Below are 56,522 nucleotides of genomic sequence, written 5' to 3'. Positions count from 1 at the left end.
ACGCCGGCTGGGGTCTGGATTTGGCCGGTGCGGGCTTGGCGGCCGGGACCGGCTGTTTCCGCTGCCTGGATCCGGCCCGATCGACCTTGAAGAACGCGATCGAGGCCTGCAGTTCTTCGGCCTGCGAGGCGAGTTCTTCGGACGTCGCCGACATCTCTTCGGAGGCACCGGCGTTCTGCTGGGTCACCTTGTCGAGCTGCTGGATCGCCTCGTTGATCTGGGAAGCACCGATGTCCTGCTCGCGGCAGGCGGCCGAGATTTCCGAAACCAGTTCCGCGGTCTTCTGGATGTCCGGCACCAGCTTGTTGAGCATTTCGCCGGCTTCCGTCGCCACCTGCACCGTTTGGCCGGAGAGGGCGCTGATCTCGGCAGCGGCAGCCTGGCTGCGTTCGGCAAGCTTGCGCACTTCCGAGGCGACGACCGCAAACCCCTTGCCGTGTTCGCCGGCACGGGCGGCTTCCACCGCGGCGTTCAGGGCGAGCAGGTCGGTCTGGCGGGCGATTTCCTGGACGATCGAGATCTTCTCGGCGATCGTGCGCATCGCGCCGACGGCGCGGCCGACAGCCTGGCCGGATGCTTCGGCGTCGCGCGACGACTGGCGGGCGATCTTTTCCGTCTGGGCGGCATTGTCGGCGTTCTGCTTGATGTTCGCCGCCATCTGTTCCATCGAGGCGGAGGCCTCTTCGGCCGAGGAAGCCTGTTCGGTGGCGCCCTGGCTCAGCTGTTCCGAGCTTGCGGAAAGCTCCTGGCTGCCCGAGGAGACGTTGTCGGACGCGGCGAGCGCATCGGCGACGACGCCGCGCAGGCGTTCCACCATGCTTTCGAGCGCCAGGCCGAGCGTATCCTTGTCGGAGAGCGGTTTCGGCGAGACGGTCAGGTCACCGTTGGAAATCTGGTTGGCGATAGTCGCCGTATTGCGCAGGTTCGCCGTCATCGTGTTGATCGTGTCGACCAGATCCTTGATCTCGTCGTTTGTCTTGATCTCGATATTCTGGTCGAGATCTCCGATCGACACTGCCTTGGCGACGCCCATGATCTTGGTGAGGCCTCTGCCGATGCCGAGGGCGATCCAGAACGCCGTTGCCACTGCGATAATGACGGCCACCACCGCGATCGTGATCATCAGGCTGCGCGTCGTCCAGTAGCTGGCTTCCGCTTCGTCGTTTGCCTTCTGCATCCGGTCGCGGTTGATCTGTACGGCCTCGTCCAGTTGCGCGGAAAGTTCCATGATCGCCTTGCGGCTTTCTCCGGCCGAGAGGGCGATCGCCTCCTGCATGTCGCCGCGCTTGACCGCGGCGTCGACTTTTTCGTTTGCAGCGTGATTGGTCGTCGAGAGCGCGCGCGTTTCATCCCAGAACTGCTTTTGGTCTACCGACGCCGTCGAAGCCAGCTGGTCCAGCAACGTGGTGAACTGCAGCTCCAGCTTGTCGCCGTCGACGTAGAACTTTTCGATCTCCTGCGGCGAGGTGGCGAGCAGCATGTTCTTCTGCGCGCGGATGCGATTGAGCGACAGGATGTCCATCTGCTGGACGCTATCGAGGCGCTTTGCCGCGACCTCTGTCACGTAGGTCATGGAATCGTGCGCGGCGGCGAGGCTATATATCCCATAGCCGGCCGTACCAATCAGCAGGCTGACAAGAAAGCCGAAAGCCAGTCCCAGCTTGGCCTTGATCGTAAATCGCATAGCCCTATCCCCTCGAGGCGGTGAAGTGCATCAGTCGGTGCTTCCTCCGGCGGAGGAAAGCGGTTGGAACGAGAAGACCGATACATTCACCCTTCTGCGATGGTCCGGCTGTCCGGACATTCTCCCGCTTACATACGAGAGGCGATCCCGGATTCTGTCGATCCGGGACCGTTTCAATTCCGTCAGGCGCTTTCGCGGAAGTCCGCGTCGTCGGCATCCGGTCCGCCCATCGACATGTCGAGGGCAAAACCTTTGGCGCGGGCTTGCTGGCTGAGCACCGAATGATCGGCCTTGTGAGACGGCTGTCCCGCAGGGCGGCGCATCGGGGCCGGCTTGCCGATCGGCTTGTGGGCCGCAACGGTAGCCGGAGCCCGCTTGGTCGGCTTTTTGCCGCCGGCCTGATCGACCCGGAAGAAGGCGATCGAGGCCTGCAGTTCTTCGGCCTGCGAGGCGAGTTCTTCGGACGTCGCCGACATCTCTTCGGAGGCGCCGGCATTCTGTTGGGTCACCTTGTCGAGCTGCTGGATCGCCTCGTTGATCTGGGAAGCACCGATATCCTGCTCCCGGCAGGCTGCGGAGATTTCCGACACGAGCTCCGCGGTCTTTTGAATGTCCGGCACCAGCTTGTTGAGCATCTCGCCGGCTTCCGTCGCCACCTGCACCGTATCGCCGGAAAGTGCGCTGATTTCGGCCGCTGCCGCCTGCGACCGTTCGGCGAGCTTGCGGACTTCCGAGGCGACGACCGCAAACCCCTTGCCGTGTTCGCCGGCACGGGCGGCTTCCACCGCGGCGTTCAAGGCGAGCAGGTCGGTCTGGCGGGCGATCTCCTGGACGATCGAGATTTTTTCCGCAATCGTGCGCATGGCACCGACGGCGCGGCCGACGGCCTGGCCGGATGCTTCGGCGTCGCGCGACGACTGGCGGGCGATTTTCTCCGTCTGCGCGGCGTTGTCGGCATTCTGCTTGATGTTGGCCGCCATCTGTTCCATCGAGGCGGAGGCTTCTTCGGCCGAGGACGCTTGTTCGGTGGCGCCCTGGCTCAGCTGTTCCGAGCTTGCCGAAAGCTCCTGGCTGCCCGAGGAGACGTTGTCGGATGCGGCCAGCGCATCACCGACGACGCCGCGCAGACGCTCGATCATCGTGTTGACGTAGCCAAGCAGTTCGCCGATCTCGTCCTTGCTGGTGATCGAGGCAAACCTGGTCAGGTCACCGTCGGCGACGTTCTGAACTGCCGTTACAGCATTGCGCAGACCCCTGTTGATCGAAAGCGCGATCCAGAGCGCGGCCAGCACGGCGATCAGGAAAGCGACGCTGGCGACCGAGATCATGATCAGGCGGGTCTGGGCGTAATCCAGATCAGTTTGTTTGTCGGCCTCGCTGAGGCGGCTCTCCTCGAGCTTGACAACATCCGAGAGCAGCGTGTCGATGTCGTTGGTGACAACGCGGGCCTCATTGTTGGAAATGTGCAGCGCGGAGGCTGTGTCACCGCCGAGCATGGAGTTGCGGATCCGGTCGTCCTGCTTGCGGAACTCGACCGTGAAGCCGCCAAGCTTCGCCCACAGAGCCTTGCCCTGCTCGGTTGCACGGGCTTCAACCGCCTTGAGCGTCTCGTCGAACGTGCGTCGAGCCTCATCGCCCTTGGCGATATATCCCTGCATCTCTCCAGGATTTGCAGCCAGGAGCAGGTTCTTCTGCTGACGGGTCTGCTGGAGCTGCTCGTTGTTCAGGTTCTGGGCCAGTTTCAGGCGCAGGGCCGGCCCCTGCAGCACATTCTCGAGCGTGTCGTTCATGTTGCCAAGGCTGACGATGCCATAGGCGGCGGTCGCAAGCAGCATGATGATGATGAAACCGAATGCTGAAGCCAGCTTAAGCTTGATCGAAGCGTGCATTTTTTTTCGTCCATCGAAAGGGTGATCAACCGTGGGAAGCCCCGGTCGCGGAATGGTCGTGTTGGGCAGAGAAGATCGCCTGGAGATTGGGGAGAATGATGAACTCCGCCCCCCGCTTGACGAGGCAATCGATGAAATCCGGCCGCCAGCGCATGCCCACGCTCGGCGGCGGTTCGCCGGCGGCGCGGAGCAGGGTGGTGACCTCATGCACTTTGTCTGTACGGATGCCTGCAAGAACCGGTTCGCCACCGATGTTGATCGCGATGACGATGATCCGGCTGTCGATCGTCGGCTTCGTCGCTTCCATGCCGAATGCAAGCCGGATATCGGCAAGCGGAATGACCTTGCCGCGGAAGTTGATGACGCTGCCGACAAAGGCTTTTGCGCCGGGAACCATGGTCTCGGGCAGGAGATCGAGGATTTCCTGTACGCTCACGGCTTCCAGCGCAAACATCTCGCCGGCGATGTCGAATGTCAGGACTTCCAGCTCGTCGCGGCCGCCCCAGAGGTTTTCGGAGATCTTTCTGACTGCTTCGTTCATCCGGCCGCGCGCAGATGCGCCTCCTGTTGTTGTCCTTCGGCCACGAGATGGCCGACGTCGAGGATCAGCGCCACGTCCCCGTCGCCGAGGATGGTCGCCCCCGAGAAGGTGGCGACGTCATGGTGCAGTTTCGACATTCCCTTGATGACCGTCTGGTGGTCGCCGATGATCTGGTCGACGACCAGGCCCACCCGTTCGGAACCGGTCGAGATGACGACCACCTTCTGGAAGGGATCGGGCTTGGTGCCGGTGCGGAAGAGGTCGCGAAGCCTGAGGAACGGCACGAGGCTGTCGCGCAGCGAAATGAAGCTGCGGCCGCGTGAGCGCATGTCTTCCTCGATCGGGAGCTCGAGGCATTCCTCTACCGCCGAAAGCGGAATGACATAACGGCCGTCGCCGACCCGCACGAGCAGCCCGTCGATGATCGCGAGCGTCAGCGGGATGGCGAGCGAAATCTCGGAGCCCTTGCCAACGTGGCTGGTGACGTTGATCGTGCCGCGCAGCGCGTCGATCGTTCGCTTGACCACATCCATGCCGACGCCGCGGCCGGAGAGGTTGGTGACCGTCTGGGCCGTCGAGAAGCCGGGCTGGAAGATCAGCTGATAGAGTTCCTGGTCGGTGAGGTTGGCATTGGATGCGATGAGACCGGAGGATTCCGCCTTGGCCCGCACCCGCTCCTTGTTGATGCCGCGGCCATCGTCCTTGATGGTGATGATCACTTCGCCGGCCTGCTGGCGGGCGGTGAGCAGGATGTGGCCCGCCTCCGGTTTGCCGGCGGCACGCCGTTCCTCGGGTGTCTCGAGACCGTGGTCGCAGGAGTTGCGCACGAGATGCACGAGAGGATCGGCAAGGCGTTCGATCACGCTCTTGTCGACTTCCGTCGTTTCGCCCTCGGTCAACAGCTCGATCGTCTTGCCGGTTTCACGCGCCAGATCGTGTACCAGCCGGCGGAAGCGGCCGAACAGCTGGGTGACGGGCACCATGCGCAGCACCATCATCGTATCCCGCAGCTCGCCGGAAAGGCGTTCCACGTCTTCCGAGACGGCCCGCAGCTGCAGATCGCCGCTGCCGCCTGCAAGCTGGCTGAGGCGCGACTGCGCGATCACGAGCTCGCCGACCCGGTCCATCAGCTCGTCGAGCTTTTCGGCCGGCACACGGACGTTTTCGGAGGTCTTTTTCTGCTTTGCATCGACGAGTGCCGGAGCGGTCGGCGCAGGTAGGGTGGCCGGTGCCGCTGCAACGGCCTGGGGTGCCGGGGCAAGTTGGGCTTCGGCGATAGGAGCTTCGCTCTTGGTCAGTGTCCTGGCGGCAAGCGGAGGCTCCACCGTGACGACGTCGAGCTGCATTTCGTCCATGACGAAGATGAACACGTCGTCGATCGCCGAACGCGGTTGGGTGGTCACAAGCTCGACTTGCCAGGAGACATGAAGATCGGTCGGGGCGAGAAGTTCGAGCGATGGGATGGCGGACCGGTTTGCCACGATCTCGCACTCGCCGAGCTCGCGCAGTTCGTCGAGAAGCGGCAGCGGATTGGTGCCGTTTGCCATCGCGTTCTGCGGCAGGCTGAAGCGGATCTTGAAATGGTTGCGGCCCGGCGCAGCCTTGGCGGGGCTGGCCGCGCCTGGGCTGTTGGCGCCATCGACGGCGGCGCGCAGATTGGCGAGAAGCGCTTCGCCCGTAGCCTCATGGTCGCCATTCGGCGTGTCGACCAGGGCACGCATGTGGTCCTTGGCTTCCAGGACCGCGGTGACCAGTTCCCGGGTTGCCGGAACTTCGCCCTTGCGGACGCGGTCGAAAGCCGTTTCGCAGTGATGGGTGAAGGCGGCGAGGGCATCGAAGCCGAACATGGCTCCCGATCCCTTCAACGTGTGGAGGCCGCGGAAGACCGCGTCCACCTGATCCTTGTCGCCGAGGTTTACATTCAGGTCGAGAAGTCCTGCTTCGATCAGTTCCAGAAGCTCGGCCGCTTCTGTCCTGAACACCGCGATAGGATCGGGAAAGCTCATCGGCCGAGTACCTTCCGCACGATCTTGACCAGGCTTTCCGGGTCGAACGGTTTGGTGAGCCAGCCGGTGGCACCGGCGGCCTTGGCTTCCTGCTTGATGTCGCTGTCGGATTCCGTCGTCAGGAAGATGACCGGAACGCCCATATGGGCCGGCATCTTGCGCAGTTCCCGGATCATCGTCAGGCCGTCCATGTTCGGCATGTTGAGATCGGTGACAATCAGGTCGAACTGGCTGGCCTTGAGCTTGGCAATGCCGTCCAGTCCATCGACTGCCTCGGTGATCTGATATCCGGCATTGCTGAGGGCGACGCGCGTCGTCAGCCGGATGCTGGCGGAATCGTCGACTGTTAGGATGCTGGCGCTCATTGAATACCCCCTTGATGAAGCCAGAATTTCAGGTCTTCAGCGGACATCCCTTCGAGGAAACCGCTGCGCTTCAGAACATCGAGCGTCGAGCCGCTGGCGGGACGGGCCAACGCGATGTGCTTTCCGGCTGTATCGGCATAAATGCGTGCCGCTTCCATGAGCTGGATGAAGCTGATGTCCACCTGGCAGTCATCGTCGAGTTCGATGGTTGCGGAGGCGGTCTTGTCGAGAAACTGCAGCATTTCCTGCTGGACGATGGTGATCGCGCGAACCGTCAGGTTCTGCGGCAGGCGAAGGCAATCTTCTTTAACATCGGAAGCAGGCATTTCTTACCTCAACGTAATTCCGAAAGAGCTGAAATAGCTGGCAGAATTTGGACTTGCATCGTTAATGGCGAGTTAATCGCGTATGGCGACTTTTCGCGAAACAATACTTATAGGTTGTATTTTGGCCCACCGAGGAGGCGGAAAAATTAACCACAAGTCGCAAATGAGACCGCGGATTCTGCGAGAATTAACCCCTGGGCGCTCACAGTCCCTCTCGCACGGGACAAACCGTATCGGCGACTTGCAGGTGCGGGCCGTCCCAAAACAATACAGACGAGTTCATCGTCGTTATCGTCAGCAGGCAGAGGTCCCGCGGGACCCGAAAGGTGAGGCAAAGTGGCTGTCAGGGCACCCATTTTTGACGTCGCAGACAATTCGACGGGCGTTCTGGTCTTTGTTGACCGGATGGAAACGGCACGGTCACGTATCGAGGAACGCTTTCTCGATGGCGGGGCTGCGCTTCTGTCGATCCTCGACGTGCTGAACAAGCTGATCAGCTCTCTCGACCAGTTGACCGGTTCGCTGGATGAAGGAACGGCAAACGCCACGATGGCCGAACTGAAGAGCACGGTCGAGCGCCTGTCGCACCTGACCAGGTTCGAATCCGGACGCCAGATAGGCTTCCAGGAAATCGCCTGTGCCGAGCGCAAGCTCCGGCCCCAGATCGAAGAGATGCAGGAAACGCTGCGATATCTGCGCACTTTCGCGGTAACCGCCAAGATCACCGGTGCCGGAATTGCCGATTTCGCCGGCTTCGCAGAGGAGATTCTCGCAAGGATCCAGGAGGGCTCGCGTCAGGTCAACGACCTGGCCGGCAAGCTGAGCACCCTCGGCCACGGCCTTGGACCGGTAATGGTCAAGGGGAAGGCGATCCTGGCACGCTACGATCAAACGGTGCCGCAGATCGTTGTCGGCCTCTCCAACGGCGCGGCGGAGATCGGCAAGCACCGCAAGCTGCTGGTCGAGCGCGCTGCGAGGGTTCGCACCGTTGCAAGCGGCATCCAGTCGAAGCTCGCCTCGACGCTGTCGGCCATGCAGGTCGGTGACATCACCCGCCAGCGCATCGAACATTGCCAGTCGGCCCTGCGCATCCTTTCCGACTATCTGGAGTCGCCTGCGGCCGCCAGGCTGACCGGCGACCAGCGCGAAAGCCTGTCGCTGATCATCCGCAAGCTGGTATCGTTGCAGCTCAATCAATCCGTCTCCGACTTCGATCGCGATACTGCAAAGATTGTTGCCATTGTCGCAAGCTTCCGGTCCGATCTGTCACAGATCGAGGCCCTGCGCGCGACGATGACCGACGCTGACAGCGGCGACAACGACAATGCGATCCGGCAGCTCGAGAGCGGCGTGGCCGCAGCTCGCGGTGCCGTGCGCGAAATCGAGGAGGTTGCCCACCACGCCGGTGAACTCAGCCGGTCGACCAGCGATACCGTCGGGGAACTTGTCGAGGGCATCGGCATCGTCAAGGTCGTGCGCACCGACATTCATTATATGGCGCTCAACACCAACCTGCGTTGCGGCAAGATCGGTGAGGAAGGCAGGGCGATCAATGTCGTGACCGCCGAACTGCGCAACTTCGCCGCGGTGCTCGACGAGACGGCCGAAAAGATCCTGATCGAACTCCAGACACTCGAAATCGCTGCCAACAAGCTGACCAGCGTCCACGGCGAAGAGAGCGAGCAAAGCCTCGACCAGCGTTTGGAAAACGCGCTTGAAAACATTCGCTCGGTCGGCGACCGGATGGATGCCCAGATGTTGGCGCTTGGCGATCAGAGCAGGACGGCGGTCGGCGAGATGGATATCTCGCTCGCCCGGCTGAACTTCAACGCCGAACTCGGTGAGGTGCTGCGCTCCTGCGCCAATGAGATGGAGCTCGATGAGGACGTCTTCGAAGCGCCGGGTCTCGAAGAGGCGCTTGCCGATGTCGGCGGCCGCATTGCCCGCCTTTATACAATGGTGAGCGAACGCGAACTGCATGCCGCACTGCTCGGCACCCAGCCGCCGGTGGAAGCCGCTGCCGTCACGACCACCATGTCCGACGACGATATCGACGACGCCCTGTTCTGAGAGGCCGGCACCTGCGGGAGCCGGTTTGGGGGCTGCATCCGGCAGCTCCTCCTGTTAAGATAAAGCGAAGGCCGCGCCTTGACCTTTGGGCGCGCCTGGGTCATGTGACCGCCTTTGCTGACGCAGCGCTTGGAATACGGGACGAACCCCGCAAGTGCTCTAGAAGAGAAATAAAATGACCAAGGCATCATCCTCGGCGCCGTCCCAGCGCATGCTTCGCGTTGGCGAACAGGTCCGCGCCGCCATAACCCAGGTCCTCCAGCGCGGCGAAGTGCGCGACGACCTGATCGAGAAGACCGTGATCTCCGTGTCCGAAGTGCGCATGTCGACGGACCTGAAAGTCGCCACGGCCTATGTGACACCGCTCGGCGTGCCGGATCACGCGGCAGTCATCGAGGCGCTGAATCGCAACGCGAAATACATTCGCGGCCGTATCGGCGGTCAACTCCGGCAGATGAAATACATGCCGGAAGTCCGCTTCCGCGACGATACCAGCTTCGATAACTACAAGAAGATCGATGAGCTGCTGCGCTCGCCGGAGGTCCAGCGGGATCTCGATGGCGGCAGCGAAGACAAAGAATAGTCAAGAGAACGCATGTCCAAACCCCGCAAACCAAAGGGCCGCCCGGTTTCCGGCTGGCTGATCCTCGACAAGCCGGTCGATTTCGGCTCGACCGAAGCCGTCTCCAAGATCAAATGGCTGTTCAACGCCCAGAAGGCCGGACACGCCGGCACGCTTGATCCGCTCGCTTCCGGCATGCTGCCGATCGCGCTCGGCGATGCGACCAAGACCGTGCCTTACGTCATGGATGGCCGCAAGATCTATGAATTCGCCGTCAGCTGGGGCGAAGAGCGTTCGACCGACGACCTCGAAGGCGAAGTCACCGCCGCTTCGGATATGCGTCCCGACGAGCAGTCGATCCGCGATCTGCTGCCGAAATACACCGGCACGATCAGCCAAATCCCCCCACAGTTCTCGGCGATCAAGATTGCCGGCGAACGGGCCTATGACCTAGCTCGCGACGGCGAGACGGTCGATATCCCTTCGCGCGAAGTGGAGATCTTCCGGTTGACGCTGCTCGGCGTCACCGCGGACAAGGCGCATTTCGAGGTGGAATGCGGCAAGGGCACTTATGTGCGCGCGCTCGCCCGCGATTTCGGACGCGATCTCGGCTGCTATGGCCATATTTCCGAACTGCGCCGCACCTTCGTCGCACCGTTCGCCGAGGAAAAGATGGTGCCGCTCGCCGATCTCGTGGCGCTCGAGGAGATCGAGGACCGCGACGAACGCCTGGCGGCGCTCGATGAGTTCCTGATCGATACCGCCGAGGCGCTGTCCAGCCTGCCGCACCTGCCCGTCACCGAGGATCAGGCGCATCGGCTGAAAATGGGCAATCCGGTCATCTTGCGCGGCCGCGATGCGCCGCTTGCTGAGGCCGAGGCCTATGCGACGGTACGTGGCAAGCTGATCGCCATCGGCGAGATCGGCCAGGGCGAATTCCGGCCGAAGCGGGTGTTCGGCTGATCGGCGGACGCCTCTTCCAATTGCAACGTGAATGGTCTATAGGCAGCGCCAGCATCAGGAGCCTATAGGCATCCTACTGCATTCATGGCCGAAGCTGAACGACATCTCGGCTTCTGGCGTCTCGTTCTCCTCTTTACGAAAGGATCGTAAGATGTCGATCACTGCCGAGCGCAAGACTGCGCTGATCAAGGAATATGCAACCGTCGAAGGCGACACCGGTTCTCCGGAAATTCAGGTCGCAATCCTGACGGAACGCATCAACAACCTGACGGGTCACTTCAAGGATCACAAGAAGGACAACCACTCGCGTCGTGGCCTTCTGACCATGGTTTCCACCCGTCGCTCGCTTCTTGATTATCTCAAGAAGAAGGACGAGGCCCGTTACAGCAAGATCATTGCTGCTCTGGGTATTCGCCGCTAAAAATTTCCGGCGGGCGCTCCTGGGGCGCCTGCCGGTTCTTTATTCGGGCCAAGGTCCGATGAAATGTTTGCGCTACGCCCTAGTTCGCGTGGTGACTGCCCGCAGACCCGGATGGGCCGGATCTGCCAAACAAACCGTTGACCTGTCATGGGGCAGGATTGCCGGATGCTTTCGGCCAAAGCCCTCGGGGCTTTAGCCGCGGCTCCTTTTCCAGGATGCCGGTGATGCAAAGCCTCCCGTTGTCTTGCCCATGATGTGTCACATTGATTGCGGTCGACTGTGCGCTGCGCCCGATATCGGCGATGCGTGTGCTCCCGCATTGAAGGACAAGACATATGTTCAATACTCATTCCGTCGAAATCGAATGGGCAGGCCGCCCGCTGAGGCTGGAAACGGGCAAGATCGCCCGCCAGGCTGACGGCGCTGTTCTCGCGACCTACGGCGAGACCGTCGTTCTCGCGACCGTCGTTTCCGCCAAGGCTCCGAAGGCTGGCCAGGATTTCTTCCCGCTCACCGTCAACTACCAGGAAAAGACCTATGCCGCCGGCAAGATTCCGGGCGGCTATTTCAAGCGCGAAGGTCGCCCGTCGGAAAAGGAAACGCTGGTTTCCCGCCTGATCGACCGTCCGATCCGCCCGCTCTTCCCGGAAGGCTACAAGAACGACACCCAGGTCGTCGTTACCGTCGTGCAGCACGACCTTGAGAACGATCCGGACGTCTTGTCGATGGTTGCGGCTTCCGCAGCTCTGACGCTCTCCGGCGTTCCCTTCATGGGCCCGGTCGGCGGCGCTCGCGTTGGTTACATCAACGGCGAATACGTTCTGAACCCGCATCTCGACGAGATGGACGAGTCGGTCCTCGACCTCGTCGTCGCCGGTACGGGCGATGCCGTCCTGATGGTTGAATCCGAAGCCAAGGAACTCAACGAAGACATCATGCTGGGCGCCGTCATGTTCGGCCATCGCGGCTTCCAGCCGGTCATCGACGCGATCATCAAGCTCGCTGAGGTTGCCGCCAAGGAACCCCGCGAATTCGAACCGGAAGACCATTCCGCGCTCGAAGCCGAAATGCTCCAGCATTTCGAAGCCGAGCTTCGCGAAGGCTACAAGATCACCCAGAAGGCCGACCGTTACGCGGCCGTCGACGCCGTCAAGGCGAAGGTGAAGGCCCACTTCTTCCCCGAGGGCGTCGAGCCGAAATACAGCGCCGAAGTCATCGGCGCCGTCTTCAAGCACCTGCAGGCCAAGATCGTCCGCTGGAACATTCTCGACACCAAGAGCCGCATCGACGGCCGTGATCTCGAGACCGTCCGCCCGATCGTCTCGGAAGTCGGCATCCTGCCGCGCACCCACGGTTCTGCCCTCTTCACCCGCGGCGAGACCCAGGCGATCGTTGTCGCCACGCTCGGCACCGGCGAAGACGAGCAGTACGTCGACAGCCTGACGGGCATGTACAAGGAGCGCTTCCTGCTCCATTACAACTTCCCTCCCTACTCGGTTGGCGAAACCGGCCGCATGGGCTCCCCGGGCCGCCGCGAAATCGGCCATGGCAAGCTCGCATGGCGCGCCATTCGTCCGATGCTGCCGACTGTCGAGCAGTTCCCCTACACGCTGCGCGTCGTCTCCGAAATCACCGAGTCCAACGGCTCGTCTTCGATGGCGACCGTCTGCGGCACCTCGCTCGCACTGATGGACGCCGGCGTACCGCTCGCCAAGCCGGTTGCCGGCATCGCCATGGGCCTCATCCTCGAAGGTGAGCGTTTCGCGGTTCTCTCCGACATCCTCGGCGACGAAGACCACCTCGGCGATATGGACTTCAAGGTCGCGGGTACTGCCGACGGCATCACCTCGCTGCAGATGGACATCAAGATCGCCGGTATCACCGAAGAGATCATGAAGGTCGCACTCGGCCAGGCACAGGGCGGCCGCAAGCACATCCTCGGCGAGATGGCCAACGCTCTCTCGGAAAGCCGTGGCCAGCTGGGCGAATTCGCACCGCGCATCGAAGTGATGAACATCCCGGTCGACAAGATCCGTGAAGTCATCGGTTCGGGCGGCAAGGTCATCCGCGAAATCGTCGAAAAGACCGGCGCCAAGATCAACATCGAAGACGACGGCACCGTCAAGATCGCTTCGTCTTCCGGCAAGGAAATCGAAGCGGCCCGCAAGTGGATCCACTCGATCGTTGCCGAGCCGGAAGTTGGCGCTATCTATGAAGGCACGGTCGTCAAGACCGCCGACTTCGGTGCTTTCGTGAACTTCTTCGGCGCCCGTGACGGCCTCGTGCACATCTCGCAGCTCGCTTCCGAGCGTGTTGCCAAGACCCAGGACGTCGTCAAGGAAGGCGACAAGGTCTGGGTCAAGCTGATGGGCTTCGACGAGCGCGGCAAGGTTCGCCTGTCGATGAAGGTCGTCGACCAGGCCACCGGCCAGGAAGTCAAGAAGGCCGAAGGCGAAGCCGCCGAATAAGGCCTTCTTCCTTCCGAGACATCGAGGCGCGGAAGCTCTTCCGCGCCTTTTGTTTATCTGCTGTCACGAGACGAACCGACGAGACTAGCCATGAGCCGAGACGCCCTGAAAACCCTGTTCCACCCCTTCGACACCGAGGCTGTTCCGATGCCCGGCGAAGGCGAGCGTGTGCTCTTTCTGGGCGCTGAGGCAGGCAACGCCCTACCCGAGGGGTTTGCTGCCGAGATCACCGCGGTACAGTCGTTCCGGCCTTTGTTCCGGGCCCTGAGCGAAGGCGCGTTTCCCGAGGCCGAGGGCGATAGCTACGACGTGGGGCTGGTGCTCTGCGGCAAGCATCGCGGCGAGAACGAGAACCGCGTCGCCGAGGCTCTGGAGCGCGTCAGAACAGGCGGCGTCATCATCGTGGCCGGCGGCAAGGAAGACGGCATCCAGCCGCTCCGCAACACGCTCCTGAAGCTCGGCATCGAACTCGACTACACCCCGAAATATCACGGCGTCGCGATATGGTTCGCCAGGCCCGCCAATGCGGATGCGGCAATCAAGGCGTTGAAGAAGTCGACCGTGGTGATCGACGCTCGGTTCGAGGCAGCACCCGGCATGTTCTCCCACGAGCGTGTGGACGCCGGTTCGGAACTGCTCGCAGGCCGCCTGCCGACCGATTTCGACGGCAATGCTGCCGACTTCGGCGCCGGCTGGGGTTATCTCTCGGTGATGCTGGCCGAAAAGTCGAAGCGCGTGAACCGCATCGATCTTTTCGAAGCCGATTACCAGGCGCTGGAATTTGCCAAGCGCAACATCGCGCGCAATTGCCCGGATCTCAATGCACGCTTCTACTGGCAGGATCTCGGCGCTGAGCCGCCCAAGGAAAAATACGACCTCGTCATCATGAACCCACCGTTCCACGAGACGCAGGCGACGGATCCGGAGCTCGGCAAGACGATGATCCGCACCGCCGCTGCGGCACTCAAGAACGGCGGCCGCCTGATGCTGGTCGCCAATCGCGGCCTGACCTATGAGCCGGTCCTGGCCGAAGGTTTCCGCGAAAGCGGCGAGACTTGCCGCAACGCCCGCTTCAAGGTTTTATGGGCGAAGAAGTAAGGCAGTCCTAAGCCGCCTCGATATCCTTGCGAGCGGCGCTGGCCAGGAAGGCTGAGCGCGTCAGCCCGCGCTCTTTCGCAGCCGCGTCGATCGCGTCGAGCATGCCTTTTTCGAAAGTGACGTTGGCACGCACGACGCGCGTATCATCCTCGATGAAGGGAATACGCGCCAGGAACGCTCCCTTGGAGAGTTCTGCGCGAATCTCGCTGCGAGACATCAGCTCTTCATAGGAGGAGGGGCCCGGCAGTGCGCCATCTTCCGCCCAGAGCCGAAGCGCTTCGATCGCATTTGCGGTCAGGTCGTCCTCGACATCTGCTGCGGAAAAAACCGACGGCAGATCGGGAAAGCTGATGCCGAAAGCGCTGTCGCCGTCTTTATGCATGAGCGCAATGAAGTATTTCATCGGTCTACCTCAACCCATCTTGCCTGCTTGGCAATCACAAGCGCGGTCCCAACAGGCAGGTCTTTCTTCGGGTGCGGAACGATGATGGTTTGCGCACCCCTGCGGAGCTTGTGGTGTGAGCCTTTTACGGAGACGAGTTCGTAACCGTCCACCTTTGCTATGCGAAGAACATAGCGCGGCCGAGATAAGAGATCATGATGCGCATTATTATGCGCATCATATTTACTCCGAATCGGCGTTCCGCAGCCGGTCGAGGCTCGGCAGCGAGGTGATGTTGTAGCCGGCGTCCACATAGTGGATTTCCCCGGTGACGCCGCGGGAGAGGTCCGAGAGCAGGTAGAGGGCCGAGCCGCCGATATCCTCGATGGTCGCGGTGCGGCGCAACGGCGCGTTCTTCTGGTTCCAGGAGTAGATCGCGCGCGCGTCGGAAATGCCCGCACCCGCAAGCGTGCGCACGGGGCCTGCCGAGATCGCGTTGACGCGGATGTCGCGCGGGCCGTAATCGGCAGCGAGATAGCGCACCGAGCTTTCCAGCGCGGCCTTGGCAACGCCCATGACGTTGTAGTTCGGGATGACCCGCATCGAGCCGCCGTAGGTGAGCGTCAAGATCGTTCCGCCATCGATCATCAGGTCGGCCGCCCGTTTGGAAATCTCGGTGAAGGAGAAGCAGGAGATCACCATCGTGCGGCTGAAATTCTCGCGCGTGGTGTCGGCGTAGAGGCCCTTCAGCTCGTTCTTGTCGGAAAAGCCGATGGCGTGCACCAGGAAGTCGAGCTTGCCCCAGCGTTCCTTGATCGCCGCGAAGGTGGCGTCCACCGAGGCGATATCCTCGACATCGCAAGGCACCACGAAATCCGAATTGAGTTCAGCTGCAAGCGGCTTGACGCGCTTGCCGAGTGCTTCGCCCTGAAAGGTGAAGGCAAGTTCGGCGCCCTGCGCAGCGACGGCTTTCGAAATCCCCCAGGCGATGGAGTGATTATTGGCGACCCCCATGATCAGGCCGCGTTTCCCCTGCATGATTCCGGTCATGGATTTACCCGTTAAAGCGCTGGAAGACGAGCGTGGCGTTGGTGCCGCCGAACCCGAAGGAATTGGAAAGGACAGTGTCGATCTTGGCGTCGTCGATGCGCTTGCGCACGATCGGCACACCCTCGAATTCCGGATCCAGGTTTTCGATATGGGCGCTTTCGCCGATGAAGCGTTCCTGCATCATCAAAAGGCCGTAGATCGATTCCTGCACGCCCGCGCCGCCGAGCGAATGGCCGGTCAGCGACTTGGTCGACTGGATATGCGGGATCTTATCACCGAAGACCTGGCGGATCGCCCCGATTTCCTTGCTGTCCCCGACCGGGGTCGAGGTGCCGTGGGTGTTGATGTAGTCGACATCGCCTTTCACGGTCGCAAGCGCCTGGCGCATGCAGCGCATCGCGCCTTCGCCCGACGGGGCAACCATGTCGTAGCCGTCCGAGGTCGCGCCGTAACCGACGATTTCGGCATAGATCTTGGCGCCGCGAGCTTTCGCATGTTCGAGCTCTTCGAGAACCAGCACGCCCGCGCCGCCGGCGATGACGAAACCGTCGCGGTCGACGTCATAGGCGCGCGACGCCTTGTCGGGATCGTTGTTGTACTTGGTGGACATCGCGCCCATGGCGTCGAACAGGTTCGACATCGTCCAGTCGAGGTCCTCGTGGCCGCCGGCGAACATCACGTCCTGCTTGCCCCACTGGATCATCTCGGCGGCGTTGCCGATGCAATGCGCCGAGGTCGAGCAGGCAGACGAGATCGAATAGTTGACGCCGTGGATCTTGAACCAGGTGGCAAGCGTCGCGGATGCCGTGGACGACATCGCCTTCGGCACGGCGAACGGGCCGATCCGCTTCGGGCTGTTGTTCTTGATGGTGATCTCGGCGGCTTCGATCAGCGTGCGGGTGGAGGGGCCGCCCGAGCCCATGATGATGCCGGTGCGTTCGTTCTCGCCGATATCCTTGTCTTCAAGGCCGGAATCGGCGATCGCCTGTTTCATGGCGACATGGTTCCAGGCGCCGCCCTGACTGAGGAAGCGCATGGCGCGGCGGTCCACCAATTCCGTCGGATCGAGCGTCGGCCTGCCCCATACCTGGCACTTGAAGCCGTGCTCGGCGAAATCGGGAGAGAAGGAAATGCCGGACTTTGCCTGACGCAAGGATTCTGTGACTTCGGCGGCGTCGCTCCCGATCGAGGATACGATACCGAGACCCGTTACAACTACCCGTCTCATTTCATCAAAACCTTTTCTGCTTGTTCTTCTCTGGCCGCGAAGCAGGATCAGGCGGCCTTTTCCTTCGACAGGCCTACACGAAGGTCTGTTGCCTGGTAAATGGTTTCGCCGTCCGCCTTGAGCCAGCCATCTGCGGTGCCAAGCACCAGACGACCGCGCATGACGCGCTTGAAGTCGATGCCATACTCGAGCAGCTTGGTGTCCGGGCGGATCATGCCCTTGAACTTCACTTCGCCGGTCGACAACGCCATGCCGCGTCCGGGCTCGCCGAGCCAGCCGAGGAAAAAGCCGGTCAATTGCCACATGCCGTCAAGGCCAAGGCAGCCCGGCATGATGGGATTGCCTTCGAAATGGCAGGGAAAATACCAGTCGTCGGGCTTAACGTCGTATTCGGCGCGAAGATAACCCTTGTCGAACGCCCCGCCTGTTTCCGAAATATCGGTGATGCGGTGGACCATCAGCATCGGCGGCAGCGGAAGCTGCGCATTGCCGGGTCCGAACAGCTCGCCATGGGCGCAAGAGAGAAGTTCTTCGTAAGAGAAGCTGGACTGCCTGGGTGCCATAAATTTCCGTTCCCCCCGTTGAACCTTAGACCTTTTGTTTCAGCAGCTTTAGTGCAAGATCGGTCGGAATTGAAGCGTAACGATGAACTTGCGCTCCGCCTGGGGATGGCAGCCGAGCCACTGGAACATGCGTTTGTTCTGGTCCGCATATAGGAAGCTACAGGCGCAAACCAGAGGCTTGTAGCGAAATTGCGCGTTTTTGGCGCTCTCGCGGCAGGTATCCTGCGGAAACTGTTGAAAGTGCTCGCCGTAAAAGTTATATCGGAAAGTCAAGATACCTGATATGAGCGTGAAACGGCAGGAGCTGACGGGCAATATGGCAGAAGCCATGACGGACATCGAGACGAGACTGCGCCATTGCGGCCTGCGTCCGACGAGGCAGCGCGTTGCGCTTGCCGACCTGCTGTTCGCCAAGGGTGACCGCCACCTGACCGTCGAGGAACTGCACGAGGAAGCCACTTTTGCCGGCGTTCCGGTTTCGCTCGCGACCGTCTACAACACCCTGCATCAGTTCACCGAGGCCGGCCTTATCCGGGTGCTGGCGGTCGAAAGCGCCAGGACCTATTTCGACACCAACATTTCCGACCATCACCACTTCTTCGTCGAGGGCCGCAACGAGGTGCTCGACATTCCGGTCAGCAACCTGCAGATCGACAATCTGCCGGAAGCGCCGGAAGGCATGGAAATCGCCCATGTGGATGTGATCATCCGCCTGCGCGAGAAGAAAAGCTGACGCTCCTATTCTTTCCCTTTGTTTCCCCTCATAGCCTCGTCCTGCTCCCGGCCGGGCCGTGGCCTGTAGCGCGGCAATGTCCAGCCGTAGTGGATCGCGCCGCCGCGCAGGCCGAAAGCCAGCGCCGCGCCCAGGCCTGAACTCGCGTAGAGCGGCAGGCCAAGCGCATTTGCCGCGGTAAACCCGCAGGCGCCCGCCAGCGCGGCGGTGATGTAGATTTCCGGCCTCAGCAGCACCGAGGGCTCGTTGGCGAGAAGATCGCGCAGGATGCCCCCGAAGGCAGCCGTCAGCGCCCCGGTGACGATTGCTATCGTCGGTGATCCCGTGGCGGCAAGCCCTTTTGCCGCGCCGAGCACGCTATAGGCGGCAAGCCCCACCGCATCGAACCAGATCAGCAGCCGATAGCGCCATTCGACCCGATGGGCCGTGCAGAAGACGAAAGCACCGGCAACCACGCAGATCAAAATATAGGTTGGGTCGAGCACCCAGAAGACCGGCATTCGTCCGAGGATGATGTCTCTGAGCGTGCCGCCGCCGAGCCCGGTGACCGCCGCGAAAAACAGGAAGCCGACGAGGTCGAGTTGTTTTCGCGAGGCCGCCAGCGCGCCGGTCGCGGCAAAAAGCGCTATGCCGGCGTAGTCGAGGATCATCAGCAGTGACATGTCAGACCTTGTGATCCAGCGTCGCGCAAGTGCAGGCCGTTAGCATAACCGCCGATCGTTGCGTGCGTCACCCTTCCGCGCGTGCCGTGAACAGATGAATTTGCAGAGGTCGGCCTGTGAAAAAGCTCTTGATCATCATCGTGCAGGCGCTCGTCCTGGTGTTTGCGCCAACACTTGTTTTTGCTCAGCAGCCGCAGCGTTTCAGCGATCCGGAAATCTACGAAAGGGACTACTTCCGCAAGGAATGCAAGACCGTCGATTTCGGACCGGCCTTCATCAAGCGCTTCGACATCAACAATGACGGCATGATCGACCTCGTTTCCGACCAATCCGAAGTAACCTGCGACGGGGTCAAGGGACCGCGTTGCGCAAATGAAGGCTGCCGCTACAATTTCTATGTCCAGATCAAGGAAGGCGGCTATGTCATGGTCGCCACCGCCCAGCTTTATAAATATGATTTCGTTCAATACTTCGGCAACATGGTCTTTGAATTGACGATGCATCCCCGCTTCTGCGGTCGAAACGACGCCGCGCCCTGCGAAATGCGCGTCAGGGTGCGCGGCCTCGATTTCAATATCCTGTCGAAGAAATAGAACGGCCGGGAGATGGCTCATCCCGGAAAGATCCCGCCGATCCGCCCGGTGAGATAATAGGCGGTCAGGCTCATCCACTCCCGGGCCGCCGTCGTCGCCAGCTGCGCATTCAGCGCCGGCTGGGTGAAATCCAGCGACGGGCGAACGATGCCGCTGGTGCGGTAGTCGACCGGCCACGGCGTGACCGTGATACCGGCCGCCCGGAACAGGCCCATCGAGCGCGGCATGTGGAAGGCGGAGGTGATCAGCAGGCAGTTATCGAACCCCTGAGCCTTGAGAAGCCCGGCCGTATTCACCGTATTCTCATAGGTCGTGCGGGACGCGTTTTCCGTCACCAGCCGATCGGCCGGAATGCCGAAGGCGGAGAAGAACCGTTCCGAAGCCTGCGCTTCGCCTTCGTAGGCGCCGCTGATCGAACCATCTCCGCCGGAAATCAGAATGCGCGCCTGCGGATGATTGCGGGCGAGCCGCAGAGCCTCCACGAACCGGTCGGCCGCCTGGTTCAGCTCGATGCCGCCGCGCACCGTCGTCACCTCGTTTTCCAGCACGCCGCCGAGCACGATCATGCAGGAAACCGCCTGTGGCTCCTGGGAAGGCTTCGGAAAGCGATCTTCCAGCACCTGCAGCGCCACCGTACCTGTCGTGGTGAAAAGCGTCAGGAATAGCACCAGCGCGGTTAGGAATGCGGCTACCCCGCCGAGCCTGCGCCAGCCAACGAAGACCAGAAATGTGGCGAGAGCTGCGAGCAGGAAGGCAATCGAGAGAGGCTGGGCAAACACCCAGAAGAGCTTGGAAAGCAGGAACATCAAAAACTTTCGGAACGATCAGGCGCGGCGGCGGGCGGAAACGATCGGCTGCTGGAAGTGCAGGTGCAGCGGGCGCGGCAGAAGCGCCGTCGCCAATGCCACCGCAAGGGCCAGAACCGAAACGATCCAGAGCGCATGGCTGCCCGCATATTTCGTCAAAAAAGCGCCGGTGACGGCGCCGCATGCCATTCCGGTCCAGGGAACCGTCTGGATCAGCCAGCCGGTCGGATTGCGGTCGCCGATCAACCAGCGGCCGATGCCCCGGCCGAAGCGGGAAAGCGCGCCGGTCACATAGGTGAGGCCGATCGGCAGCCCTTCGATATGTTCGACCGTCGCGTTGATCATGCCCATCGACAGCACGATCAGATAGAATTGAAGCCGCGGATAACCGGCCGTGGGAACGATGGAAGCCGCGGCCAGCAGGAGTGAAACGCCCGATAGCACGACGAAGGTTCGCCGCGCCGAAACCGTATAGGCAAACACGATGCCGAGCGCGTTGCCGAGGATGAAGACCCAGAGCGCGATGAAGAGGATGATCGCATGGCTATAGTCGCCATCGGCAAAGGAGATTGCCGCGCGGGTCGTGTTGCCGGTCATGAAGGAGACGAAGTCGCCCGACAGAAGCAGGCCCACGGCATCCGTCATGCCCGCCACGAAGGAAATGGCGGCAACGAGCGCAAGACCTGTCACGGTCCGCCGCCTGCGGATGATGCGTCTTCGTCTTTCCCTGCTCATAGAGCCCCTTCCTCCGCGTAACTCTGCGCGAATCACGCCTTGAGGCGTCGATTTAGGACAATGTCGGATAAGTAGAGAAGAAATCGCAAATCGCGCCCCGAAGCGAGTCCTATCTCGGGCCCAGCCAGGCATCGATACCCTTTGCCGCGGCCCGACTCGTCGCAAGGCACGCGGTCAGCAGGTAACCGCCGGTCGGCGCCTCCCAATCGAGCATTTCCCCGGCGGCAAACAGGCCAGGAAGCGGTTTCAGCATGTAGTTTTCGTCGAGATCGCTCCAGGCGATGCCGCCGGCGGAGGAGATTGCTTCCGCAATCGGCCGGGGACGGAGAACCGGGATCTGCAGAGACTTGATCAGCCTCGCCAGTTCCTCAGGGGACACGCGGTTGATATCGCCAACAAGTTCGCGAAGTAGGGCAGCCTTCACGCCCTCCAGCGCTGCTCCCTTGCGCAGACGGTTGGAGAAACTCGCCTTGGCATCCTGCCGGGCAAGGTCGCGGCCAAGTCGCTCCAGCGTGCGGCCGGGCGCGAGATCGACGGTCAATGCCGCTTGGCCTTGCGAGAAAAACCTGTCCCGAAGCGCGGCGGAATGGGCGTAGACCAGGCTGCCCTCGATCCCGTGTTTCGAGACCACGAATTCGCCCTGGAACGCGCCGGCGTCGGACGTGGTCGAAACAGATTTCAGTGGCTCGCCGGCGAAGCGCTCGCGAAACGCCTCGCTCCAGGCGACATCGAAACCGCAATTGGCCGGCTGCAGCTCGGTGATCTCGACACCCTGGTCGCCCAGCCACGGCACCCAGGCGGCATCCGAGCCAAGCCGCGGCCAGCTGGCGCCGCCCAGTGCCACAAGAGCGGCATCGGGCCGGACGGTAACCGGCCCTTCCGGCGTTTCGAACCGGTAACCGTTTTCGGCAAACCCCACCCAGCGATGCCGCGTCCTGAGCGCCACGCCCTGCGCCTCCAGCTGCCGCAGCCAGGCGCGCAGGAGCGGCGAGGCCTTCATGGCTTTCGGAAACACGCGACCGGACGTCCCCACGAAAGTTTCCGTGCCGAGACCCGCTGCCCAGGCCCGAACGTCGTCCGGCGTGAATGCCTCGAGGGCAGGGCGCAGGCGCGCGGAGGCACTCCCGAATCGCTCCGCGAAACTCGAAAAATCTTCCGAATGGGTGATGTTCAGCCCGGATTTGCCGGCGAGCAGGAATTTCCGCCCGAAGGTCGGCATCGCCTCGTAGACGGTCACGGAATGGCCGGCAGCGGAGAGAACCTCCGCCGCCATTAGCCCTGCCGGGCCGCCACCGATGATCGCGATCTGCTTTGTCATGCCTCCCGGTTACGGCAGATCACTCCGCTTTGCCATAGCCTCCGGCTGTCGGCGTCTGGACGGTCACCGCCTCGCCCGCCTCGATGATCGTCTGGGCGCAGCCGCCAAGCTCTTCGAGCGTGCCGTCGAGGCGCCGCACCGTGGTCTTGCCAAGTTCGCCGGTTTCGCCGCCGTCAAGCCCGTGCGGCCTGATCGTCCGATGCGAGGAAAGGATGGCGCAATCCATCTTTTCGAGGAAGCGGATGGTGCGCTTCGTGCCGTTGCCGGCCGAGAACCTGCCCCTGCCGCCGGAATTGTCGCGGATGTGGAAATCTTCGAGCAGCACCGGATAACGGGTTTCCAGGATTTCCGGGTCGGTGAGGCGGGAATTGGTCATGTGCACGTGCACCGCATCCGTGCCTTCGAAACCGGTCCCGTCGTTGAACACGCCGGCCGGCGAACCGGAGCATAGCGTCTCGTAATACTGGTAGGTCGCATTGCCGAAGGTGAGGTTGTTCATCGAGCCCTGGCTTGCCGCCATCGCGCCGAGCGCGCCGAACAGCGCATTGGTGACATGCTGGCTGGTCTCGACATTGCCGGCAACGACTGCCGCCGGATATTGCGGCTTCAGCATCGATCCTTCCGGGACGATGATGCGGATCGGCCGCAGGCATCCCGCATTCATCGGAATGGAGCTTTCGACCATGACGCGGAAGACATAGAGCACTGCCGCCCGGGTCACCGGTTCCGGCGCGTTGAAATTGTTCTTCTTTTGCGGGCTCGTTCCGGTGAAATCGACGGTCGCCTCGCGCTTGGCCTTGTCGACGGTGATTTTCACATTGATCACGCTGCCCTGGTCGGTCGGATAGGAGAACTCGGAATTTCCGAGCTTCTCGAGGACCCGGCGGACGCTCTCTTCCGCATTGTCCTGCACGTGGCCCATATAGGCCTGGACCACGTCCAGCCCGAACTGCGCGATCATCTTGCGCATCTCGTGCACGCCCTTTTCATTGGCGGCGATCTGGGCGCGCAGGTCGGCGACGTTCTGGGCGACGTTGCGGGCGGGGTAGGGGTGGTTGGAGAGGAGATCGGTGATCCCGGCCTCGTCGAACCGGCCGCGATCGACGAGCAGCACGTTGTCGAACAGCACGCCCTCTTCATCGACGGTGGTCGCAAGCGGCGTCATCGAACCCGGCGCCGTACCGCCGACATCGGCATGATGGCCGCGCGAGGCGACGTAGAACAGGATGTTCTGGCCCTCTGCATCAAAGACCGGCGTGACGACGGTGATGTCCGGCAGGTGGGTGCCGCCATTATAGGGGGCGTTCAGCGCAAACACGTCGCCGGGGCGGATCTTGCCCTGGTTCTGGGCGATGACGCTTTCGACCGACCGGTCCATGGAGCCGAGATGCACCGGCATATGCGGGGCGTTGGCCACCAGCGCGCCGTCCGCATCGAAGACGGCGCAGGAGAAATCCAGCCGTTCCTTGATGTTGACCGAAGACGCGGTGTTCTGCAGCGTTACGCCCATCTGTTCGGCGATCGACATGAAGAGGTTATTGAACACTTCGAGCAGCACCGGGTCGGCCTGCGTGCCGATCGGCTTGGCGCGCGAAAGCTCGGCGACGCGCTTCAGCACGACATGGTTCAGCCTGGTGATCTCGAAGGCCCAGCCGTCCTCCACGACGATCGTCTGGTGCGGCTCAACGATCAGGCAGGGGCCGTTGGCGCGCGAGCCCGGCTTGATGTCGGCGCGGCGGTAGACCGGCGCCTCCCGCCAAGCCCCGCCGGAGAAGAATTTTGTCTGTTCGGCGGCCTTTGGCGCGCTGTCGTCCAATTCGAATTCAGGTTCGTCGGAATCGGCGCCGCCGCCGATCGCCTCGACCTCATAGGCCTCGAAAATGATCTCGCGGTTTTCGAAGATGAAGCCGAACTGCTTCTTGTGTGCCGTCTCGAAGGCAAGCGTCATCTCTGCCGCATCGGCGAGAGTTACGGGCAGGGTCGTATCGGTGCCCTGATAGCGCAGATGAGCGCGGTGCAGCACCTCGGTTCCGGATGCGGTCACGCCCTGCGACGCCATTTCTTCCAGCACGCTGGCAGTCAGGTCGTCACGGATCGGTTGAAGAGTTTTCAGCGCGGCCGCAAGCTCTTGCGATACCGTGCGCTGGCGGCTGGCGCGGATGTCGGCGAGGCCCATGCCATAGGCAGAAAGAATGCCGGAGAAGGGGTGGATCATGACCGTCGAGATGCCGAGTGCGTCGGCCGTCAGGCAGGCATGCTGGCCGCCGGCGCCGCCGAAGCAGGTCAGCACGTAATGGGTGACGTCGTAGCCGCGCTGGACGCTGATCTTCTTGACCGCATTCGCCATGTTCTCGACGGCGATCGCCAGGAAGCCGTCAGCCACCTCTTCCGGCGAACGGCCGTCGCCGATCACCTTGGCCATGTCCTCGAAGGCTGCGCGCACCGCATCCGCATCGAGCGGTTGGTCGCGGTTGGGTCCGAAGATCGCGGGGAAGAGGTTTGGCGAAAGCTTGCCGAGCATGACGTTGGCGTCTGTAACGGTCAGCGGTCCGCCGCGGCGATAGGCCTTCGGACCGGGATTGGCACCGGCCGAATCCGGGCCGACGCGAAAACGGCCATTCTCGAAATGCAGGATCGAACCGCCGCCGGCGGCAACCGTGTGGATCGACATCATCGGCGCGCGCATGCGCACGCCCGCCACTTCGGTTTCGAACGAGCGTTCCAGCTCGCCGTCATAATGCGAAACGTCGGTCGACGTGCCGCCCATGTCGAAGCCGATCATCCGATTGAAGCCCGCCAAGCGCGAAGTCTCGACCGCCCCGACCACGCCGCCGGCAGGCCCCGAGAGGATCGCATCCTTGCCCTGGAACAGCCGCGCCGCAGTCAATCCGCCCGAGGACTGCATGAACATCAGCTGCGCGCCCTGACTGTCGGCGACGTCGAGCCCGGTCCCGAGCTCGCCGGCAACCTGCTCCACGTAGCGGCGCAGGATCGGTGACAGATAGGCGTCGACCACAGTCGTGTCGCCGCGACCGACCAGCTTGATCAGCGGCGAGACCTCGTGGCTGACGGAAACCTGGGTAAAGCCGATGTCGCGTGCGATATGCGCAATCAGCTGCTCATGCGCCGGGAAACGATAGGCATGCATCAGGACGATCGCGACGGCGCGGAAGCCCGCATCATACTGCTCCTGCAACTGACCGCGGATCGTATTTTCGTCCGGCGCGGCCTCGATCGTGCCGTCGGCTCGGACCCGTTCGTTCACCTCGACAACGTGCTTGTAGAGCAGCTCCGGCTTGATGATCTTCTTGGCAAAGATGTCGGCGCGGGCCTGATAACCGATCGCCAGCGCGTCCCGGAAGCCGCGTGTCGTCACGAGCAGCGTGCGCTCGCCCTTGCGCTCCAGCAGCGCATTGGTGGCGACCGTCGTACCCATCTTCACAGCGCCGATCGCATCGGCAGGGATAGCGGCGCCGGCGGGCACGCCGAGAAGCTCGCGAATCCCCTGCACGGCGGCGTCGCGGTAGGCTTCCGGATTTTCGGACAGGACCTTATGGGCGACGAGCGATCCGTCCGGCTTTCGGCCGACGATGTCGGTAAACGTGCCGCCGCGATCGATCCAGAAATCCCACTTAGCCTCGGTCATGTTCCGCCCCTCAAATCAAATTGCGTGCCTTAACGAAAACATTTCGTCGATAAAACGTCAATGATTAGTTGACAGGAAAATGCACATTGAAGCATCATGCTTGCCGAACGGGCAGGAAGCCGCCAAGAGCTCCACCCGGATAACCGGCAACCGAGGGGAGCCGACCATGCCGTTTTCGAGATCCTGTAACGGGAGGGCCATCCATGTCCTCCGTTGATCCCCGCCACAGCATATTCCCGGATTGGCTCCGGAAGGTGCTGGATGGACTTTACCTGTTTTCCGGTTATCTCGCCGGGCTTTTTCTGGTCGCCATTTTCTTGATCATGCTGGGGCTCTCGGCCGGGCGTCCGCTCGATATCGACGTGCCGTCCGGTGACGACTTCGCCTCCTGGTGCATGGCCGCAAGCGCTTTCCTCGGCCTCGCCCACACGTTCCGCTCCGGCGAAATGATCCGTGTCGGATTGCTGATCGAGCGTTTCAAGGGTCGTCTGCGGCAGGTCATCGAAATTGTCGCCTTGGCCACGGGCACTGCTGCCGCGGTTTATTTCGCCTGGTTCGCCTATGACATGACGAAAACCTCCTGGCAGTTCAACGACCTGTCGCAGGGCGTCATCGCGGTCCCCTTGTGGATCCCGCAGCTCGGCTTCTGCGGTGGCCTGATCATCCTCGCGATCGCCTTTGTCGACGAACTCCTCCATGTCCTTTTCGGCGGCTCGCCGCGCTATGAGAAACCGGAGCCACAAACGGCCGAGGAAGTGATCGAGCGCGCCATGCAGAGCGGAGCGTGATCCATGAGCACGATCGAACTCGTTGAAATCGCCGGCGTCGTTCTTGTCGCCCTTCTGGCGCTGCTGGCCGGCGGGGTGTGGATCGGCATTTCGCTGCTGATCTGCGGCTTTATCGCCATGCTCTTCGTTCCCGGCATCCCGATCGGCGCCGTGCTTGCCACCAATTCCTGGAGCGGCGGCGCATCCTGGTCGCTCGCGGCCCTGCCTCTCTTCGTCTGGATGGGAGAAATCCTGTTCAGGACACGGCTTTCGGAAGAGATGTTCCGCGGCCTGGCTCCCTGGCTCGGCTGGCTGCCCGGCCGCCTCATGCACGTCAACGTGCTCGGCTGCGGCCTGTTCGGCTCGATCTCGGGCTCGTCGGCCGCCACCACCGCCATGATCGCCAAGATCGCCCTTCCGGAATTGAAGAAGCGCGGTTACGACGAGATGGTCAGCCTCGGCTCTCTCGCCGGCGCCGGCACGCTCGGCATCCTCATCCCGCCGTCGATCACCATGGTCGTCTATGCGGTGGCGGCCAACGTATCGATCATCCAGATCTTCCTCGCCGGCTTCCTGCCGAGCGTCATCGTCATGGTGCTTTATTCCGGCTACATTATCGTCTGGTCGCTTCTGAACCCGGACAAGCAGCCGCCCGCACCGCCGAAGATGAGCTTCATGGAGAAGCTCAAGGAATCGGCCAATCTCATTCCCGTCACGCTGCTCATTGTGCTCGTCTTCGCGACCCTCATTCTCGGCTGGGCGACGGCGACGGAATGCGCGGCCTGGGGCGTGCTCGGTTCGCTTGCCATCGCCGCCTGGTCGCGGACGCTGACGATAAAAGCCTTCTGGGACAGCGTCATGGGGGCGACCCGGCTTACCTGCATGATCATGCTGATCCTGACCGGCGCCGGCTTCATGTCGATCGCCATGGGTTATACCGGCATTCCGAACGCGCTCGCCGCCTGGGTCGACAGCTTCAATCTCAGCCCCTATGCGCTTATCGCGGTGCTGACGGTGATGTATATCCTGCTCGGGGCAGCGCTCGACGGGCTGTCGATGATCGTGCTGACCACGATCGTGGTGTTGCCGATGGTCCAGCAGGCCGGTTTCGACCTCGTCTGGTTCGGCATCTTCCTGGTGCTGATCGTCGAGATGGCGGAAGTCTCGCCGCCGGTGGGCTTCAACCTCTTCGTGCTGCAGACGATGAGCGGTCGCGACAGCCTGACCGTTGCCCGCGCCTCGCTGCCATTCTTCTTCCTGCTTGTGGCGACTGTCGCCATCATCACGGTCTTCCCGGAAATCGTGATGGTTCTGCCGAAAATGGCATTCCCGGGCTAACCAGAGTGACAAAAAAGGGGACTGATATGAAAAGCTTGCTTTCCAATCTCGTGCGCACCGGCCTTGCCGGCGCGGTATTGTTCGCCGCCAGCGGCGCGGCCTTCGCCCAGACCGCCTGGGTCCTGCCGTCGGCCTATCCGCCGGCCAATTACCACGTCCAGAACCTGAGCCAGTTTGCCGCCGACGTGGATGCCGCCAGCAAGGGCGCTCTCAAGATCACCATCCATCCCAACGCTTCGCTCTTCAAGGCGCCGGATATCAAGCGCGCCGTCCAGACCGGCCAGGCACAGGCCGGCGAAGTGCTGATCTCGCTGCACGAGAATGAAAACCCGGTCTTCGGCATCGACGTCGTGCCGTTCCTGGCGACCAGCTTCGACGCATCGAAGAAGCTCTATGCCGCCTCCAAGCCGGCGATCGAGAAGGCGCTCGACGCCCAGGGTCTCAAGCTCCTCTATGCGACTCCGTGGCCGCCGCAGGGCATCTTCACCAAGAAGGACGTCAACAGCACGGCGGATCTCAAGGGCCTGAAATGGCGCGCCTACAACGTCGGCACGTCGCGCATCGCCGATCTCGTCGGTGCCCAGCCGGTCACGGTCCAGGCGGCCGAACTGCCGCAGGCGCTGGCAACCGGCGTCATCGATGGCCTGATGACCTCGAGCGCCACCGGCGTCGACAGCAAGATCTGGGAATCGCTGACCCACTATTACGACACCCAGGCCTGGATCCCGAAGAACGTCATCTTCGTCAACAAGGCCGCCTTCGCAGCGCTCGATCCGGCTGTCCAGAAGGCCGTCACCGATGCGGCGGCTGCCGCAGAGACCCGCGGCTGGGCGCTCGGTGCCGAAAAGACCGCCGCCTACATGGAAACCCTCAAGAAGAACGGCATGAAGGTTCTCGAACCGAGCGCCGATCTCAAGAAGGGCCTGGCCGATGTCGGCGCCAAGCTGACCGAGGATTGGTCGAAGAAGGCCGGCGCTGATGGCGCCGCCATTCTGGACGCCTACAAGAAGATGTGATTTGAGGGGCGCCGCAGGCATCGGCCTGCGGCGCACTCGTCCCGGGAGGAAAAATCATGGCATCGGAAAAGAGTGAATTCGGCCCGATCGTATCCTCCGGGCACCTGGCGAGCGGCGCTTTGCCGGCGCTCTCCGAGATCGAATTCGGCATGATCATGCTGAACCACGCATTCAGCCGCTGGATGGTCCGGTGCATGTCGGCTGCCGGCGTGCCGGATCTCTCGCCGATCGATATCCTCGTGCTGCACAATATCAACAGCCGCAACAAGGCAAAGACGCTCGCCGATATTGCACTGGTCCTCAACATCGAGGACACGCATGTGGTGACCTACGCGCTGAAGAAGCTCGAGCGCCTGAAGCTGATCAAATCCGGCCGCCGCGGCAAGGAAAAGCTGGTCATGGTGACGGAAGCGGGCGCCGAGGCCTGCAGGCGTTATGCGGCGGTGCGCGAGGAATTGCTGGTCAAATCGGTGCTGGCCACCGAGGTTTCGGGAGAAACCCTGTCGGCCATGGCGGCTCGCCTGCGCGCCCTGTCCGGCCACTACGACCAGGCCGCTCGTGCTGCGGCTTCGCTTTAGGAAAACAGCGCATCCATCAGCGGATGGGCAGGATCCTCCATGCCATCGAGGATGGTGAAGTGATGCTTGTCCGGCTCCTCGACGGCCTCCGTCTCGGCGCCCAGCCCCTTCCAGATGCTCGCAAGCAGGGCGTTCTGGCGGATGAATTCGGCTCGCTCGCCCGCACCCACCCAGCAGGTCACCCGAGCGCCGGCCAGCGGCTCCAGCAGGGCGGGGCTTTCCGCTTGCGCTTCCTCGGCGTCGATCCGCTGTTTTTCGTTCATCTTCGTCTTCATGATCGGCCGCAGGTCATGCACGCCGGAAAGCGAGACGGTATTGACGATGCGGCTGCGCACCGCCTCTGGCAGCGGGGAGGTGGCCGAGATCATCCGCGTCACCAGATGGCCGCCCGCCGAGTGGCCGATCAGCCGGATCGGTCCCGCCACGTCCTTTGCAGCAGCCTCGATCGCCTTGCCGATTTCCAGCGTGATGCCCGAAATGCGGTTTTCCGGGGCCAGCGTGTACATCGGCATGGCGACGGCATATCCGCGCTCTACCGAACCCTTGGCGAACTGCGACCAGTAGCTGTTGTCGAGACCGATCCAGAAGCCGCCGTGGACGAAAACCACGAGGCCGGCCGGATCGGTTTCGGGCAGGAAAAGGTCGAAGCGGTTGCGCGGCTTCTCGCCGTAGGAAAGGTCGAGCCTGGCGCGGCCGGCTGTGGCGAGCGCCTCGCGATAACGTCGTGCCGGCTCCACCCATGCCGCCGGCCAGCGGTCGCCCTGGGGAATGTTGATGCCGTTCGCATAGGCATTGTCCCAGTCGCTGATCCGATGACGCATCTTCACTTTCCCTTCGATCCGCTTGATTTCGAATGTCATACTGTCACCGCATCAGCCGGCATGGAAGCCCGTCGCAGCTTCAAAAAGCGTCGAAGGAAAAATTATTACAAACTTAAACTTTCTCTCTTGCAACCGAGGGAAAGCAGTGCTTTTCTGGGCGAAAGGCAAAAAGCCGCTATATAAAAAACGCTTGGGAACGAAAATATGCTGGGACCGTCAGGCCATCTGGATACGTTTGCCCGCGACAATCTTCCGCCGCCGGATCAGTGGCCGGAAATCAGGCTTGATGGCTTCGATTATCCGGAATGGATGAATGCGGGCGTCGAACTCACCGACCGCATGGTCGAGCGCGGCTTCGGCGACAACACAGCGCTCATCGGCAACGGCCGCCGCCGCACCTACAAGGAATTGTCCGACTGGACGAACCGCATCGCCCAGGCGCTGACCGAGGACTACGGCCTGAAACCCGGCAACCGGGTGCTGATCCGTTCCGCCAACAACCCGGCCATGGTTGCCTGCTGGCTGGCTGCGACGAAGGCCGGCGCGGTGGTCGTCAATACGATGCCGATGCTGCGCTCCGGTGAGCTCGCCAAGATCATCGACAAGGCAGAAATCTCGATCGCGCTCTGCGATACGCGGCTGATGGACGAACTGGTCGCCTGCGCCAAGGAAAGCCGGTTCCTGAAACAGGTGATCGGCTTCGACGGCACCGCCAACCATGACGCCGAGCTCGATCGGGCGGCGCTCAACAAGCCGGTGCGTTTCGAAGCGGTGAAGACCGGCCGCGACGACGTCGCCCTGCTCGGCTTCACGTCCGGCTCCACCGGCGTGCCGAAGGCGACCATGCATTTCCACCGCGATATCCTGATCATAGCCGATGCCTACGCGAAGGAAGTGCTGGACGTGACGCCGGACGACGTGTTCGTCGGGTCCCCACCGCTTGCCTTCACTTTCGGCCTCGGCGGCCTCGCGGTCTTCCCGCTGCGTTTTGGTGCAGCCGCCACCCTTCTGGAACAGGCGACGCCGCCCAAGATGATCGAGATCATCGAGACCTACAAGGCGACGATCAGCTTCACCGCGCCGACCGCCTATCGCGCCATGCTGGCGGCGATGGATGCCGGTGCCGACCTCTCGTCGCTGCGCATTGCGGTTTCCGCTGGCGAGACGCTGCCGGCGCCTGTCTTCGACGAATGGGTAGCGAAGACCGGCAAGCCGATCCTCGACGGCATCGGCGCCACGGAGATGCTGCATATCTTCATCTCGAACCGGCTCGGCGATTCCAAACCCGCCTGCACCGGCAAGCCGCTCGCCGGCTACGAGGCGATCGTTGTCGACGACGACATGAACGAAGTGCCGCGCGGCACGATCGGCAGGCTTGCGGTCAAGGGACCGATCGGTTGCCGTTACCTCGCCGACGACCGCCAGAAGGATTACGTCAGGGACGGCTGGAACCTGACCGGCGACAGTTTCGTCGAGGACGAGGACGGTTATTTCCACTTTGCCGCCCGCTCCGACGACATGATCGTCTCGGCCGGATACAACATCGCCGGCCCCGAGGTGGAAGCCGCCCTCCTCAAGCACGAGGCGGTACTCGAATGCGCCGTCATCGGCGTGGCCGACGATTCACGTGGCACGATCGTCGAGGCGCATGTGGTGCTGGCGAAAGGCGCCGAGCCAGGCGAACCGATGGTCAAGACCCTGCAGGATCACGTGAAGACTGTCATCGCCCCTTACAAATATCCGCGTTCGATCGTCTTCACCGATGCGCTGCCGAAGACAGAGTCCGGCAAGATCCAGCGCTTCCGCCTGAAGCAGAAGCCCTCGGCATAACCATGGCGATTGGCGGTCGAATTTCGCCTGACATGTAGAGTGGAAGTTTCCACGCAAATGTGGAAGACAAAGAAGACCCGGCGGATCTCCAAGTCCGTCGAAGGCATCGGGAACGACACAACAACAAACGGGAGTTCGTCACATGAAGAAAATGCTTGCTGCAGCCACTTTGGCGCTGAGCATGAGCACCGCCGGCATGGCTTTCGCCGAGCCTTTGAAGATCGGCATGATCACCACGCTCTCGGGCGGTGGGGCCGGCCTCGGCATCGATACGCGCGACGGCTTCATGCTGGCGATCAAGAATTCCGGTAACAAGGACATCACCGTCGTCACCGAGGACGATGCGCAGAAGCCGGAACTGGCCGTTCAGATCGCCGACAAGATGATCCAGAGCAACCAGGTCGACATCCTGACCGGCATCGTCTGGTCGAACCTGCTGATGGCGGTTGCCCCGAGCGCGGTGGCCCAGGGCAAGTTCTACGTCTCGACCAATGCCGCCCCGGCAGCCCTTGCCGGCGCCAATTGTAACAAGCTCTATTTCAACGCCGCCTACCAGAACGACAACCTTCATGAAGCCATGGGCGAATATGCCAACAAGGGCTACAAGAAGATGTTCATCCTCGCCCCGAACTATCCGGCCGGCAAGGATTCGCTGACCGGCTTCAAGCGTTATTACAAGGGCCAGCTCGTCGCCGAAGTCTACACCCAGGTCGGCCAGACCGACTACGCTGCCGAAATCGCCCAGATGCGCGCTTCCGGCGCCGATGGCATCTTCACCTTCCTGCCCGGCGGCATGGGCATCGCCTTCATGAAGCAGTTCGCCCAGTCGGGCGTCAAAATCCCGGTCATGGGCCCGGGCTTTTCCTTCAGCCAGGACGTTCTGCCGGCAATCGGCGATGCGGCGGTCGGCGCCAAGGCGTCCGGCCAGTGGGCCCCGGATTTCGACAATGCCGCAAGCAAGAAGTTCCTGGCGGATTTCCAGAAGGAATATAACCGCCTGCCGTCCATCTATGCCGTCCAGGCCTATGATGCAGCCCAGCTCATCCTGTCGGCCGCTTCCAAGGCAAGCGTCAAGAACGCCGATGCCTTCGGCGCCGAACTGAAGAAGGCCGACATCCAGTCCCCGCGTGGAAAGTTCAAGTTCAACACCAACCAGCATCCGATCCAGGACATCTACCTGACGGAAGTGGTGAAGCAGAACGGCGTCATCACCAACAAGACGGTGGAGAAGATCTTTGCCGATCACGGCGATGCCTATGCCAAAGACTGCAAGATCTAAGGTCCGCCCGTGACTTTGGCACTTGCTCTCGAGCAGTTGCTCAATGGCCTGCAGCTCGGCGTCATGTTGTTTCTCATGGCTGCCGGGCTGACGCTGATCTTCGGCGTCATGGGCCTGATCAATCTTGCTCACGGCTCGCTCTACATGGTCGGCGCATTCGCCTGCGCCACCGTGGCGGCGTGGACCGGCTCGTTCTGGATCGGATTGATCGCCAGCCTCGTCGCGGCCGCCGCCGCCGGGGCGATCGTCGAGCTCGTGGTGATCCGCAGGCTCTACGACCGCGATCACCTCGACCAGGTGCTCGCCACCTTCGCGCTGATCCTGATATTTTCGGAGGGCACGCGCTGGCTGTTCGGCTCCTTCCCGCTTTATCTCGATATCCCGCCTTTGCTGCAGGGCGCCGTCGCGCTGCCGGGCGGCACGGAATATCCGGTCTACCGCCTGGCGATCATCCTTGCCGGAGCGATCGTCGCTTTCGGCCTCTACCTGCTGATCTCCCGGACCCGCCTCGGCATGCGCATCCGCGCCGGCGAAAGCGACCGCGAGATGATCGGCGCTTTAGGCGTCGATATCCGCACGCTTTATACCGTCGTCTTCGCGCTCGGCGCAGCCTTGGCAGGCCTCGCCGGCGCCATGGTCGGCGCGCTGCAATCGGTGCAGGTCGGCATGGGCGAACCGGTGCTGATCCTCGCCTTCGTGGTCATCGTCATCGGCGGCATCGGCTCGATCAAGGGCGCGCTGCTCGGTGCCCTGCTGGTCGGAGTTACCGATACGATGGGGCGGTTTCTGTTGCCCAAGATCCTGGCGCTGTTCGTCGCCCCGGCGCAGGCCGGCATGATCGGCGGCGCTGCGGCCTCGATGCTGATCTATATCGTCATGGCGGTCATTCTTGCGGTCAAACCGCGCGGCCTCTTCCCCGCGGCGCATGCGTGAGGCCCCTGGTTCAATGATGACCCTGACCCGCGAAAACCTCATCAACCTCATTCTGGCGGCAATGCTGCTCGCCGTGCCTTTTGCGGCGAACGCGCTCGGCCAGCCGTTCTACATCACGCTGGCGACCCGTATCGCCATCCTCGCGCTGGCCGCGACCGGCCTCAATCTGGCGCTCGGTCTCGGCGGCCTCGTCTCCTTCGGTCACGCAGCCTTCTTTGGCATCGGCGGGTATGTGGCCGGCATTCTGGCGGCCCACGCCTTTTCTGGCGATCCGCTGCTGTTCGGCCTCTCCGGCTCCAAGCAGATGTGGATGATCTGGATTGTCGCAGTGATCCTGTCGGCCCTTGTCGGCTTGGCGATCGGCGCGATCAGCTTGCGCACCTCGGGCGTCTATTTCATCATGATCACGCTCGCCTTTGCGCAGATGGTCTATTATTTCGCGATCTCCTGGCCCGCCTATGGCGGCGAGGACGGGTTGTCGATCCTCGTCCGCAACCAGTTTCCGGGCGTCAACACCATGCGGCCGCTGACCTTCTTCCTGATCTGCTACGTCGTCCTGCTGCTGGCGCTCGGCCTTTTTGCGCTGATCCGCGCCTCGCGTTTCGGCACGGCGCTGCAGGCAGCACGACAGAACGAGGTGCGTGTCGCGACCGTTGGCGTCCAGCCCTATCGCATCCGGCTCACCGCTTTCGCGATCTCGGCGGCAGTCACTGGCCTTGCCGGCGCGCTGTTTGCCGATCTCAACCGTTTCGTCAGCCCGTCCATGCTCTCCTGGCATATGTCGGGCGAACTGATCGTGCTGATCATTCTCGGCGGCACCGGCCGGCTGTTCGGGCCGCTGGCAGGTGCCGCGCTCTACGTGATCTTCGAATTTGCGCTCGGCGGCCTCACGGAGCGCTGGCAGTTCTTCCTCGGCCTCATCCTGCTCGCCGTCGTGCTGTTCGCGCGCGGCGGTCTTCTGGGCCTGCTTGCCGGAAAGGCCAAACATGGTTGAGCCGGTTCTCCAGATCTCCAATCTCGTCAAGAACTTCGGGGCGCTGCGGGCAACCGATGGCGTGACGCTCGACCTGCGTCCTGGCGAAATCCACGCCCTGATCGGCCCGAACGGCGCCGGCAAATCGACGCTCATCCACCAGATCTGCGGCACGCTCCGGCAGGATAGCGGCTCGATCCGTTTTGCCGGGCAGGATATCGGCTCGTTTGGGGTTGCCGAACGCGCCCAGTTGGGCCTTGGCCGCACCTTCCAGGTCTCGTCGATCGCGCCGGAATTTTCGGGCCTGCGCAATGTCATGCTGGCGGTCCAGGCAAAGCAGGGCTCAAGCTTCCGCTTCTTCAAACCGGTCATGCGCGACAGGTCGCTGATCGACACGGCGATGGCCATGCTGGAACGCGTCGGCTTGACGGCGCGCGCCCGCATTCCGGCCGCCGAGCTTTCCCATGGCGAACGCCGGCAGCTCGAAATCGCCATGGCGCTGGCGCTCGGTTCGAAAGCCTTCCTGCTCGATGAACCGATGGCCGGCATGGGGCCGGAAGGCTCGAAATCGCTGACCCACTTCCTCGATACCCTGCGGCATGAAGCGCCGATCCTGCTGGTTGAGCACGACATGGATGCGGTCTTTGCGCTCGCCGACCGGATTTCGGTGCTGGTCTACGGCCGCATCATTGCGACCGGCACGGTAGAGGAGATCCGCCGCGACCCCACGGTGCGCACCGCCTATCTCGGAGACCATGCCTGATGCTGCTCGATGTAACGAAGATCGAAGCATTTTATGGCGCCAGCCAAGCACTGTTCGGCGTCGACCTCTCGGTCGCCGAGGGCGAGGCCGTCGCCCTGATGGGCCGCAACGGCATGGGCAAGACCACGACGATCCGTGCCATCTGCAACCTCAATCCCCCGCGTGCCGGTGCGGTGAAGATCGGCGGCACGGATACGAAAGGCAAGCGGCCGCATCATGTCGCCAAGCTCGGCATCGGCCTGGTGCCGGAAGGCCGCCGTTGTTTCCCGAACCTCACGGTCCATGAAAACCTTGTCGCGGCCGCGCGGCCCGGCCAATGGACGCTGGAGCGCGTCAACGAACTGTTCCCCCGGCTTGAGGAGCGGCATACGCAAATGGCAAGATCGCTGTCGGGTGGCGAGCAGCAGATGCTGGCGATCGGCCGTGCGCTGATGACCAATCCGCGCCTTCTCATTCTCGACGAGGCGACTGAAGGCCTTGCTCCGGTCATCCGCCAGGATATCTGGAAGGCGATCAGGCGGCTGAAAGCCGAAGGTCTGTCGATCCTCGTGGTGGATAAGACGCTTTCGGAGCTTTTGCCGGTTGCGGACCGCTGCGTCATCCTGGAAAACGGAAGAAGCGCCTGGAGCGGCAGGCCCACGGACCTGACGACAGAACTGCAGGATCGATATCTCGGGGTATAGGCATGGAAGCAGAAGCGGCAAGCGCCGACCTGGAACTGATCGCCCATGGCCCGCATGGGAAGAACAAGCCTGAGACGCGGCTCTGGCTGCGCATGCTTTCCACCACCAAGCTGATCACCACGGAAATCCGCCGCCGGCTCCGCACCGAGTTCGGCGCGACGCTTCCCCAGTTCGATCTGATGGCGCAGCTCTATCGCGAAGCGGACGGCTTGAGGCTCGGCGAGCTTTCCAAGCGCACCATGGTGACGAACGGCAATGTGACCGGGCTAGTGGAGCGGCTGGAGACGGACGGTTTCGTGCAGCGGGTCACGCCGGATGGAGACCGCCGTGTCACCGTCGCCAAGCTGACACCCGCCGGTACCGAGCTTTTTGTCGCCATGGCAGCCGCCCACGAAGGCTGGCTGCGCGATATCATGGCCGATGTGGACCCGGCGATGATCGCCTCGTTGTGGTCGGAGATCGGCGCGGTGAAAGCTTCTGCCAGCAACCACCTTTCCGGCAGCGCCTTCGAATAGTAAGGCTCGTCTCCGGGCGCAACAATTCGGGGTTAAGAGATGGCAGATCTGCAGGCGATCGTCGACGAGATCCATGACAAGCTGACGCCGCGTCTGGGCGAAGGCAAGGTGGCCGACTACATCCCGCAGCTCGCCCATGTCGATCCGAAGAAGTTCGGAATGGCGATCATCGGTGTCGACGGCCAGGTCTTCAAGGCTGGCGATTGCGACGAGCCCTTTTCGATCCAGAGCGTCTCGAAGGTCTTCACGCTGACGCTGGCGCTCGGCAAGCATGGCGAGACCACCTGGAACCGTGTCGGCCGCGAGCCCTCCGGCTCCGCCTTCAACTCGATCGTCCAGCTCGAGCACGAGGAAGGCAAACCGCGCAATCCCTTCATCAATGCCGGCGCCATTGCCGTCAGCGATCTCGTGCTCTCCGGTCACACGCCGCGCGAGGCAATCGGCGAGATCGTCCGTTTTGTGCGTTACCTGGCGGATGACGATTCCATCGCCATCGATCCGGAAGTAGCGAAGTCGGAGCAGGCGACGGGTTTCCGCAATTTCGCGCTCGCCAATTTCATGCGTTCCTTCGGCAAGCTCGACCATCCCGTCGAACATGTCCTCGGCGTCTATTTCCATCACTGCGCGCTGGCGATGACCTGCACCCAACTCGCCAAGTCGGCCCTTTTCCTCGCCGCATCGGGCCGCAATCCGCTGACCGGGCACACCGTAGTCTCGAAGCAGCGGGCAAGGCGCATCAATGCGCTGATGCTGACCTGCGGGCATTACGACGGGTCGGGCGATTTCGCCTACCGTGTCGGCCTGCCCGGAAAGAGCGGTGTCGGCGGCGGCATCATGGCGGTGGCGCCGGGCAAGGCCTCCGTCGCCGTCTGGTCGCCGGGCCTCAATCACAACGGAAATTCGCTGCTCGGTTCGCTGGCGCTCGAAATGCTGGCCACCCGAACCGGCTGGTCGGTATTCGGCCAATAAAAAAACCCGGCCGAAGCCGGGTTCTCAGTTTGTTGGCAGCGTTATGATCAGTCTTCGCTGGCTGCCATCTGCGAAAGAGCGTCGCCGCGTCCGCGTGCGCGCAGGACGAGCGGCAGGATAAGGGCAAGCGCTGCCACGCTCAGCAGCACGGCGGCGATCGGCGAGGTGAACAGTACCGTCACGTCGCCCTGGCTGATCGCCAGTGCGCGGCGAAGCTGCTGTTCGGCAAGCGGCCCGAGGATGAGGCCGACGATGACAGGCGCGATCGGATAATCGAAGACGCGCATGATATAGGCGACCAGCCCGAAGACCAGCAGCATGCCGAGTTCGAATACCGAGGGGTTGGCGCCGATCGTGCCGAGTGTTGCAAACACCAGGATGCCCGCGTAGAGCCACGGCTTCGGAATGGTCAGCAGCTTTACCCACAGGCCGACCAGCGGCAGGTTGAGCACGAGCAGCATTAGGTTGGCGATCAGCAGCGAGGCGATCAGACCCCAGACGAGCTGCGGGTTGGTCGCAAACAGCAGCGGACCGGGCTGCAGGCCGTATTGCTGGAAGCCGGCGAGCATGATCGCGGCAGTCGCCGAGGTCGGCAGGCCGAGGGTCAGGAGCGGCACGAGCGTGCCGGCGGCAGACGCATTGTTGGCGGCTTCCGGACCGGCCACGCCTTCGATCGCACCATTGCCGAATTCTTCCGGGTGTTTGGAAAGGCGCTTCTCAGTCGCGTAAGAGAGGAAGGTGCCGATTTCGGCGCCTCCGGCCGGCATCGCGCCGATCGGAAAGCCGATCACGGTGCCGCGCAGCCAAGCTTTCCATGAACGCCCCCAATCCTGCGCCGTCATCCACACCGAGCCCCTGATCGCTTCGATCTTGTCCGGTGCCGCTTCGCCTTGCGCGGCGATATAGAGCGTTTCGCCGATCGCAAACATCGCGACCGCCATGGTCGTCACCTCGATGCCGTCGAGCAGGTCCGGAACGCCGAAGGAGAGCCGGTTCTGGCCGGTCAGCTGGTCGATGCCGACGAGCGACAGGGCAAGTCCGATGAACAGCGAGGTGAGGCCGCGCAGCGTCGAACTGCCAAAGGCCGAGGAGACGGTGACGAAGGCCAGAACCATCAGCGCGAAATATTCGCGCGGACCGAAGACCAGCGCCAGCTTGACGATGTAGGGCGCGATGAAGGCAAGCGCCAGCGTGGCGATCAGGCCGGCGACGAACGATCCGATCGCAGCCGTCGCCAATGCCGGGCCGCCGCGTCCCGCCCGGGCCATCTTGTTGCCTTCGAGCGCGGTGACGATCGAGGCGCTTTCGCCCGGCGTGTTCAAGAGGATCGACGTGGTCGAACCGCCATACATGCCGCCGTAATAGATGCCGGCGAACATGATCAGCGATCCGGTCGCATCCAGTTGGTAGGTCACCGGCAGAAGCAGGGCGACCGTCGTCGCCGGGCCGATGCCGGGAAGCACGCCGACCATGGTGCCGAGCGTCACGCCGATCAGCGCGTAGAAGAGGTTCATCGGCTCCATTGCCGACACGAGCCCCTGGAGAAGGAATTCGAATGTGCTCATGATCTTACTCTCAGGGTCACGTCACTGGATCAGGTGTTCGAGCGGGCCTGCCGGAAGTGAAAGTTGCAGGACGCCGGCAAAGAGCCACCAGATGCCAAGACAGACGACGATGCCGACCGGAATGCTGATCCACAGCCTGCGGGCGCCGAAACCCGCCGCGGCGAGGCCGAACAGCGTGCCCGTGGCGATCGAGAAACCGGCGATCCGAATGAGGATCATCTGCGCCAGAAGGCCGGCGACGACCCAGGCGACAGGACCGAGTTCCTGTTTTTCGCGCGCCGGAAAGTCACGACGAAACGCAGCGAATACGGTCCAGATTGCGAGGCCGATCAGTGCGAAGGCGATCCAGTTGGGAACGGTGGCGGGACCGACCTGGCTATAGCCGCCCATGTCCCGCAGCCGGTCGACATCCAGGAAGATGACGGCGGCGACGGCGACGAGGATGGCGGCAATAACAAGCGCCGCCCAATCGGGGCGGCGCTGTTCGGTGCTCGTTTTGTTGTTGTTGTCGAGGCTCATTTAACCAGTCCGATGTCCTTCAGGATGGTTTCAGTCGCGGCAATGTCCTTGGCAAGCTGCGCTTCGAATTCCGGACCGGAGAGATAGGTGTCGATCCAGCCCTTGGTCTTCAGGGTGTCCTGCCAGGTCTTGGACTTGGCGAGCTTTTCGACGTCGGCGGTCACGGCCTTCTTCTGCTCGGGGGTGAGACCGGGAGCGGCAGCGACCATGCGCCAGTTCTGGATCACGACGTCGAGGCCGGATTCCTTCAGCGTCGGGGCATTGATGCCTTCGAGCTTCTTTTCGGAGGAGATGGCGAGCAGACGCAACGCGCCGGCCTTGATCTGCGATTCGAACTCGCCGTAGGACGAGATGCCGGCCGTGACTTGGCCGCCGAGGATGGCGGCGAGCGCTTCACCGCCGCCGGAAAACGCGATGTAGTTGACCTTCGTCGGGTCAACGCCGGCAGCCTTTGCGATCAAGCCCGCCGTGATGTGGTCCGTACCGCCGGCCGAACCGCCGCCCCAGGAAACCGCGCCCGGATTTGCCTTCAGCTTGGTGACGAGGTCGGCAACGGTCTTGATGTCGGAAGCTGCCGGTACGACGATCACTTCGTATTCGCCCGTGAGCCGAGCGATCGGGGTGACGTCCTTCAGGGTGACCGGCGACTTGTTGGTCAGGATGGCGCCGACCATGACGTAACCGCCGACCATCAGGGCGTTTGCATTGCCCTTCTGCTGGCTGGCGAACTGGGCGATGCCGATCGTGCCGCCGGCGCCCGGAACGTTCATGACCTGAACCTTGCCGGAGATCTTCTCGGTCTGCAAAGCGGTCTGCATGGTGCGGGCGGTCTGGTCCCAGCCGCCGCCCGGCGCTGCCGGAGCCATGATCGAGTAGTCGGCCGCAGCGGCCGGAAGTGCGATTGCGCCCGCGAGAAGGGAAGCAAGGAAGAAATGTTTCAAGGGTCGATCCTCCGTTGGCGTCGTAATCCGACGCGATATGTTTGTTGGCGGAACGAGGAAGAGGGTTTGGCAAGCGGGAACCGCCTGGCCGATGTCCTCCCATCGTCAATCGGGTCCCCACCTCCAAATGGGGGCCGAATGCCCTAAGCCAGCATATGAAGCTGACATTAACCTGACATTTTCCCTGGACTTGCCATTTGGCAAGGGGTTTCCACCCGCCGCCGCCGAATTTTGTGACTATTGCAGCCTGAGGACCTCGTTCCAGCGGGAAATCAGCCGTGCCCGCTTCACCTGGTCGAGATAGACCATCAGTCCAAGGCTGACCGGCACCGGCTTCAATTGCCCGCCAAGCATCTCCCGCAATGTCGTCGCGGTGTTGTTGCCGGCGACTTCCGGGCTGACGGCGGGGATCTGCAGTTCGCGGGCCATGATCGTCTGGCCTTCCTTCGACATGAAGAATTCGAGGTAACGCTTGCCGAGATCCGGAGCGGCGGCGGCCTGCGGCACCAGGCCGATGCGCGACATCACCACGGTATAGTCCTTCGGCAGCACGATCCCGACATCCGGATGACGGGAAGCCCAGTCGGCGGCATAGGAACCGAGAATATTGTACCCGAGCAGGAACCGTCCGTCGGCGACGCGTTCCAGGATCGCCTGGCTGGTCGAGTAGAGCTTCACGCCCGCCGCACCCATCGCCCGGATCACCGACCAGATATCGCCGAACTGCTCCTGGTCGCGCGCCATGAACAGGAAACCGACCCCGGAACGCTCGATGTCGTAGGTGCCGATCCGGCCGTAGACCGCATCGCCCCGCTTTTGCAGGAATTCGACCAGTTCCGCCCGGGTCGAGGGCGGGGACGAATCCTTGAAACTCGGCTTGTGATAGACGAACACGGCCGGTTCGAAAGTCAGTGCATAGGCCGTATTGCGCCAGTTCGCCCAGCCCGGCCATTGCCCGCTCATCGGCAGGTCGCTGCGCTGGGCGTAGCCGTCGTTGGCGAGCTTCACCTGCAGGTCCATAGCGGAGGAAAAGGCGAAGTCGGCGGTCTTGCCGCCCGCGTCCGTTTCCCTGACGATCCGGTCGTATATCTCGCCGGTCAGCATGTCCTCGTAGCGCACCGCCACATCCGGATTGGCCGTTTGGAAGCCGGCGATCATCGGCTTGGCGAGCGGCTCGTCGAGCGAGGAATAGACCGTCAGCATCGGCGCGTCGTCCCGCCCGGAAAGCGCCTGGAACAGCTTGGTATCCGCCCCGGCGAGGTCTGGCGAGACGGCAAGACAGAGGAGTGAGAAAAGCAGCCTTTTCATGGGCTCACAATGCCCCACCGCGGCGGCGGCGACAAGCCGATCGGATGACCCGTAACATTCCCGCCACAGGGGGGCCTGATGCAACCATCCGCCGGCTTGTTTTCCGATGCCGTGCCATTACGTGTGGGCGGTCTTTTCGCGCCGGAAGCCCCGGCGTCCCGTCCGTCAACGAAGGTTTCGCACCATGTCGCTTACGCTCTACGATATCACGGTACCGGTTTTCATCCGCGCTTTCGGCAACCTCACGGAAATCCTCAAGAAGGGCGAAGCCTTCGCCGACGAGAAGGGCATTGCCCACAAGGAACTGTTGGAAACCCGGCTGGTCCACGATATGTACCCGCTGACCGCCCAGATCCAGCGCGCCAGCGACACGGCGAAATTCGTGCCGGTCCGAGTCGGGCAGATCGAGAGCATCGCGATGGCCGACGACGAAGTCACCCTCGCCGATCTGCATGCCCGCATCGAAAAGACCGTGGCCTTCCTGAACAGCGTCGATCCGGCCAGCATGGCGGACCGTGACGACGCCGAGGTGATCCTGAAGACCCGCAGCGGCGAGACGAAGTTCACCGGCAGGAGCTACGTCCTCGGCTTCGCGCTGCCGAACTTCTATTTCCACGTCACGACGGCCTACGCCATCCTGCGCCACAAGGGCGTTCCGATCGGCAAGATGGACTACATCGGCCGTTCCCAATAACGGTCGCGGTAACCACCGTATCAGCGCCTCAGTGACATCGCCGCTTCCGCGTTTATAATCGTCTGCGGAAGCGGGGAGATTTCGTGCGTATTCTTCTGGTCGAGGACAATCAGGCGTTGGCCGACGGGCTGTCGACGATCCTGCGCGGCAGCGGTTACGCGGTCGATGCGGTCGCCGACGGCGCTTCGGCGGAAGCTGTCGCCGCCGCCGAGGCCTATGATCTCGTCATTCTCGACCTGAACCTGCCGGAAATGGACGGACTTGACGTGCTGCGCGCCATGCGGGCGCGGGCGAACAAGGCGGCGGTGATGATCCTGACTGCCCGAGGTACGCCCGAGGAGCGGGTGAAGGGGCTCGATCTCGGCGCCGACGACTATATGATCAAGCCGTTCGACATCCCGGAATTCGAGGCGCGCATCCGCGTGCTGCTGCGCCGTCAGGCGGGTCTTCGCAGCTCGATCGTCAACTATGGCGGCATCACCTTCGACCTGAATTCGCGGACCTTTTCGAGCCAGGGCGTAACCCTGGACCTGCCCGCACGCGAGGTAGCGCTTCTGGAGCTGCTTTTCCTGCGCGCCGGCAAGGTGGTCTCCAAGGACGCGATCATGGCTTCGCTGACCGGCTTCGACGACGACCTTTCCGCCAACGCCATCGAGCAATATGTGAGCCGCCTGCGCCGGCGCCTCGCCCCGCACGGGCTTACCGTGAAGACCGCCCGCGGCATCGGCTATTATCTCGAAACCACGGCACCGACGGCATGACATCGGTCCCTCACGGCGCCCAACCCGTCCCGCCGATCGCCGCCTATTCCCTGCGCCGCCGGCTGCTTGCCTGGCTTCTCGTCTCGACCGCGGTGATCGGCACGATCGCCATGGTCGACACCTGGGACGAGGCGGTCGATACCGCAAACGACGTGTCCGACCGTGTGCTGGCCGGCTCGGCGCTGGCGATCGCCGAGCGGGTGATCGTTGCCGAAGATGGTTCTCTCGAAGTGGACATTCCCTATGTGGCCCTGGAGATGCTGACTTCCGCGGCCCAGGACCGGGTCTTCTACCGCGTCGACGGGCCGCCCGGAAAATTCATCACCGGCTACCAGACGCTGCCGTCGATCCCCCGTCGCGAGGGCCAAGCGGCCGCTTTCGAGAATGCGACTTTCCGCGGCGAGCCGATCCGCGTCGCCGCCCTTGCCCGCTCCGCCTCGACTGGCATCAATTCCGTGCCGTTCACTGTCACCGTCGCGGAAACCACCATAGCCCGCCAGCAGCTGACGCAGACGATCCTGATCCGCTCCGCGCTGCGTCTGCTGTTCATGATCGTTGGCGCCGCGATCATCGTCTGGGTGGCGGTGACGCTGTCGCTCCGTCCGCTCTACCGTTTCAGCGAGGCGATCGCCGAACGCAGCCCGGACGATCTTCACCCGATCAGCGAACGGGTGCCGAACGAGGTGCAGGGCCTCGTCGACACGGTCAATTCCTTCATGGTGCGGCTCGAAAGCGCGCTTGAGGCGCTACGGCATTTCACCGGCAATGCCAGCCATCAGCTGCGCACGCCGCTCACCATCATCCGCACTCAGCTCGCACTCGCCGACCGCGCCACCGAACTTGCCGAGGTCAAGGAGGCCGCCCGCAAGGCGGACGAGGCGGTGGCGGATGCCGAGCGCATTATTGCCCAGCTTCTCCTGATGGCGAAGATCGATGCGGCCACGCGATCGGCCTCGATGCAGCGGGTCGACTTGACCGCGTTGGCGCGCGGTGCGACGGCCGACAACGTGCCGCTTGGCGCCGATGCCGGTATCGACCTCGGTTTCGAAGGGGAGGGGAAAATCATGATCTCCGCCGAGCCGCTGCTGATCGGCGAACTGATGAAGAACCTGATCGGCAATGCGCTGCTTTATGCCGGAAACGGCGCCGAGGTGACGGTTCGGGTCAAGTCGGAAGACGGTGCCGCCATGCTGGAGGTCGAGGACGATGGTCCAGGCATTCCGCCGGAGAAACGAGCCTCGGTGCTCAAGCGCTTCGATCGCGGCGATCGCTCGGATAAGCTCGGCACCGGCCTCGGCCTGCCGATCGTCGAGGAGATCGCCCGCCTGCACGGAGCGACGATGATCCTCGCGGACGGCCACGAGGGCAAGGGTCTGAAGGTCGAGATACGGTTTCCCGTAGCCGGCTAAGTCTTATTGCTGGTGAACCTTCGTGCCGCCGATCCAGGTGCTTTTCATGCCGAGGTCATCAGTCAACAACACAAAATCCGCGTCGAAACCGGATTTCAGCGCACCCTTGCGGTCGGCAAGGTAAGCGGCTTCCGCCGGATAGGTGGATGCCATGCGCAATGCCTCCTCGACCGGCAGGTCGAGCGCCTCATGCGCGAACCGGACCGATGAGATCATGTCGATGTCAGCGCCGGCGAGCGTACCGTCGGCGAGCGTCAGGCGCCCGTCCTGGCGCAGGATCTCGCGGCCATTCAGCGTAAAGCTCTTCATGTCGGTGCCGATGGTCGACATCGCGTCGGTGACGATGAAGATCTTGCCTGGCCCGTTCTTGGCGCGCAGCGCGACGCCCATCGCGGCCGGATGCACATGAATGCCGTCGGCAATGATCCCGACATAAAGCGAGCCGATATCGAGTGCCGCGCCGACGACGCCCGGCTGGCGGTGGCCGAGCGGGCTCATGGCGTTGAAGAGATGGGTAACGGTGCGAACGCCCGCATCGGCATAGGCCTTGGCGGTCTCGTAGGTGGTGTCGGTATGGCCGAGGCTCACCATGAAGCCGGCCTGCGCCAGCCGTGCCGCCTGTTCCACCGTGACATTCTCCGGCGCGATGGTGATCATCATCGCATCGAACACGCCGTGGCAGGAGAGCATCAGCTCAATGTCCTTCTCCTTCATCGGCCGGATCAGTTTCGGGTCATGCGCACCCTTGCGCGCCACCGAAAGATGCGGACCTTCGAGATGCAGACCGAGGAAACCCGGCACGCCTTCCGCCTTCGCCTGCTTGCCGGCTTCAACGGTCCTCGACGTGATCTCGTAGGTGTCGGTGATCAACGTCGGCAACAGGGCGGTGGTGCCGAACTTGGCATGCGCGGCGCAGATCTGCCTGAGGCCCGCGACCGTAGGCTCCTCGTTCAGCAGCACGCCGCCGCCGCCATTCACCTGCAGGTCGATAAAGCCGGGAACGATCAGCCCGCCACCGCCATCGATCCTCTCGATGCCCTCCGGCAGCTCGGCCGTGGATTGGATCTCCTCGACCTTGCCGTCCGCAAAAACGAGCGCAGCATCCTCGTGCCAGAAGGTGCCGTCGAAGATGCGGGCGCCGGTAATGGCTTTCGACGTGCTCATAGCGTCTCGGTCACCTTCTTGAGTGCGACAGGCGCATCGGGATTAAAACCCTTGGCGCGCGACCATGCTTCGACGAAGCCGTAGAAGGGGAGGATCAGCGTCAGCGCGTCGGTGATCGGGTGGCCGGTCGCGACGAAGGGTAGCCTGCGGGTATTCTTGACCTTATCCGATGTGGCGAAAACGAGCGCACCCTTGGCCGAAAGGCTGTCAGCGATCTCGACGGCGGAGCCTTCCGCTGCATCGCGGGCCGCGAAGGTGACGACCGGGAAACGCTTTTCGACCAGCGCCACCGGACCGTGCAGCACCTCCGCCGCCGAATAGGCCTCGGCATGCATGTTGGAGGTTTCCTTGAATTTCAGCGCCGCCTCGCTGGCGATCGCCAGTGCCGGGCCGCGGCCGAGCATGTAGAGCGATTCCGCATCGCCGAGCTCGTTGGCAAGCGCGCTCCAGTCCAGCTTGACCGCCTTTTCGAAATGCTCCGGCAAGTCGCGGATAGCTGCTTTCAACGCCTCATCGCCGACCCACTCCGACAGCAGCGCAAGGCCGGCAACGATCGAGTTGACGAAGGACTTCGTCGCGGCAACAGCGAGTTCCGGCCCTGCATTGATATCGATCGCGTGAGCCGAAGCGCTTGCGATCGGCGAGGGGAGCGTATTGGTGAGCGCCACGGTGACGGCGCCGGCCTTGGCCGCGGCCTCGGTCATCGCGACGATATCCGGGCTCTTGCCCGACTGGGAAATGGCGATCGCCGCACCGCCGTCGAGCTTCAGCTTGGCGCCGTAGATCGAGGCAAGCGACGGACCGAGGGAAGCGACCGGCCGGCCGGCGGTGAGTTCGACGGCATATTTGATGAAGGTCGCCGCATGGTCGGAGGAGCCGCGTGCAATGGTGATCAGGAAGGCCGGGTCCTTTTCGCGCAGCGCCCGGCCGGCAGCGGCAAGCTCGGCCGCCGAGCCGTCGAGCAGGCGTGCCGCTGCTTCCGGTATCTCGTCGATCTCTTTGCGCATGTTGGTCATGTTGGTCAGCATAACATCGTCCTCGAAGGTCAGTTTTCGCCGAGCGAGAGCTCGGCCACGAAATCATAGGCATCGCCGCGATAGAGCGAGCGGGTGAGCTCCACCACCCGGCCGGACGCCAGGTAGGAAACCCGCTCGATCGAAAGCCCGGCGGAACCGATCGGCACGGCCAGCAACCCGGCATCCGGGTTCTTCATATTGCACGCCGATATCCGTTGTATGGCGCGCACCGGCCTCGCATCCTTTTTTCCGAGCTCCGCATAGAGCGAATTGGTCACCGCCGAAGGATCGGGCAGGAAATCGGCGGAAATGCTGGCGCGCTCGATCGCAAGCGGCATGTCGTTGCCAAGGCGAAGGCGTCCGAGACGGGCGACCCTGGTGCCGGGCGCAAGGCCGAGCATCATCATTTCCTCGGGCGAGGGGTGGAAAAGCCCGCGTTCCAGCCATTCGGATCGCGTCACCAGCCCACGCCGTGCCATATCCTCGGTAAACGACGTGAGGCGGGTGAGCGGCTGCTCGACGCGCGACATCGGCTTGACCACGAACGTGCCGGAGCCGTGCTTGCGGGTGAGCAGCCCGTCCTTGACGAGATCGTCGACGGCCTTGCGCACGGTGACGCGGCTGACATTGGCGTAGTCGGCGAGATCGCGTTCGGCCGGCAAGGCGTCGCCATGGCCGAGCTTGCCGGTGCGGATCGCCTCTTCAAGGCTCTGGCGCAGCTTTCGGTAAAGAGGCCCGGTGCCGGCCGATTGCAGGCCGTCGAGCGGCAGGATGGCGGCGAGCATCTGGTTCATGCGCGAAGCTCCGCCCGCGCCCCATAGGTCTTGACCGCAAGCGCCACCGCGCCGGTCAGCGCGTCGGCCAGCGGTTCGGACAACCGGGCGCGATGCCGTTCGGCCAGATATTCGGGATAAAGCGGCGCAAGCCCGCCGAGCAGGCAGAGCCGGCCTTTCCCCCTGGTGATACGGTTCACGGCGTCAAGCGCCTCGTCAATGCCCGTTGCCCCAGTCTTGAGAATGCGGATAGCCGCCTCGTCGCCTTGCCGCGCGAAGTCGAAGACCTTGGGCGTATGACGCCCGAAATCGCCGGGCTTCGCCAGCCGGGCGAAATCGACCACCTTTTCCGGATTGCCGTCGAACTCGGCGAGAATGGCCTTCGACAGGCCGGACATCGAATGGATGTTGTCGTAGGCGAGCAGGCTTTCCTGCAGCGCGAGCTGGCCGAGCCGGGCGCCGCTGCCGAGGTCGCTCACCTGAAAGCCCCAGCCAGCGACCGAATGAAGCTTGCCTTCATGCCGGGCGATATAGACCGTGCCGGTGCCGACGATCCCGATCGCCCCATCCTCGTTGCCGATCGCTCCCTGCAGCGCGATCACGCCGTCCGACACGATATCCGACTGCTTGAAAGGCAGCCGTGCCTGCACATAACTCACCGCATCGCCGACATTGTTGCCCGCAAGGCCGAGCACGGCGGATGTGGCGGAAAGGTCCGGCTCAAGCCCGGCTTCGGCAAAAGCGAGGCGGGACGCCTCGGCGATATGCCTGAGGGCCGTGTCGGGGTCGGTCAGGATATTGGAAGCGCCGCTTTTGCCGCGGCCGAGGATCATGCCGTTTCCGTCAGCAAGTGCCGCGCGGCAGCTTGTTCCGCCGCCATCGATTCCGATAAAATAGGCCGCCATGGGTACCTCCGGGCCGAATAATACCAAAAACGTACCAATAACCAAGCATGATTTCAAAAATCTCGAGTCGCAGGTTTCATCCTCTTGATTATACGGCTATATTTTGCGGGACTTTTGCCGAAGTTATCGATCCGTTCATAAAAGTTAATTTTCCTTCTGGACAATTGGTATTTTTTTGGCATCATTTTGGATGAGAGGGAGAAACCGGATGAGCAGAACTGCCACCGAGGCAAGACATGGGAAAGCGGAAGGGCTCGATACGCTCGCGCCCGCCGAAATCCTCGTGCTTCTCGCCTCCGGCCAGCAGGCGGCAGCCAAGGTTGTCGACCACGCCATCCCCGCGATCACCAAGGCCGCCGATCTCATGGCCGCCGCTTTGAAATCCGGTGGCAGGGTGGTTTACGCGGGTGCCGGCAGCGCCGGCCTGGTGGCGATGGCCGATGCGATGGAACTGCCTGGCACATACGGCATACCGCCAGAACGGATCGCCATCCTGTTTGCCGGCGGTGTTCCCACCATTGCCGATCTGCCCGGTGGTCCCGAGGACGACGCCTCGCTCGGCGAACGTGATGCCGATATCGTCGATGCGGCGGATTGCATCATCTGCGTGTCCGCGAGCGGTTCGACGCCCTACACGGTCGCCGTCGCCGAAACCGCGAAACGCCGCGGCGCGAAACTCGTGGCGATGGCCAACAATGCCGGCGCAAAACTGTTCGAAGGTGCCGATGCGGCGATCCTGCTCGAAACGCCGCCGGAAGTCATCGCCGGCTCCACCCGCATGGGTGCCGCCACGGCCCAGAAGATCGCCTTCAACATGCTGTCGACGCTCACCGCCGTCAAACTCGGCCATGTGCATGACGGCCACATGGTCAATCTGCGAGCCGATAACGGCAAGCTGCGCGCCCGCGCCGCCCGCATCGTGGCCGATATCGCCGGCATCGAGTTCGACGCGGCCCGGATCTGGATCGAGACCGCCGAAGGTTCGGTGAAGGTCGCGGTTCTGCTTGCTGCGGGCGCGACCGATGTCGAGGCTGCCAAAGGCCTGCTTGCCCGTTCGGACGATATGCTGCGCGTAGCGCTTGCCGAATTGCAGGCGTCCAAGAGTTCCATGAAACGCGCCTGAAGGCGCATATAAAAGGGAGAACATCATGACACGCATATTGAAAAGCATACTTTTTGCCACGACCGTACTTGCGCCGGCGGGCCTTGTCGCAACCGGCGCGTCCGCGCAGACCGCGACGCTCACCATCGAGAGCTGGCGCAATGACGACCTGCCGATCTGGCAGCAGAAGATCATCCCGGCCTTCGAGGCCAAGAACCCGGGCATCAAGGTGAGCTTCGCGCCGATGGCGCCGACGGAATACAATTCCGCCGTCAACGCCAAGCTCGAAGCCGGCACCGCGGGTGACCTCATCACCTGCCGTCCGTTCGACCTGTCGCTCGCCATGTTCCAGAAGGGCCAGCTTGCCTCGCTGAACGACCTGCCGGGCATTTCCAACTTCTCCGACGTCGGCAAGTCCGCCTGGAGCACTGACGACGGCAAGACCACCTTCTGCGTGCCGATGGCCTCCGTCATCCACGGCTTCATCTACAACAAGAAGGCCTTCACGGATGTGGGCGTCCAGATCCCGAAGACCGAGGACGAATTCTTCGCGGCTCTCGAAAAATTCAAGAAGGACGGCAAATACATCCCGCTCGCCATGGGCACCAAGGACCAGTGGGAAGCGGCGACCATGGGCTATTACAATATCGGCCCGAACTACTGGAAGGGCGAGGACGGCCGCAAGGCACTGATCGCAGGCAAGGAAAAGCTGACCGACGCGGCCTGGGTCGAGCCTTACAAGACGCTCGCCAAGTGGAAGCCTTATCTCGGCGACGGTTTCGAAGCCCAGACCTATCCGGACAGCCAGAACCTCTTCACGCTCGGCCGCGCCGCCATCTATCCGGCCGGTTCCTGGGAAATCGCTCCGTTCAAGGCGCAGGCCGATTTCGAAATGGGCGCCTTCCCGCCGCCGGTGAAGAAGGCAGGCGATACCTGCTACATTTCCGACCATAACGACATCGGCATCGGCCTCAACGCCAAGGGCAAGAACCTCGAAGCCGCCAAGAAATTCCTGTCCTGGGTCGCTTCGCCGGAATTTGCCGATCTTTATGCCAACGCAGCACCGGGCTTCTTCAGCCTGAACTCGACGCCGGTGAAGATGCAGGACGCGCTTGCTCAGGAATTCGTCTCCTGGCGCCAGAACTGCAAGCAGACGATCCGCCCGAGCGCTGCCGTCGTCGGCCGCGGCCAGCCGAATCTCGACCTCGAAATGTGGCGTGTCTCGGCCAACGTCATCAACGGCACCCAGACCCCGGAACAGGCCGCCGCCGAAACCCAGAAGGGTCTCGACAGCTGGTACAAGCCGGCGAAATAAGCATCTCAAAGACCCTCTCTGGCCTGCCGGCCATCTCCCCCACAAGGGGGGAGAAAACTCGCGGAACCGGCTCGTCCTTGCCGAAACGGTGAGGCAGGTTAGTCCCTCCCCCTTGTGGGGAGGGGTTGGGGAGGGGTCTTTTTGTCTAAGCAGACCTCCCGTAAGGGCGCATAATTCCTATAAACCCACCGGAACCCAAACCCATGAGCGATACCGAAATTGCCGATATCGAAACGGTTCCGGTGAAACGCGCCACCCGCTGGCATATCGCCGTTTTCCTGGCGCCGGCTTTCCTCGTCTATACGGCGGTGATGATCCTGCCGCTGATCGAGACGCTGCGTCTGTCGCTCTTCAACATCGTCGAGGGCCAGCTTGCCTTCGTCGGCCTCAACAATTTCAAGACCCTGTTCGGCGATCCGCGCCTTTCCGCCGATTTCTGGAACGCGCTCCGCAACAACGTGATCTTCTTCATCATCCACATGCTGGTGCAGAACCCGGTCGGCATCGCGATTGCCGCCATGCTGTCGCTGCCCGGCCTGCGGTTCGCGGCCTTCTACCGTTCGGCGATCTTCGTGCCGACGCTGCTCTCGTTCGTCATCGTCGGTTTCATCTGGAAGCTCATCCTGTCGCCGATCTGGGGGATCGCGCCGAGCCTGATGGATCTCGTCGGTCTCAAATGGGCCTTTGCGCCCTGGCTCGGCAAGGCGGAGACTGCGCTCATCGCCGTCTCGCTGATCTCGGTCTGGCAATATGTCGGTATCCCGATGATGCTGATCTATGCGGCGCTGCTCAACATTCCCGATGAGGTGCTGGAAGCGGCCGAATGCGACGGCATTACCGGCTGGAGCCAGTTCTGGAAGATCAAGCTGCCGCTGATCCTGCCGTCGATCGGCATCGTCTCGGTGCTGACCTTCGTCGGCAATTTCAACGCCTTCGACCTGGTCTACACGGTGCAGGGTGCGCTTGCCGGGCCTAACGGCTCGACCGACATTCTCGGCACGCTGCTTTACCGCACCTTCTTCGGCTTCCAGAACCAGATGGGAGACCGTTCCATGGGCGCCACCATCGCGGCCGTAATGTTCCTGATCATCCTCGCCGGTGTCGCGCTTTATCTTTTCGTCATCCAGCGGCGCATGCGCCGCTACCAGTTCTGAAGGGAGCGCCAGATATGTCGAAAGCCCGCTCCGCCCCCGTCCGTGCCGCCTTCATCCATCTGGCGCTGATCGCCTATACGCTGGTGGCGCTGTTTCCGGTGTTCCTGACGCTGGTCAATTCGTTCAAGAGCCGCAGTGCAATCTTCAGCCAGCCGATGGCCCTGCCGACCCCCTCGACCTTCAGTTTGATCGGTTACCAGACCGTGCTGAACCAGGGCAATTTCGTCGGTTATTTCCAGAACAGCCTGATCGTCACGGTCGTCTCGATCGCGCTCGTCCTGCTGTTCGGCGCCATGGCCGCCTTCGCGCTGTCCGAATACCGGTTCCGCGGCAACATGCTGATGGGCCTCTATCTCGCGCTCGGCATCATGATCCCGATTCGATTGGGCACGGTGGCGATCCTGCAGGGCATGGTCGCCGCCGGCCTCGTCAACACGCTGACCTCGCTGATCCTGGTCTACACGGCTCAAGGGTTGCCGCTGGCGATCTTCATTCTGTCGGAATTCATGCGCACCGTCTCCGACGACCTGAAGAGCGCCGGTCGCATCGACGGCCTGTCCGAATATGCGATCTTCTTCCGCCTCGTGCTGCCGCTGGTGCGCCCCGCCATGGCGACGGTCGCGGTCTTCACCATGATCCCGATCTGGAACGACCTCTGGTTCCCGCTGATCCTGGCGCCCGGCGAGGCCACCAAGACGGTGACCCTGGGCGCCCAGATGTTCATCGGCCAGTTCGTCACCAACTGGAATGCGGTGCTCTCGGCCCTGTCGCTGGCCATCCTGCCGGTCATGGTTCTTTACGTCATCTTCTCGCGGCAGTTGATCCGCGGGATTACGTCTGGGGCGGTGAAGTGATGGTGTCCGCATGTGAGGATAGGGCGCGCGCCCTCACCCGGCCTCCGCTCCGCTCGGCCACCCTCTCCCCGAGGGGAGAGGAGGGAATAGCCACGTCGCTGCATATCCTCTTCTCCCCAGCGGGGAGAAGGTGCCGGCAGGCGGATGAGGGGGCGACCCGGCACGCTGTCTCAAACAAGGAGACAAACACATGAATTCCACCCGCCCCATCCGTGTTCTCGTCGCCGGCCTCGGCAACATGGGCAGGAGCCATGCGCTCGCCTATCACGACAATCCGGGCTTCGAGATCGTCGGCCTCGTCAACCGCTCGCCGCGCGACCTGCCGGCCGGGCTCGAAGCCTATCCGATGTTCTCCGATTTCGAGCAGGCGCTGAACGAGACCAGGCCGGATCTCTGCTCGATCAACACCTATTCCGATACCCACGCCGACTATGCGGTCATGGCCTTCGAGGCAGGCTGCGACGTGTTCGTGGAAAAGCCGCTGGCGACCACGGTCGCCGATGCCGAGCGGGTCGTCGCGGCAGCGAAGCAGCATGGCCGCAAACTCGTGGTCGGCTATATCCTCCGTCACCACCCTTCCTGGATGCGGCTGATCGAGGAAGCACGAAAGCTTGGCCCGCCCTACGTCTTCCGCATGAATCTCAACCAGCAGTCCTCGGGGCCTAAGTGGGACGTCCACAAGGCGCTGATGCAGACCACTCCGCCGATCGTCGATTGCGGCGTGCATTATGTGGACGTCTGGTGCCAGATCACCGACGCGAAGGCCGTCGAAGTCCGCGGCATGGGCCTGCGCATGACCGACGAGGTCGCGCCGGACATGTACAATTACGGCCACATGCAGGTTCTGTTCGAGGACGGCTCGGTCGGCTGGTACGAGGCCGGCTGGGGGCCGATGATGTCGGAAATGGCCTTCTTCGTGAAGGATGTGATGTCGCCGAAGGGCTCGGTGTCTATCCTGGTCGACGCCAAGGCGAAGTCCGACGATATCGACACTCACACCAAGACCTCGGTCATCCGCGTCCATTCGGCCGAGACCGGCCCGGACGGCCAGTTCGCCCGCCGCGACGAGGACCTCGCCATGACCGGCGAGCCGGATCATCAAAAACTCTGCGATCTCGAACAGGCCTATGTGCTGAAAGCGATCCGCAAAGATATCGATCTCACCCGGCACATGGACGACGCCGTCCAGTCGCTGCGCATCTGCCTTGCGGCGGACGAAAGTGTGCGCACCGGCGCACCCGTCCGCCTCTAAAAGTCCGGTTTATTAAGGAAAACGCCCTTGGGTTCGCTTCAACTGAAATCCATCCGCAAGGCCTTCGGTCCTCACGAGGTACTGAAGGGCATCGATCTCGAGGTCCAGGACGGCGAGTTCGTGATCTTCGTCGGTCCCTCCGGCTGCGGCAAGTCCACGCTGCTCAGGGTCATCGCCGGCCTTGAGGATGCGACCAGCGGCAGCGTCAGGATCGACGGTGCGGAAGTCATCAACACACCGCCCGCCAAGCGCGGCATCGCCATGGTCTTCCAGTCCTACGCGCTTTATCCGCACCTGACGGTCAAGGACAATATGGGCCTTGGCCTCAAGCAGGCCGGCACCGAAAAGGCCGAGATCGACACACGTGTCGCCAAGGCGTCCGGCATGCTGTCGCTCGACCCCTATCTCGCCCGCCGCCCGGCCGAGCTTTCCGGCGGCCAGCGCCAGCGCGTCGCGATAGGCCGCGCCATCGTGCGCGAACCGAAACTCTTCCTGTTCGACGAGCCGCTGTCGAACCTCGATGCCGCCTTGCGCGTCCAGACCCGCCTGGAAATCGCCGGCCTGCATCGGCGGCTGAAGGCGACGATGATCTACGTCACCCACGATCAGGTCGAGGCGATGACGCTCGCCGACAAGATCGTCGTGCTGAATGCCGGCGCGATCGAGCAGATCGGCTCGCCGATGGAGCTTTACAACAAGCCGGCTAACGTCTTCGTTGCAGGTTTCATCGGCTCGCCGCAGATGAATTTCATTCCGGCCGAAAAGCTCGGCCAAACCGGCGCCAAGACGATCGGCGTCCGCCCCGAACATATCGCCCTCTCCCGCGACAGCGGCGACTGGAAGGGCAAGGTCATCCATGTCGAACATCTCGGCGCCGACACGATCGTCTACCTGGAAACGGAGGCAACCGGCCTTCTGACCGTCCGCCTGTTCGGCGAACATGCCTATGCGCCCGACGACGTGGTGTTCGCGACACCGGACAGGGCGAGCCTGCACCGGTTCGACGCCAGCGACCGCGCGATCGTCTGAAGGCTTCCTTCATTCGCAATTCCGAACGGAAAACCGCTCCACACTTTTCCTGGAATTGCTTAGAGCGTTTCCGCATTTTTCAGAATCATACCGGATTCCCAAATCGGCTTTGTTCTGATTCACTGATACTGGTTGGATGGAGGCCGGCATCTCATGACCGCACCGTTATCGAATGATCTTCGTGAGC

At 62.7% G+C, this 56,522-nt stretch carries 54 protein-coding genes (1 of these 54 running past the window's edge); 29 read left to right on the top strand and 25 right to left on the bottom strand.

Going from position 1 to position 56,522, the window contains the following annotated elements; translation table 11 throughout:
• The 6 genes from C5J22_RS23165 to C5J22_RS23140 form a co-directional block, all read right to left on the bottom strand.
• A protein-coding gene (locus C5J22_RS23165; protein WP_105440171.1) for a methyl-accepting chemotaxis protein crosses the window boundary here: on the bottom strand, positions 1-1,684 show its 5' portion. It extends 122 nt beyond the left edge of the window; only the first 1,684 of its 1,806 coding nucleotides appear in the window; the start codon lies at positions 1,682-1,684; the stop codon falls past the left edge of the window.
• A gap of 182 nt (positions 1,685-1,866) precedes the next feature.
• Positions 1,867-3,573 (bottom strand): methyl-accepting chemotaxis protein, encoded by a 1,707-nt coding sequence (locus C5J22_RS23160; RefSeq protein ID WP_105440170.1) that lies wholly within the window; start codon positions 3,571-3,573, stop codon positions 1,867-1,869.
• 25 nt (positions 3,574-3,598) lie between these two features.
• A complete protein-coding gene (locus tag C5J22_RS23155) occupies positions 3,599-4,114 on the bottom strand; it encodes a chemotaxis protein CheW (RefSeq protein ID WP_037080182.1) in 516 nt (171 codons plus the stop codon).
• Positions 4,111-6,120, bottom strand: a complete 2,010-nt coding sequence (locus C5J22_RS23150) for a chemotaxis protein CheA (RefSeq protein ID WP_105440169.1) — start codon at positions 6,118-6,120, stop codon at positions 4,111-4,113. Before C5J22_RS23150 ends, C5J22_RS23155 begins: the two co-directional genes overlap by 4 nt.
• Positions 6,117-6,485, bottom strand: a complete 369-nt coding sequence (locus C5J22_RS23145) for a response regulator (protein WP_105440168.1) — start codon at positions 6,483-6,485, stop codon at positions 6,117-6,119. Before C5J22_RS23145 ends, C5J22_RS23150 begins: the two co-directional genes overlap by 4 nt.
• Positions 6,482-6,811: a hypothetical protein gene (locus tag C5J22_RS23140; protein WP_105440167.1), complete on the bottom strand. Its 330-nt coding sequence runs from the start codon at positions 6,809-6,811 to the stop codon at positions 6,482-6,484. The genes C5J22_RS23145 and C5J22_RS23140 overlap by 4 nt, the downstream gene beginning before the upstream one ends.
• A gap of 336 nt (positions 6,812-7,147) precedes the next feature.
• Between C5J22_RS23140 and C5J22_RS23135 the strand changes: the two genes are divergently transcribed.
• The 6 genes from C5J22_RS23135 (at position 7,148) to C5J22_RS23110 (ending at position 14,393) form a co-directional block, all read left to right on the top strand.
• A complete protein-coding gene (locus C5J22_RS23135) occupies positions 7,148-8,881 on the top strand; it encodes a hypothetical protein (protein ID WP_105440166.1) in 1,734 nt (577 codons plus the stop codon).
• A gap of 175 nt (positions 8,882-9,056) precedes the next feature.
• On the top strand, positions 9,057-9,464 hold the full coding sequence (rbfA, locus tag C5J22_RS23130; RefSeq protein WP_046611492.1) for a 30S ribosome-binding factor RbfA: 408 nt from the start codon (positions 9,057-9,059) through the stop codon (positions 9,462-9,464).
• A 12-nt stretch (positions 9,465-9,476) separates the two neighbouring features.
• A complete protein-coding gene (gene truB, locus C5J22_RS23125) occupies positions 9,477-10,406 on the top strand; it encodes a tRNA pseudouridine(55) synthase TruB (RefSeq protein ID WP_105440165.1) in 930 nt (309 codons plus the stop codon).
• 151 nt (positions 10,407-10,557) lie between these two features.
• Entirely contained in the window at positions 10,558-10,827 is a 270-nt protein-coding gene (rpsO, locus tag C5J22_RS23120) for a 30S ribosomal protein S15 (RefSeq protein ID WP_038547700.1), read from the top strand.
• Between the two features lie 335 nt (positions 10,828-11,162).
• Positions 11,163-13,295: a polyribonucleotide nucleotidyltransferase gene (gene pnp / locus C5J22_RS23115; protein WP_105402241.1), complete on the top strand. Its 2,133-nt coding sequence runs from the start codon at positions 11,163-11,165 to the stop codon at positions 13,293-13,295.
• 90 nt (positions 13,296-13,385) lie between these two features.
• The gene (locus C5J22_RS23110) at positions 13,386-14,393 is read left to right on the top strand and encodes a class I SAM-dependent methyltransferase (RefSeq protein ID WP_105440164.1); all 1,008 of its coding nucleotides are present in this window, start codon (positions 13,386-13,388) and stop codon (positions 14,391-14,393) included.
• Positions 14,394-14,400: 7 nt separating this feature from the next.
• On the opposite strand, the gene C5J22_RS23105 is transcribed toward C5J22_RS23110, so the two are convergent.
• The 5 genes from C5J22_RS23105 to fabA all read right to left on the bottom strand — a co-directional run bounded on the left by C5J22_RS23105 (position 14,401) and on the right by fabA (position 17,616).
• Positions 14,401-14,796, bottom strand: a complete 396-nt coding sequence (locus C5J22_RS23105; RefSeq protein ID WP_105440163.1) for a type II toxin-antitoxin system HicB family antitoxin — start codon at positions 14,794-14,796, stop codon at positions 14,401-14,403.
• Complete coding sequence (locus C5J22_RS31755) at positions 14,793-14,957, bottom strand: type II toxin-antitoxin system HicA family toxin (protein WP_245440515.1); 165 nt, start codon at positions 14,955-14,957, stop codon at positions 14,793-14,795. The genes C5J22_RS23105 and C5J22_RS31755 overlap by 4 nt, the downstream gene beginning before the upstream one ends.
• 61 nt (positions 14,958-15,018) lie before the next feature.
• On the bottom strand, positions 15,019-15,825 hold the full coding sequence (fabI, locus tag C5J22_RS23095; protein WP_038547712.1) for an enoyl-ACP reductase FabI: 807 nt from the start codon (positions 15,823-15,825) through the stop codon (positions 15,019-15,021).
• Positions 15,826-15,829: 4 nt separating this feature from the next.
• Positions 15,830-17,053, bottom strand: a complete 1,224-nt coding sequence (gene fabB, locus C5J22_RS23090) for a beta-ketoacyl-ACP synthase I (protein WP_105440161.1) — start codon at positions 17,051-17,053, stop codon at positions 15,830-15,832.
• A gap of 47 nt (positions 17,054-17,100) precedes the next feature.
• Positions 17,101-17,616: a 3-hydroxyacyl-[acyl-carrier-protein] dehydratase FabA gene (fabA, locus tag C5J22_RS23085; RefSeq protein WP_037080143.1), complete on the bottom strand. Its 516-nt coding sequence runs from the start codon at positions 17,614-17,616 to the stop codon at positions 17,101-17,103.
• Between the two features lie 316 nt (positions 17,617-17,932).
• On the opposite strand from fabA, the gene irrA reads away from it, so the two are divergent.
• Positions 17,933-18,349 carry an iron response transcriptional regulator IrrA gene (gene irrA / locus C5J22_RS23075; protein WP_105417624.1) on the top strand — a complete coding sequence of 139 codons (417 nt, stop codon included), beginning with the start codon at positions 17,933-17,935 and terminating at the stop codon, positions 18,347-18,349.
• 5 nt (positions 18,350-18,354) lie between these two features.
• Here the strand turns inward: irrA and C5J22_RS23070 are convergent, their stop codons facing one another.
• A complete protein-coding gene (locus C5J22_RS23070) occupies positions 18,355-19,011 on the bottom strand; it encodes a trimeric intracellular cation channel family protein (protein WP_037080139.1) in 657 nt (218 codons plus the stop codon).
• A 116-nt stretch (positions 19,012-19,127) separates the two neighbouring features.
• On the opposite strand from C5J22_RS23070, the gene C5J22_RS23065 reads away from it, so the two are divergent.
• Positions 19,128-19,604, top strand: coding sequence for a hypothetical protein (locus tag C5J22_RS23065; RefSeq protein ID WP_105440159.1), 477 nt, complete (start codon positions 19,128-19,130; stop codon positions 19,602-19,604).
• Positions 19,605-19,621: 17 nt separating this feature from the next.
• Here the strand turns inward: C5J22_RS23065 and C5J22_RS23060 are convergent, their stop codons facing one another.
• The 4 genes from C5J22_RS23060 to C5J22_RS23045 all read right to left on the bottom strand — a co-directional run bounded on the left by C5J22_RS23060 (position 19,622) and on the right by C5J22_RS23045 (position 26,109).
• Complete coding sequence (locus C5J22_RS23060; protein WP_105440158.1) at positions 19,622-20,410, bottom strand: YdcF family protein; 789 nt, start codon at positions 20,408-20,410, stop codon at positions 19,622-19,624.
• Between the two features lie 18 nt (positions 20,411-20,428).
• Positions 20,429-21,145, bottom strand: a complete 717-nt coding sequence (locus C5J22_RS23055) for a YoaK family protein (protein WP_105440157.1) — start codon at positions 21,143-21,145, stop codon at positions 20,429-20,431.
• 109 nt (positions 21,146-21,254) lie between these two features.
• Positions 21,255-22,463 carry a TIGR03862 family flavoprotein gene (locus tag C5J22_RS23050; protein ID WP_105440156.1) on the bottom strand — a complete coding sequence of 403 codons (1,209 nt, stop codon included), beginning with the start codon at positions 22,461-22,463 and terminating at the stop codon, positions 21,255-21,257.
• Between the two features lie 19 nt (positions 22,464-22,482).
• The gene (locus C5J22_RS23045) at positions 22,483-26,109 is read right to left on the bottom strand and encodes a hydantoinase B/oxoprolinase family protein (protein WP_105440155.1); all 3,627 of its coding nucleotides are present in this window, start codon (positions 26,107-26,109) and stop codon (positions 22,483-22,485) included.
• A 203-nt stretch (positions 26,110-26,312) separates the two neighbouring features.
• On the opposite strand from C5J22_RS23045, the gene C5J22_RS23040 reads away from it, so the two are divergent.
• From C5J22_RS23040 to C5J22_RS23025, 4 genes are read left to right on the top strand one after another with little or no spacing between them, the layout of a single operon-like run.
• Positions 26,313-26,897, top strand: a complete 585-nt coding sequence (locus tag C5J22_RS23040) for a TRAP transporter small permease (RefSeq protein WP_046602831.1) — start codon at positions 26,313-26,315, stop codon at positions 26,895-26,897.
• Between the two features lie 3 nt (positions 26,898-26,900).
• Positions 26,901-28,214: a TRAP transporter large permease gene (locus C5J22_RS23035; protein ID WP_105428871.1), complete on the top strand. Its 1,314-nt coding sequence runs from the start codon at positions 26,901-26,903 to the stop codon at positions 28,212-28,214.
• 35 nt (positions 28,215-28,249) lie between these two features.
• Positions 28,250-29,230 (top strand): TRAP transporter substrate-binding protein, encoded by a 981-nt coding sequence (locus C5J22_RS23030; protein ID WP_105440154.1) that lies wholly within the window; start codon positions 28,250-28,252, stop codon positions 29,228-29,230.
• Between the two features lie 56 nt (positions 29,231-29,286).
• Positions 29,287-29,808, top strand: a complete 522-nt coding sequence (locus C5J22_RS23025) for a winged helix DNA-binding protein (RefSeq protein WP_046600437.1) — start codon at positions 29,287-29,289, stop codon at positions 29,806-29,808.
• Here the strand turns inward: C5J22_RS23025 and C5J22_RS23020 are convergent.
• Positions 29,805-30,668 carry an alpha/beta hydrolase gene (locus tag C5J22_RS23020; RefSeq protein WP_245440507.1) on the bottom strand — a complete coding sequence of 288 codons (864 nt, stop codon included), beginning with the start codon at positions 30,666-30,668 and terminating at the stop codon, positions 29,805-29,807. The genes C5J22_RS23025 and C5J22_RS23020 overlap by 4 nt on opposite strands.
• A gap of 165 nt (positions 30,669-30,833) precedes the next feature.
• Between C5J22_RS23020 and C5J22_RS23015 the strand changes: the two genes are divergently transcribed.
• From C5J22_RS23015 to C5J22_RS22980, 8 genes are all read left to right on the top strand, one after another.
• A complete protein-coding gene (locus C5J22_RS23015) occupies positions 30,834-32,459 on the top strand; it encodes an AMP-binding protein (RefSeq protein WP_105440153.1) in 1,626 nt (541 codons plus the stop codon).
• 142 nt (positions 32,460-32,601) lie between these two features.
• A complete protein-coding gene (locus C5J22_RS23010; protein WP_105440152.1) occupies positions 32,602-33,738 on the top strand; it encodes an ABC transporter substrate-binding protein in 1,137 nt (378 codons plus the stop codon).
• 9 nt (positions 33,739-33,747) lie between these two features.
• Positions 33,748-34,671, top strand: coding sequence for a branched-chain amino acid ABC transporter permease (locus tag C5J22_RS23005; RefSeq protein WP_046669033.1), 924 nt, complete (start codon positions 33,748-33,750; stop codon positions 34,669-34,671).
• Positions 34,672-34,684: 13 nt separating this feature from the next.
• Positions 34,685-35,665 (top strand): branched-chain amino acid ABC transporter permease, encoded by a 981-nt coding sequence (locus tag C5J22_RS23000; RefSeq protein ID WP_245440506.1) that lies wholly within the window; start codon positions 34,685-34,687, stop codon positions 35,663-35,665.
• Positions 35,658-36,407 (top strand): ABC transporter ATP-binding protein, encoded by a 750-nt coding sequence (locus C5J22_RS22995; RefSeq protein WP_105440150.1) that lies wholly within the window; start codon positions 35,658-35,660, stop codon positions 36,405-36,407. Before C5J22_RS23000 ends, C5J22_RS22995 begins: the two co-directional genes overlap by 8 nt.
• Positions 36,407-37,090, top strand: a complete 684-nt coding sequence (locus C5J22_RS22990; RefSeq protein ID WP_105440149.1) for an ABC transporter ATP-binding protein — start codon at positions 36,407-36,409, stop codon at positions 37,088-37,090. Before C5J22_RS22995 ends, C5J22_RS22990 begins: the two co-directional genes overlap by 1 nt.
• 2 nt (positions 37,091-37,092) lie before the next feature.
• Complete coding sequence (locus C5J22_RS22985; RefSeq protein ID WP_037080105.1) at positions 37,093-37,605, top strand: MarR family winged helix-turn-helix transcriptional regulator; 513 nt, start codon at positions 37,093-37,095, stop codon at positions 37,603-37,605.
• A gap of 39 nt (positions 37,606-37,644) precedes the next feature.
• Entirely contained in the window at positions 37,645-38,574 is a 930-nt protein-coding gene (locus C5J22_RS22980; protein ID WP_046669038.1) for a glutaminase, read from the top strand.
• A 47-nt stretch (positions 38,575-38,621) separates the two neighbouring features.
• Here the strand turns inward: C5J22_RS22980 and C5J22_RS22975 are convergent, their stop codons facing one another.
• The 4 genes from C5J22_RS22975 to C5J22_RS22960 all read right to left on the bottom strand — a co-directional run bounded on the left by C5J22_RS22975 (position 38,622) and on the right by C5J22_RS22960 (position 42,907).
• A complete protein-coding gene (locus C5J22_RS22975) occupies positions 38,622-40,139 on the bottom strand; it encodes a tripartite tricarboxylate transporter permease (protein ID WP_046637891.1) in 1,518 nt (505 codons plus the stop codon).
• A 21-nt stretch (positions 40,140-40,160) separates the two neighbouring features.
• The gene (locus C5J22_RS22970) at positions 40,161-40,658 is read right to left on the bottom strand and encodes a tripartite tricarboxylate transporter TctB family protein (RefSeq protein WP_105440148.1); all 498 of its coding nucleotides are present in this window, start codon (positions 40,656-40,658) and stop codon (positions 40,161-40,163) included.
• Positions 40,655-41,599, bottom strand: coding sequence for a tripartite tricarboxylate transporter substrate binding protein (locus tag C5J22_RS22965; protein WP_105440147.1), 945 nt, complete (start codon positions 41,597-41,599; stop codon positions 40,655-40,657). The genes C5J22_RS22970 and C5J22_RS22965 overlap by 4 nt, the downstream gene beginning before the upstream one ends.
• Positions 41,600-41,836: 237 nt before the next feature.
• Complete coding sequence (locus C5J22_RS22960) at positions 41,837-42,907, bottom strand: ABC transporter substrate-binding protein (protein WP_105440146.1); 1,071 nt, start codon at positions 42,905-42,907, stop codon at positions 41,837-41,839.
• A gap of 184 nt (positions 42,908-43,091) precedes the next feature.
• On the opposite strand from C5J22_RS22960, the gene C5J22_RS22955 reads away from it, so the two are divergent.
• From C5J22_RS22955 to C5J22_RS22945, 3 genes are all read left to right on the top strand, one after another.
• Positions 43,092-43,601 (top strand): DUF1993 family protein, encoded by a 510-nt coding sequence (locus C5J22_RS22955; RefSeq protein WP_105440145.1) that lies wholly within the window; start codon positions 43,092-43,094, stop codon positions 43,599-43,601.
• An 83-nt stretch (positions 43,602-43,684) separates the two neighbouring features.
• Positions 43,685-44,362 (top strand): response regulator transcription factor, encoded by a 678-nt coding sequence (locus tag C5J22_RS22950; RefSeq protein ID WP_105440144.1) that lies wholly within the window; start codon positions 43,685-43,687, stop codon positions 44,360-44,362.
• Positions 44,359-45,771, top strand: a complete 1,413-nt coding sequence (locus C5J22_RS22945; protein ID WP_105440143.1) for a sensor histidine kinase — start codon at positions 44,359-44,361, stop codon at positions 45,769-45,771. The genes C5J22_RS22950 and C5J22_RS22945 overlap by 4 nt, the downstream gene beginning before the upstream one ends.
• Before the next feature lie 3 nt (positions 45,772-45,774).
• On the opposite strand, the gene nagA is transcribed toward C5J22_RS22945, so the two are convergent.
• Genes nagA through C5J22_RS22925 form a run of 4 tightly spaced genes read right to left on the bottom strand, consistent with a single transcriptional unit; the run spans position 45,775 to position 49,629 of the window.
• A complete protein-coding gene (nagA, locus tag C5J22_RS22940; protein WP_105440142.1) occupies positions 45,775-46,935 on the bottom strand; it encodes an N-acetylglucosamine-6-phosphate deacetylase in 1,161 nt (386 codons plus the stop codon).
• Entirely contained in the window at positions 46,932-47,963 is a 1,032-nt protein-coding gene (locus C5J22_RS22935) for an SIS domain-containing protein (RefSeq protein WP_172746755.1), read from the bottom strand. Before C5J22_RS22935 ends, nagA begins: the two co-directional genes overlap by 4 nt.
• A 17-nt stretch (positions 47,964-47,980) precedes the next feature.
• Complete coding sequence (locus C5J22_RS22930; RefSeq protein WP_105402267.1) at positions 47,981-48,745, bottom strand: GntR family transcriptional regulator; 765 nt, start codon at positions 48,743-48,745, stop codon at positions 47,981-47,983.
• Positions 48,742-49,629 (bottom strand): N-acetylglucosamine kinase, encoded by an 888-nt coding sequence (locus C5J22_RS22925; protein ID WP_105440141.1) that lies wholly within the window; start codon positions 49,627-49,629, stop codon positions 48,742-48,744. The genes C5J22_RS22930 and C5J22_RS22925 overlap by 4 nt, the downstream gene beginning before the upstream one ends.
• 208 nt (positions 49,630-49,837) lie before the next feature.
• Here C5J22_RS22925 and C5J22_RS22920 point away from each other — a divergent pair, with 208 nt between their 5' ends.
• The 6 genes from C5J22_RS22920 (at position 49,838) to C5J22_RS22890 (ending at position 56,335) form a co-directional block, all read left to right on the top strand.
• Positions 49,838-50,752 (top strand): N-acetylmuramic acid 6-phosphate etherase, encoded by a 915-nt coding sequence (locus C5J22_RS22920; protein WP_105440140.1) that lies wholly within the window; start codon positions 49,838-49,840, stop codon positions 50,750-50,752.
• 25 nt (positions 50,753-50,777) lie between these two features.
• The gene (locus C5J22_RS22915; protein WP_105402270.1) at positions 50,778-52,046 is read left to right on the top strand and encodes an ABC transporter substrate-binding protein; all 1,269 of its coding nucleotides are present in this window, start codon (positions 50,778-50,780) and stop codon (positions 52,044-52,046) included.
• A gap of 203 nt (positions 52,047-52,249) precedes the next feature.
• Positions 52,250-53,200: a carbohydrate ABC transporter permease gene (locus C5J22_RS22910; RefSeq protein ID WP_105402271.1), complete on the top strand. Its 951-nt coding sequence runs from the start codon at positions 52,250-52,252 to the stop codon at positions 53,198-53,200.
• A 14-nt stretch (positions 53,201-53,214) separates the two neighbouring features.
• Positions 53,215-54,054, top strand: a complete 840-nt coding sequence (locus tag C5J22_RS22905) for a carbohydrate ABC transporter permease (protein ID WP_105440139.1) — start codon at positions 53,215-53,217, stop codon at positions 54,052-54,054.
• Between the two features lie 190 nt (positions 54,055-54,244).
• Entirely contained in the window at positions 54,245-55,306 is a 1,062-nt protein-coding gene (locus C5J22_RS22895) for a Gfo/Idh/MocA family protein (RefSeq protein WP_105440137.1), read from the top strand.
• Positions 55,307-55,333: 27 nt separating this feature from the next.
• Positions 55,334-56,335 (top strand): ABC transporter ATP-binding protein, encoded by a 1,002-nt coding sequence (locus C5J22_RS22890; RefSeq protein WP_105440136.1) that lies wholly within the window; start codon positions 55,334-55,336, stop codon positions 56,333-56,335.
• The last annotated feature ends 187 nt before the right edge of the window (positions 56,336-56,522 follow it).

This window comes from Neorhizobium sp. T25_13 (assembly GCF_002968675.1).
In the GTDB taxonomy this organism is placed as follows: domain Bacteria; phylum Pseudomonadota; class Alphaproteobacteria; order Rhizobiales; family Rhizobiaceae; genus Neorhizobium; species Neorhizobium tomejilense.
This window is presented reverse-complemented; position numbering and strand designations above follow the sequence as displayed.

Excerpts from the sequence above, each read along its gene's own strand:
- C5J22_RS23105 (WP_105440163.1), bottom strand. The coding sequence starts at position 14,796 with ATGAAATACTTCATTGCGCTCATGCATAAAGACGGCGACAGCGCTTTC.
- C5J22_RS22945 (WP_105440143.1), top strand. The coding sequence starts at position 44,359 with ATGACATCGGTCCCTCACGGCGCCCAACCCGTCCCGCCGATCGCCGCC.
- C5J22_RS22905 (WP_105440139.1), top strand. The coding sequence starts at position 53,215 with ATGTCGAAAGCCCGCTCCGCCCCCGTCCGTGCCGCCTTCATCCATCTG.
- C5J22_RS23025 (WP_046600437.1), top strand. The coding sequence starts at position 29,287 with ATGGCATCGGAAAAGAGTGAATTCGGCCCGATCGTATCCTCCGGGCAC.
- C5J22_RS22925 (WP_105440141.1), bottom strand. The coding sequence starts at position 49,629 with ATGGCGGCCTATTTTATCGGAATCGATGGCGGCGGAACAAGCTGCCGC.
- C5J22_RS23045 (WP_105440155.1), bottom strand. The coding sequence starts at position 26,109 with ATGACCGAGGCTAAGTGGGATTTCTGGATCGATCGCGGCGGCACGTTT.
- rpsO (WP_038547700.1), top strand. The coding sequence starts at position 10,558 with ATGTCGATCACTGCCGAGCGCAAGACTGCGCTGATCAAGGAATATGCA.
- pnp (WP_105402241.1), top strand. The coding sequence starts at position 11,163 with ATGTTCAATACTCATTCCGTCGAAATCGAATGGGCAGGCCGCCCGCTG.
- C5J22_RS23035 (WP_105428871.1), top strand. The coding sequence starts at position 26,901 with ATGAGCACGATCGAACTCGTTGAAATCGCCGGCGTCGTTCTTGTCGCC.
- C5J22_RS22955 (WP_105440145.1), top strand. The coding sequence starts at position 43,092 with ATGTCGCTTACGCTCTACGATATCACGGTACCGGTTTTCATCCGCGCT.
- C5J22_RS23020 (WP_245440507.1), bottom strand. The coding sequence starts at position 30,668 with ATGACATTCGAAATCAAGCGGATCGAAGGGAAAGTGAAGATGCGTCAT.
- C5J22_RS22935 (WP_172746755.1), bottom strand. The coding sequence starts at position 47,963 with ATGCTGACCAACATGACCAACATGCGCAAAGAGATCGACGAGATACCG.
- C5J22_RS23145 (WP_105440168.1), bottom strand. The coding sequence starts at position 6,485 with ATGAGCGCCAGCATCCTAACAGTCGACGATTCCGCCAGCATCCGGCTG.
- C5J22_RS23155 (WP_037080182.1), bottom strand. The coding sequence starts at position 4,114 with ATGAACGAAGCAGTCAGAAAGATCTCCGAAAACCTCTGGGGCGGCCGC.
- C5J22_RS22895 (WP_105440137.1), top strand. The coding sequence starts at position 54,245 with ATGAATTCCACCCGCCCCATCCGTGTTCTCGTCGCCGGCCTCGGCAAC.
- fabI (WP_038547712.1), bottom strand. The coding sequence starts at position 15,825 with ATGACCGGAATCATGCAGGGGAAACGCGGCCTGATCATGGGGGTCGCC.
- C5J22_RS22990 (WP_105440149.1), top strand. The coding sequence starts at position 36,407 with ATGCTGCTCGATGTAACGAAGATCGAAGCATTTTATGGCGCCAGCCAA.
- C5J22_RS23150 (WP_105440169.1), bottom strand. The coding sequence starts at position 6,120 with ATGAGCTTTCCCGATCCTATCGCGGTGTTCAGGACAGAAGCGGCCGAG.
- rbfA (WP_046611492.1), top strand. The coding sequence starts at position 9,057 with ATGACCAAGGCATCATCCTCGGCGCCGTCCCAGCGCATGCTTCGCGTT.
- C5J22_RS22980 (WP_046669038.1), top strand. The coding sequence starts at position 37,645 with ATGGCAGATCTGCAGGCGATCGTCGACGAGATCCATGACAAGCTGACG.
- C5J22_RS23055 (WP_105440157.1), bottom strand. The coding sequence starts at position 21,145 with ATGAGCAGGGAAAGACGAAGACGCATCATCCGCAGGCGGCGGACCGTG.
- C5J22_RS22975 (WP_046637891.1), bottom strand. The coding sequence starts at position 40,139 with ATGAGCACATTCGAATTCCTTCTCCAGGGGCTCGTGTCGGCAATGGAG.
- C5J22_RS22930 (WP_105402267.1), bottom strand. The coding sequence starts at position 48,745 with ATGAACCAGATGCTCGCCGCCATCCTGCCGCTCGACGGCCTGCAATCG.
- C5J22_RS22910 (WP_105402271.1), top strand. The coding sequence starts at position 52,250 with ATGAGCGATACCGAAATTGCCGATATCGAAACGGTTCCGGTGAAACGC.
- C5J22_RS22995 (WP_105440150.1), top strand. The coding sequence starts at position 35,658 with ATGGTTGAGCCGGTTCTCCAGATCTCCAATCTCGTCAAGAACTTCGGG.
- C5J22_RS23140 (WP_105440167.1), bottom strand. The coding sequence starts at position 6,811 with ATGCCTGCTTCCGATGTTAAAGAAGATTGCCTTCGCCTGCCGCAGAAC.
- fabB (WP_105440161.1), bottom strand. The coding sequence starts at position 17,053 with ATGAGACGGGTAGTTGTAACGGGTCTCGGTATCGTATCCTCGATCGGG.
- C5J22_RS22920 (WP_105440140.1), top strand. The coding sequence starts at position 49,838 with ATGAGCAGAACTGCCACCGAGGCAAGACATGGGAAAGCGGAAGGGCTC.
- C5J22_RS23070 (WP_037080139.1), bottom strand. The coding sequence starts at position 19,011 with ATGTCACTGCTGATGATCCTCGACTACGCCGGCATAGCGCTTTTTGCC.
- C5J22_RS23000 (WP_245440506.1), top strand. The coding sequence starts at position 34,685 with ATGATGACCCTGACCCGCGAAAACCTCATCAACCTCATTCTGGCGGCA.
- C5J22_RS23050 (WP_105440156.1), bottom strand. The coding sequence starts at position 22,463 with ATGACAAAGCAGATCGCGATCATCGGTGGCGGCCCGGCAGGGCTAATG.
- C5J22_RS23040 (WP_046602831.1), top strand. The coding sequence starts at position 26,313 with ATGTCCTCCGTTGATCCCCGCCACAGCATATTCCCGGATTGGCTCCGG.
- nagA (WP_105440142.1), bottom strand. The coding sequence starts at position 46,935 with ATGAGCACGTCGAAAGCCATTACCGGCGCCCGCATCTTCGACGGCACC.
- C5J22_RS22985 (WP_037080105.1), top strand. The coding sequence starts at position 37,093 with ATGGAAGCAGAAGCGGCAAGCGCCGACCTGGAACTGATCGCCCATGGC.
- C5J22_RS23160 (WP_105440170.1), bottom strand. The coding sequence starts at position 3,573 with ATGCACGCTTCGATCAAGCTTAAGCTGGCTTCAGCATTCGGTTTCATC.
- irrA (WP_105417624.1), top strand. The coding sequence starts at position 17,933 with ATGGCAGAAGCCATGACGGACATCGAGACGAGACTGCGCCATTGCGGC.
- C5J22_RS22970 (WP_105440148.1), bottom strand. The coding sequence starts at position 40,658 with ATGAGCCTCGACAACAACAACAAAACGAGCACCGAACAGCGCCGCCCC.
- fabA (WP_037080143.1), bottom strand. The coding sequence starts at position 17,616 with ATGGCACCCAGGCAGTCCAGCTTCTCTTACGAAGAACTTCTCTCTTGC.
- C5J22_RS23060 (WP_105440158.1), bottom strand. The coding sequence starts at position 20,410 with ATGTTCCTGCTTTCCAAGCTCTTCTGGGTGTTTGCCCAGCCTCTCTCG.
- C5J22_RS23015 (WP_105440153.1), top strand. The coding sequence starts at position 30,834 with ATGCTGGGACCGTCAGGCCATCTGGATACGTTTGCCCGCGACAATCTT.
- C5J22_RS22960 (WP_105440146.1), bottom strand. The coding sequence starts at position 42,907 with ATGAAAAGGCTGCTTTTCTCACTCCTCTGTCTTGCCGTCTCGCCAGAC.
- C5J22_RS22915 (WP_105402270.1), top strand. The coding sequence starts at position 50,778 with ATGACACGCATATTGAAAAGCATACTTTTTGCCACGACCGTACTTGCG.
- truB (WP_105440165.1), top strand. The coding sequence starts at position 9,477 with ATGTCCAAACCCCGCAAACCAAAGGGCCGCCCGGTTTCCGGCTGGCTG.
- C5J22_RS23010 (WP_105440152.1), top strand. The coding sequence starts at position 32,602 with ATGAAGAAAATGCTTGCTGCAGCCACTTTGGCGCTGAGCATGAGCACC.
- C5J22_RS23110 (WP_105440164.1), top strand. The coding sequence starts at position 13,386 with ATGAGCCGAGACGCCCTGAAAACCCTGTTCCACCCCTTCGACACCGAG.